56 protein-coding genes and 1 CRISPR repeat array are annotated in these 49,384 nt (G+C 43.9%); of the genes, 19 read left to right on the forward strand and 37 right to left on the reverse strand.

Features of this window, described 5'->3' with window-relative positions; genetic code table 11:
• The 5 genes from V7K67_RS08615 to V7K67_RS08635 all read right to left on the reverse strand — a co-directional run.
• The coding region (locus tag V7K67_RS08615; protein ID WP_335166040.1) for a hypothetical protein at window positions 1–661 on the reverse strand (661 nt) is incomplete at its 3' end.
• Window positions 658–2,076: a hypothetical protein gene (locus V7K67_RS08620; protein ID WP_335166042.1), complete on the reverse strand. Its 1,419-nt coding sequence runs from the start codon at window positions 2,074–2,076 to the stop codon at window positions 658–660. The genes V7K67_RS08620 and V7K67_RS08615, both read right to left, overlap by 4 nt.
• Window positions 2,042–2,299 carry a hypothetical protein gene (locus tag V7K67_RS08625; RefSeq protein WP_335166044.1) on the reverse strand — a complete coding sequence of 86 codons (258 nt, stop codon included), beginning with the start codon at window positions 2,297–2,299 and terminating at the stop codon, window positions 2,042–2,044. Before V7K67_RS08625 ends, V7K67_RS08620 begins: the two co-directional genes overlap by 35 nt.
• Window positions 2,296–2,721, reverse strand: a complete 426-nt coding sequence (locus tag V7K67_RS08630) for a hypothetical protein (RefSeq protein ID WP_335166046.1) — start codon at window positions 2,719–2,721, stop codon at window positions 2,296–2,298. Before V7K67_RS08630 ends, V7K67_RS08625 begins: the two co-directional genes overlap by 4 nt.
• Before the next feature lie 36 nt (window positions 2,722–2,757).
• Entirely contained in the window at window positions 2,758–3,696 is a 939-nt protein-coding gene (locus tag V7K67_RS08635; RefSeq protein WP_335166048.1) for a major capsid protein, read from the reverse strand.
• A gap of 250 nt (window positions 3,697–3,946) precedes the next feature.
• Between V7K67_RS08635 and V7K67_RS08640 the strand changes: the two genes are divergently transcribed.
• Complete coding sequence (locus tag V7K67_RS08640; RefSeq protein WP_335166050.1) at window positions 3,947–4,318, forward strand: hypothetical protein; 372 nt, start codon at window positions 3,947–3,949, stop codon at window positions 4,316–4,318.
• A 93-nt stretch (window positions 4,319–4,411) separates the two neighbouring features.
• On the forward strand, window positions 4,412–6,769 hold the full coding sequence (locus tag V7K67_RS08645) for a pentapeptide repeat-containing protein (RefSeq protein ID WP_335166052.1): 2,358 nt from the start codon (window positions 4,412–4,414) through the stop codon (window positions 6,767–6,769).
• Window positions 6,770–6,809: 40 nt separating this feature from the next.
• Here the strand turns inward: V7K67_RS08645 and V7K67_RS08650 are convergent, their stop codons facing one another.
• From V7K67_RS08650 to V7K67_RS34315, 4 genes are all read right to left on the reverse strand, one after another.
• Window positions 6,810–7,037, reverse strand: coding sequence for a hypothetical protein (locus V7K67_RS08650; protein WP_335166054.1), 228 nt, complete (start codon window positions 7,035–7,037; stop codon window positions 6,810–6,812).
• A gap of 134 nt (window positions 7,038–7,171) precedes the next feature.
• Window positions 7,172–7,423, reverse strand: coding sequence for a hypothetical protein (locus V7K67_RS08655; RefSeq protein ID WP_335166056.1), 252 nt, complete (start codon window positions 7,421–7,423; stop codon window positions 7,172–7,174).
• Window positions 7,416–7,769, reverse strand: a complete 354-nt coding sequence (locus V7K67_RS08660) for a hypothetical protein (protein ID WP_335166057.1) — start codon at window positions 7,767–7,769, stop codon at window positions 7,416–7,418. Before V7K67_RS08660 ends, V7K67_RS08655 begins: the two co-directional genes overlap by 8 nt.
• 28 nt (window positions 7,770–7,797) lie before the next feature.
• Complete coding sequence (locus V7K67_RS34315; protein ID WP_442943792.1) at window positions 7,798–7,872, reverse strand: HNH endonuclease; 75 nt, start codon at window positions 7,870–7,872, stop codon at window positions 7,798–7,800.
• A 15-nt stretch (window positions 7,873–7,887) separates the two neighbouring features.
• Here V7K67_RS34315 and V7K67_RS08665 point away from each other — a divergent pair, with 15 nt between their 5' ends.
• Entirely contained in the window at window positions 7,888–8,028 is a 141-nt protein-coding gene (locus V7K67_RS08665) for a hypothetical protein (protein WP_335166059.1), read from the forward strand.
• Here V7K67_RS08665 and V7K67_RS08670 read toward each other — a convergent pair.
• From V7K67_RS08670 to V7K67_RS08685, 4 genes are all read right to left on the reverse strand, one after another.
• A complete protein-coding gene (locus tag V7K67_RS08670; RefSeq protein WP_335166061.1) occupies window positions 8,009–8,233 on the reverse strand; it encodes a hypothetical protein in 225 nt (74 codons plus the stop codon). The genes V7K67_RS08665 and V7K67_RS08670 overlap by 20 nt on opposite strands.
• Window positions 8,234–8,398: 165 nt before the next feature.
• A complete protein-coding gene (locus V7K67_RS08675; RefSeq protein WP_335166063.1) occupies window positions 8,399–9,145 on the reverse strand; it encodes an ERF family protein in 747 nt (248 codons plus the stop codon).
• Window positions 9,146–9,311: 166 nt separating this feature from the next.
• Window positions 9,312–9,548: a hypothetical protein gene (locus V7K67_RS08680; protein ID WP_334731123.1), complete on the reverse strand. Its 237-nt coding sequence runs from the start codon at window positions 9,546–9,548 to the stop codon at window positions 9,312–9,314.
• Between the two features lie 58 nt (window positions 9,549–9,606).
• Window positions 9,607–10,374 (reverse strand): hypothetical protein, encoded by a 768-nt coding sequence (locus tag V7K67_RS08685; RefSeq protein ID WP_335166066.1) that lies wholly within the window; start codon window positions 10,372–10,374, stop codon window positions 9,607–9,609.
• A 178-nt stretch (window positions 10,375–10,552) separates the two neighbouring features.
• On the opposite strand from V7K67_RS08685, the gene V7K67_RS08690 reads away from it, so the two are divergent.
• The 3 genes from V7K67_RS08690 to V7K67_RS08700 all read left to right on the forward strand — a co-directional run bounded on the left by V7K67_RS08690 (window position 10,553) and on the right by V7K67_RS08700 (window position 11,606).
• Window positions 10,553–10,879, forward strand: a complete 327-nt coding sequence (locus V7K67_RS08690) for a hypothetical protein (protein ID WP_335166068.1) — start codon at window positions 10,553–10,555, stop codon at window positions 10,877–10,879.
• Between the two features lie 236 nt (window positions 10,880–11,115).
• The gene (locus V7K67_RS08695) at window positions 11,116–11,289 is read left to right on the forward strand and encodes a hypothetical protein (protein ID WP_335166070.1); all 174 of its coding nucleotides are present in this window, start codon (window positions 11,116–11,118) and stop codon (window positions 11,287–11,289) included.
• Window positions 11,286–11,606, forward strand: coding sequence for a hypothetical protein (locus tag V7K67_RS08700; protein WP_335166072.1), 321 nt, complete (start codon window positions 11,286–11,288; stop codon window positions 11,604–11,606). The genes V7K67_RS08695 and V7K67_RS08700 overlap by 4 nt, the downstream gene beginning before the upstream one ends.
• Window positions 11,607–11,651: 45 nt before the next feature.
• On the opposite strand, the gene V7K67_RS08705 is transcribed toward V7K67_RS08700, so the two are convergent.
• Window positions 11,652–12,053 carry a hypothetical protein gene (locus V7K67_RS08705; protein ID WP_335166074.1) on the reverse strand — a complete coding sequence of 134 codons (402 nt, stop codon included), beginning with the start codon at window positions 12,051–12,053 and terminating at the stop codon, window positions 11,652–11,654.
• Between the two features lie 161 nt (window positions 12,054–12,214).
• On the opposite strand from V7K67_RS08705, the gene V7K67_RS08710 reads away from it, so the two are divergent.
• From V7K67_RS08710 to V7K67_RS08725, 4 genes are all read left to right on the forward strand, one after another.
• Window positions 12,215–12,973: a DNA-damage-inducible protein gene (locus V7K67_RS08710; RefSeq protein ID WP_335166076.1), complete on the forward strand. Its 759-nt coding sequence runs from the start codon at window positions 12,215–12,217 to the stop codon at window positions 12,971–12,973.
• Entirely contained in the window at window positions 12,970–14,160 is a 1,191-nt protein-coding gene (locus V7K67_RS08715) for a hypothetical protein (RefSeq protein ID WP_335166078.1), read from the forward strand. The genes V7K67_RS08710 and V7K67_RS08715 overlap by 4 nt, the downstream gene beginning before the upstream one ends.
• A gap of 36 nt (window positions 14,161–14,196) precedes the next feature.
• Window positions 14,197–14,724 carry a GIY-YIG nuclease family protein gene (locus tag V7K67_RS08720; protein ID WP_335166080.1) on the forward strand — a complete coding sequence of 176 codons (528 nt, stop codon included), beginning with the start codon at window positions 14,197–14,199 and terminating at the stop codon, window positions 14,722–14,724.
• A gap of 475 nt (window positions 14,725–15,199) precedes the next feature.
• A complete protein-coding gene (locus V7K67_RS08725; protein ID WP_335166082.1) occupies window positions 15,200–19,432 on the forward strand; it encodes a chemotaxis protein CheB in 4,233 nt (1,410 codons plus the stop codon).
• Window positions 19,433–19,723: 291 nt separating this feature from the next.
• Here V7K67_RS08725 and V7K67_RS08730 read toward each other — a convergent pair whose 3' ends face one another.
• The 9 genes from V7K67_RS08730 to V7K67_RS08770 all read right to left on the reverse strand — a co-directional run bounded on the left by V7K67_RS08730 (window position 19,724) and on the right by V7K67_RS08770 (window position 27,414).
• Window positions 19,724–19,939, reverse strand: coding sequence for a hypothetical protein (locus V7K67_RS08730; protein WP_335166084.1), 216 nt, complete (start codon window positions 19,937–19,939; stop codon window positions 19,724–19,726).
• A gap of 175 nt (window positions 19,940–20,114) precedes the next feature.
• A complete protein-coding gene (locus V7K67_RS08735; RefSeq protein WP_335166086.1) occupies window positions 20,115–20,867 on the reverse strand; it encodes a hypothetical protein in 753 nt (250 codons plus the stop codon).
• Between the two features lie 27 nt (window positions 20,868–20,894).
• Window positions 20,895–21,578 carry a hypothetical protein gene (locus V7K67_RS08740; protein ID WP_335166088.1) on the reverse strand — a complete coding sequence of 228 codons (684 nt, stop codon included), beginning with the start codon at window positions 21,576–21,578 and terminating at the stop codon, window positions 20,895–20,897.
• Window positions 21,559–21,702 carry a hypothetical protein gene (locus tag V7K67_RS08745; RefSeq protein WP_334731105.1) on the reverse strand — a complete coding sequence of 48 codons (144 nt, stop codon included), beginning with the start codon at window positions 21,700–21,702 and terminating at the stop codon, window positions 21,559–21,561. The genes V7K67_RS08740 and V7K67_RS08745 overlap by 20 nt, the downstream gene beginning before the upstream one ends.
• On the reverse strand, window positions 21,699–22,307 hold the full coding sequence (locus V7K67_RS08750) for a hypothetical protein (protein WP_335166090.1): 609 nt from the start codon (window positions 22,305–22,307) through the stop codon (window positions 21,699–21,701). The genes V7K67_RS08745 and V7K67_RS08750 overlap by 4 nt, the downstream gene beginning before the upstream one ends.
• Before the next feature lie 87 nt (window positions 22,308–22,394).
• Window positions 22,395–22,673, reverse strand: coding sequence for a hypothetical protein (locus V7K67_RS08755; protein WP_335166092.1), 279 nt, complete (start codon window positions 22,671–22,673; stop codon window positions 22,395–22,397).
• Between the two features lie 5 nt (window positions 22,674–22,678).
• Window positions 22,679–24,229 (reverse strand): hypothetical protein, encoded by a 1,551-nt coding sequence (locus tag V7K67_RS08760; protein ID WP_334731108.1) that lies wholly within the window; start codon window positions 24,227–24,229, stop codon window positions 22,679–22,681.
• Window positions 24,219–25,064, reverse strand: a complete 846-nt coding sequence (locus tag V7K67_RS08765) for a hypothetical protein (protein ID WP_335166094.1) — start codon at window positions 25,062–25,064, stop codon at window positions 24,219–24,221. The genes V7K67_RS08760 and V7K67_RS08765 overlap by 11 nt, the downstream gene beginning before the upstream one ends.
• Window positions 25,024–27,414, reverse strand: a complete 2,391-nt coding sequence (locus V7K67_RS08770) for a hypothetical protein (RefSeq protein ID WP_335166096.1) — start codon at window positions 27,412–27,414, stop codon at window positions 25,024–25,026. Before V7K67_RS08770 ends, V7K67_RS08765 begins: the two co-directional genes overlap by 41 nt.
• Before the next feature lie 140 nt (window positions 27,415–27,554).
• Between V7K67_RS08770 and V7K67_RS08775 the strand changes: the two genes are divergently transcribed.
• Window positions 27,555–27,845: a hypothetical protein gene (locus V7K67_RS08775; protein ID WP_335166098.1), complete on the forward strand. Its 291-nt coding sequence runs from the start codon at window positions 27,555–27,557 to the stop codon at window positions 27,843–27,845.
• Here the strand turns inward: V7K67_RS08775 and V7K67_RS08780 are convergent.
• The 3 genes from V7K67_RS08780 to V7K67_RS08790 all read right to left on the reverse strand — a co-directional run bounded on the left by V7K67_RS08780 (window position 27,835) and on the right by V7K67_RS08790 (window position 29,673).
• The gene (locus V7K67_RS08780) at window positions 27,835–28,317 is read right to left on the reverse strand and encodes a lysozyme (RefSeq protein ID WP_335166099.1); all 483 of its coding nucleotides are present in this window, start codon (window positions 28,315–28,317) and stop codon (window positions 27,835–27,837) included. The genes V7K67_RS08775 and V7K67_RS08780 overlap by 11 nt on opposite strands.
• Window positions 28,318–28,646: 329 nt before the next feature.
• Window positions 28,647–29,114 (reverse strand): hypothetical protein, encoded by a 468-nt coding sequence (locus V7K67_RS08785; protein WP_335166101.1) that lies wholly within the window; start codon window positions 29,112–29,114, stop codon window positions 28,647–28,649.
• A gap of 97 nt (window positions 29,115–29,211) precedes the next feature.
• Window positions 29,212–29,673: a response regulator gene (locus V7K67_RS08790; protein ID WP_334731114.1), complete on the reverse strand. Its 462-nt coding sequence runs from the start codon at window positions 29,671–29,673 to the stop codon at window positions 29,212–29,214.
• 332 nt (window positions 29,674–30,005) lie between these two features.
• On the opposite strand from V7K67_RS08790, the gene V7K67_RS08795 reads away from it, so the two are divergent.
• The gene (locus V7K67_RS08795) at window positions 30,006–30,392 is read left to right on the forward strand and encodes a VOC family protein (RefSeq protein WP_334731116.1); all 387 of its coding nucleotides are present in this window, start codon (window positions 30,006–30,008) and stop codon (window positions 30,390–30,392) included.
• Between the two features lie 253 nt (window positions 30,393–30,645).
• Here the strand turns inward: V7K67_RS08795 and V7K67_RS08800 are convergent, their stop codons facing one another.
• The 4 genes from V7K67_RS08800 to V7K67_RS34320 form a co-directional block, all read right to left on the reverse strand.
• Complete coding sequence (locus tag V7K67_RS08800) at window positions 30,646–39,195, reverse strand: tape measure protein (RefSeq protein WP_335166103.1); 8,550 nt, start codon at window positions 39,193–39,195, stop codon at window positions 30,646–30,648.
• Between the two features lie 105 nt (window positions 39,196–39,300).
• Window positions 39,301–39,915: a CRISPR direct-repeat array (repeat unit 35 nt; unit sequence GTTTCCATCCCCGTGAGGGGTAATGATTTGAAAAC).
• 684 nt (window positions 39,916–40,599) lie between these two features.
• Complete coding sequence (locus V7K67_RS08805) at window positions 40,600–40,785, reverse strand: hypothetical protein (RefSeq protein WP_335166105.1); 186 nt, start codon at window positions 40,783–40,785, stop codon at window positions 40,600–40,602.
• Window positions 40,778–41,131 (reverse strand): hypothetical protein, encoded by a 354-nt coding sequence (locus tag V7K67_RS08810; RefSeq protein WP_335166057.1) that lies wholly within the window; start codon window positions 41,129–41,131, stop codon window positions 40,778–40,780. Before V7K67_RS08810 ends, V7K67_RS08805 begins: the two co-directional genes overlap by 8 nt.
• A gap of 28 nt (window positions 41,132–41,159) precedes the next feature.
• Window positions 41,160–41,234 carry an HNH endonuclease gene (locus V7K67_RS34320; RefSeq protein WP_442943792.1) on the reverse strand — a complete coding sequence of 25 codons (75 nt, stop codon included), beginning with the start codon at window positions 41,232–41,234 and terminating at the stop codon, window positions 41,160–41,162.
• A 15-nt stretch (window positions 41,235–41,249) separates the two neighbouring features.
• Between V7K67_RS34320 and V7K67_RS08815 the strand changes: the two genes are divergently transcribed.
• The gene (locus V7K67_RS08815; RefSeq protein WP_335166059.1) at window positions 41,250–41,390 is read left to right on the forward strand and encodes a hypothetical protein; all 141 of its coding nucleotides are present in this window, start codon (window positions 41,250–41,252) and stop codon (window positions 41,388–41,390) included.
• On the opposite strand, the gene V7K67_RS08820 is transcribed toward V7K67_RS08815, so the two are convergent.
• The 4 genes from V7K67_RS08820 to V7K67_RS08835 form a co-directional block, all read right to left on the reverse strand.
• Complete coding sequence (locus V7K67_RS08820) at window positions 41,371–41,595, reverse strand: hypothetical protein (RefSeq protein ID WP_335166107.1); 225 nt, start codon at window positions 41,593–41,595, stop codon at window positions 41,371–41,373. The genes V7K67_RS08815 and V7K67_RS08820 overlap by 20 nt on opposite strands.
• Before the next feature lie 170 nt (window positions 41,596–41,765).
• Complete coding sequence (locus tag V7K67_RS08825; protein WP_335166109.1) at window positions 41,766–42,662, reverse strand: hypothetical protein; 897 nt, start codon at window positions 42,660–42,662, stop codon at window positions 41,766–41,768.
• Window positions 42,659–42,889 carry a hypothetical protein gene (locus V7K67_RS08830; RefSeq protein WP_335166111.1) on the reverse strand — a complete coding sequence of 77 codons (231 nt, stop codon included), beginning with the start codon at window positions 42,887–42,889 and terminating at the stop codon, window positions 42,659–42,661. The genes V7K67_RS08825 and V7K67_RS08830 overlap by 4 nt, the downstream gene beginning before the upstream one ends.
• A gap of 50 nt (window positions 42,890–42,939) precedes the next feature.
• A complete protein-coding gene (locus tag V7K67_RS08835; protein ID WP_335166113.1) occupies window positions 42,940–43,581 on the reverse strand; it encodes a hypothetical protein in 642 nt (213 codons plus the stop codon).
• Between the two features lie 183 nt (window positions 43,582–43,764).
• Here V7K67_RS08835 and V7K67_RS08840 point away from each other — a divergent pair, with 183 nt between their 5' ends.
• Both V7K67_RS08840 and V7K67_RS08845 read left to right on the forward strand, forming a co-directional pair.
• Complete coding sequence (locus tag V7K67_RS08840; protein WP_335166115.1) at window positions 43,765–44,103, forward strand: helix-turn-helix domain-containing protein; 339 nt, start codon at window positions 43,765–43,767, stop codon at window positions 44,101–44,103.
• Window positions 44,100–44,744, forward strand: a complete 645-nt coding sequence (locus V7K67_RS08845; protein ID WP_335166117.1) for a helix-turn-helix domain-containing protein — start codon at window positions 44,100–44,102, stop codon at window positions 44,742–44,744. The genes V7K67_RS08840 and V7K67_RS08845 overlap by 4 nt, the downstream gene beginning before the upstream one ends.
• Before the next feature lie 153 nt (window positions 44,745–44,897).
• Here V7K67_RS08845 and V7K67_RS08850 read toward each other — a convergent pair whose 3' ends face one another.
• Window positions 44,898–45,290 carry a hypothetical protein gene (locus V7K67_RS08850; protein ID WP_335166119.1) on the reverse strand — a complete coding sequence of 131 codons (393 nt, stop codon included), beginning with the start codon at window positions 45,288–45,290 and terminating at the stop codon, window positions 44,898–44,900.
• A 163-nt stretch (window positions 45,291–45,453) separates the two neighbouring features.
• Between V7K67_RS08850 and V7K67_RS08855 the strand changes: the two genes are divergently transcribed.
• Genes V7K67_RS08855 through V7K67_RS08870 form a run of 4 tightly spaced genes read left to right on the forward strand, consistent with a single transcriptional unit; the run spans window position 45,454 to window position 47,931 of the window.
• On the forward strand, window positions 45,454–46,164 hold the full coding sequence (locus V7K67_RS08855) for a Rha family transcriptional regulator (RefSeq protein ID WP_335166121.1): 711 nt from the start codon (window positions 45,454–45,456) through the stop codon (window positions 46,162–46,164).
• Window positions 46,161–47,447 carry a hypothetical protein gene (locus V7K67_RS08860; protein ID WP_335166123.1) on the forward strand — a complete coding sequence of 429 codons (1,287 nt, stop codon included), beginning with the start codon at window positions 46,161–46,163 and terminating at the stop codon, window positions 47,445–47,447. Before V7K67_RS08855 ends, V7K67_RS08860 begins: the two co-directional genes overlap by 4 nt.
• Window positions 47,448–47,479: 32 nt before the next feature.
• Window positions 47,480–47,653, forward strand: a complete 174-nt coding sequence (locus V7K67_RS08865) for a hypothetical protein (RefSeq protein WP_335166125.1) — start codon at window positions 47,480–47,482, stop codon at window positions 47,651–47,653.
• Window positions 47,654–47,691: 38 nt separating this feature from the next.
• Entirely contained in the window at window positions 47,692–47,931 is a 240-nt protein-coding gene (locus tag V7K67_RS08870; RefSeq protein ID WP_335166127.1) for a hypothetical protein, read from the forward strand.
• 32 nt (window positions 47,932–47,963) lie between these two features.
• On the opposite strand, the gene V7K67_RS08875 is transcribed toward V7K67_RS08870, so the two are convergent.
• Together V7K67_RS08875 and V7K67_RS08880 are read right to left on the reverse strand one after the other, a co-directional pair.
• On the reverse strand, window positions 47,964–48,428 hold the full coding sequence (locus V7K67_RS08875) for a hypothetical protein (RefSeq protein ID WP_335166129.1): 465 nt from the start codon (window positions 48,426–48,428) through the stop codon (window positions 47,964–47,966).
• A gap of 44 nt (window positions 48,429–48,472) precedes the next feature.
• Window positions 48,473–49,099, reverse strand: a complete 627-nt coding sequence (locus V7K67_RS08880) for a hypothetical protein (RefSeq protein ID WP_335166131.1) — start codon at window positions 49,097–49,099, stop codon at window positions 48,473–48,475.
• Between the last annotated feature and the right edge of the window lie 285 nt (window positions 49,100–49,384).

The raw sequence follows: 49,384 nt of genomic DNA on the forward strand, positions 1-49,384 counted from the left end.
TACTTAATGTATTTGTGTTCGGATTGTAAATTGCTGCGGTTGTTGAATTATAAGGTACACAAAATACATTTCCATTAGTTAATAATACGCCTCCAACAAAAGCACCACTACCAGGATAAGTGCCACTAGGAGTACTTAATGTATTTGTGTTCGGATTGTAAATTGCTGCGGTTGTTGAATTATAAGGTACACAAAATACATTTCCATTAGTTAATAATACGCCTCCATAAAAAGCACCACTACCAGGATAAGTGCCACTAGGAGTACTTAATGTATTTGTGTTCGGATTGTAAATTGCTGCGGTTGTTGAACCAGAAGGTACACAAAATACATTTCCATTAGGCAATAATACGCCTCCAATAAAAGCACCACTACCAGGATAAGTACCGCTAGGAGTACTTAATGTATTTGTGTTCGGATTGTAAATTGCTGCGGTTGTTGAATTATAAGGTACACAAAATACGTTTCCATTAGGCAGTAATACGCCTCCAACAAAAGCAATACTACCAGGATAAGTACCGCTAGGGGTACTTAATGTATCAGCTAAATTCCCGTAGTTTATATTTCTTACTGCAATATAATCAGAAATAGGTGATAAAGGAAAATACTTATTTCTTAATCGGACTTTTGCCGAATTAGATATTAATTGTATTGCTCTCATACTGTTAATACCCTTGCTCTAATAGTTGCGGTTTCGCTATTTGCGGCAGGAGTAAAAGCCCCGCTAGTTACTAAATAGCCAAACAAAGAAGTAGAAGCAGGGGCAAATTGCAGATTTAAGTTATCTATTTCGAGAACCACTGTACCTCCACCAGTTGCCAGTACAGCACTTCCTAGAGATATTCCTGTAGGAGTAAGAATTGATGCTCTATCACCTGAAGGTAGAGAAAAAGCTCCATTATCTGCGATCGCACTTGGGGGTGTTACCGAATACAAATAAAGCATAAAAGAACTCATACCAGCCGGAATCGCAGAGATATTAAAAATAATATCTATCGAGGTCAGAATAATATTTGCATTAGCAACTCCAACAATATTTGGAAGGCTAAAAGCGGCACCATAAACATCATTGGCTGTATAGGGCGTAACATTAGCAGCACGCTGTATTGTTGCAGTGCTAATAAATCCTCCACTAGTTACAGTAATAGTGGATAGCGGAGTGAGTGCGGTAATTTGACTGGCAGGCAAAACTACTGGAGTACTAGCAGAAGAAAGTGCCTGACCTAGTGTTGGAAATCTAGTACTAATTAATAGCCAAATTGCTGAAAGCCACCCGAACCACCCCGCCCCTCCAGTAGGCATTGTTGCCCCCGCGACTGGAGTACCAATAGCAGTATTTAAGTTTGATAAATAAGTGCTATCTGTAGTATCTAAATTGGCAGTAACACTCCAAATACCTACCTGTCTTGCACCGATATTTTCATTTGCCCTTTCAATATTTGCGCTTGTGGGGGCAGATCCTAAAATTGTGCCGAGCGAAAGATTTAACCAAATAGCTGTGACTGATGGGGTACTACTATTGGCATCTAATATGCCAACTCTGGCAAGTAAATCACCAATTGAATAACCTGTGCCTGAAGTAAGCACATCATAGAAATCAGTTATTGTATCTTTATCGGTGCTAGCTAATGGGTGCAGTCCAGCACCGGGAGTTGCGGCAGTCCCGGAAGGATCTGTGAAGGCTACGGTTATCGCCCCTGCGCCTTCATTTATCAAGTCACGCCGAACATAAAAAGCCCCACTATTATCTGTCCAGATTGTCGATGCGATATCAATTTGTGCTTTTATTGCATCCCTTACCTGCTGTAAGGTCGTATCGGTCGCTGCACCAATTGGCAATGGCAGATTTGCAGCTGATACTGGCTGAGTTACGCCGCTACCATCTGTTTTTAAGCGATCGCCAACTGTTGCAGAAGGTAGGCGATCGCGTATCGCAGTTTCTAGGGTAATTTGGCTTTGTTGGTTGGTGGCAGAGGCATCCCCGCCACCGCCTCCGCCTCCGCCAAAAGAGGTGATCACATTGCCGTCAGCGTCAACGACGTTAACCTTCTGATACGCCGTCTCTTGGTACGTCATTTCGTTTAGATTTGGTAGTGGACTGGGCTACTGGATCGGGTACAAGGATCGTAGGTGCAGGCTCGTGCAAATCCTCAACTTCTGAATCTGGTGCAGCAACGGACTGCACCAATACAGGCGGCTCTTTGAGCCATCCTGCTCTAATCCATCCCGGTGCATCAATGGCAGCAATCTCACGAGTGCGCTTTCCATCTGGACTGTAAAGAGTTACTGGGGCGCTCATGCTGCTAAAAACGCTCCATAATTCAAGTTGCCAGGGCTGCCAGTTTTGGTAGCTTTGGCGCGAACATAAATAATGTTGGTGTAGCTAGCGCTAGGAAGATTTTTCTCGACCCATTCACCGCTTAATGGAATTTGGAATCGGTTGGCAACTCCTGTGGGGATAACAGTGCCAACGGGGACAAAAGTTGAGTTATCGGCAGAAGCTTCAATGGTGATTGCCCATTGTGCTGTCCCGGCTGCATATCCAGTGTGAGCAGCGACATCTACCACGGCTTTGTAGTAGCAAAGTTCGGCGACATTTGTGTTACTGATCGCAGTCTCAGCAGTGGTAGCACTGACGGCAATTCCAGCCGTGAAATCGCGCAGAATCAAGCTTGCATCAAGCAAGATCGCACGGCGATTGGCAATAGTTGAACGAGCCATATATTTAATCCTGAAAAATTTTTCAACAATGAGATATCAGCTAATCGGAGGGGCGTTGGTGATCCCATACAACCGAGCCGCCGCACGACCGTGATAGACAGCGATCGCTGTGTACCAATCCACCCGTGTTCTGTATACGGGCTTTGTATCCAGTTCACCCAAGTCACGGGAAGAAACACCAAAGACTCCATCTACAGCGCCTTGCAGCCCATTGAGCATCATTTCTTTGAAGCAAACGCAATAAATGCTCTGGCATTGAGTGCTGGAAGTTCCATCAGGACTAATTTCAGTGAAATCCATGATGGTGTTGCCGTTATTGTCGTAATCGGCGATCAGGATTGGCAAGCCGTTATAGTGCATGACGCGATTGCCGAACTCATCTTGACTAAAGTCAACATCGCCTGCGATCGTTCGATTTCTAATCGCCTGGTTTAATGTTCGGCGGGCTGACTTACCCATGATTAAGTGTGTGGGTGTGTCTACTTGGTCAATCAGCCAATCTAATTTGGTAAGTGAAAGCGGCCCACCGGCATCGTTGTTGGAAATTAGTTGCGATCCAGTCAGGCGCACTTGCAACCCATCAAATCCGCGTGGATTGATAGTGGAATCGCCTTTAATGAAGTTGTAAGTCCATGCCAGTGCTAGGGATTTTATCTTCTGCATCTCATGTACAGAACGCACTTGCATCCCTTGCATATCAATAATGGCGCGGTCTACGTCTAAGTCGCCGCCGAAGATTTTTAGTGCCTCTGACTGAGGATTGAGAACGCCTACCGATTCCGCGTAACCTTCATTTACACCACGGAACCCCACGCCTGGGAGCTTATCTTCGCGGTTGTAGTGCTTACCAGTCCCCACAACATCCTCAAAAGGAATGGCGCGGAGGATGTCGCTTGATGCCGCATATTCTTCAATAATCGTTGCAGTTTGAACAGAGGGAGCAATTTTTGCTGCCTCCAAAAGAGTCATTGCCATGATCCTGATGCCAAGGGAAGAGTTTATTGCTGTTCGCCATCGGCATCACGCCTACGACTAATGAATTAATGGATTGCTGAATCACTCAGTCAGTTCTTATCTATTGAATTCCCAACGCTCTTGCCCCAAAGCCCTTGAGGTTACTCTGGGAATTTAAGGGTATAGAGAAAAAGCGATTATCCCTAAATAAAAACACCACCCAACTGGGTGGTGTTATAGATGACTGTGGGCAGATAGGAAGGATGTTGCGATGGCAGAAGCGCCATCTGTGCAGCATGAACAAATTCTTACAAACGCCGAGATATTAAATATTCTAGATGCTGCAAATCTTGGGATTTGTCCAAGCCTTGAAGCGATCGCAGCCCTGCTAGAAACACCTCATGCGCGTTCACTCATGGGTGCAATTACCAATAACCCACAGTGGGGTATCAATTTATCAGATTACTCAACAGTCCCGCAAGAAATAGCTCAAAATTCTAAATTGCGATCACAACGTGAAACTAAGCTCAAATCCTATGCGGCGATGGGAGAATGCCCACCTGACGAATTTCTCCTTGAATGTCTTAGTGACCCGGTGTTGAAGATTCAACTTAAACGAATGGGATTACAAAAACTTTGGTAAATATTCTCATGCAACAAGAAGGAATATCTGACGATTCCTGAATTGAAAGCGGCGAGCGTGTAGTAAAATTTGCTCACCTCCATCAAATGGAACATGGCTTTAGATTTCTCTGGTCAAAATCTCCGAGGACGCAACTTTAAAGGTAGGAAAGACCTTGTGGGTGCAAATTTCAGCTATGCCGACATCCGAGGGGCAAACTTTACGAATGCTAATCTGACACGGGCAAACTTCAGTCATGCCAAAGCGGGAGTCCAACTGCATTGGGTAATTGGTTTAGTTATTGTCTCGTTCTTATTATCAGGACTCTCAGGATTTTTCTGGGCTGTCAATGGTTACTTTGTGTCGCAGATATTTAGCTCATCCAGTAGAAACCAGCAGATTGACGGCTGGGTTGCTCTAATCACATTGATTCCCTTTTTCTTCATCACGATTCGCCAAGGAATAATAGCTGGTTTAGGAGCCTTAGCCTTCGCCTTAGCCTCCGCCTTCGCCTTCGCCTTAGCCGTCGCCTTAGCCTTCGCCGGAGCCTTCGCCTTAGCCGTCGCCTTAGCCTCCGCCTCCACCTTCGCCTTCGCCGGAGCCTTCGCCGCAGCCTTCGCCGCAGCCTTCGCCGGAGCCTTAGCCGTCGCCGGAACCTTCGCCATCGCCGTCGCCGGAGCCTTAGCCGGAGCCTTAGCCGGAGCCATCGCCGTCGCCGTCGCCTTCGCCTTAGCCGGAGCCGTCGCCTTCGCCTTCGCCTTCGCCTTCGCCTTAGCCGGAGCCTTTGCCTTCGCCTTCGCCGTCGTCTTCGCCTTCGCCTTAGCCGGAGCCGTCGCCTTCGCCTTAGCCGGAGCCGTCGCCTTCGCCTTCGCCTTCGCCTTAGCCGGAGCCTTTGCCTTCGCCTTCGCCGTCGTCTTCGCCTTCGCCTTCGCCTTCGCCGGAGCCTTTGCCTTCGCCTTAGCCGGAGCCGTCGTCTTCGCCTTCGCCGTCGTCGGAACGTTATTTAGTATCTACATCGGCTGGCGAGCCATGAAAGGAGATCAAAAGCACTCCTTAATTCGCAATTTGGCTGTTGCCTTTGCTGCAACAGGAGGTACAAGTTTTCGTAGCGCTGACTTAACCAGTGCTGATTTCACCCAAGCCACACTCAAAAGTACAGATTTGAGAAACGCAATCCTTTTCTGTAGCCGTTGGCATCAAGCCAAAATGCTTGACCGTGTTCGGACTGACTCAACTTATCTTCAAAACGAAAAAGTACGTCAACTGCTGGTTACAGGACAGGGACAGGACAATAACTTTGATGGTCAAAACCTGCGAGGTATCAACTTACAAGCAGCTAACCTAGCAGATGCCAGCTTTATTGGGGCTGATCTCAGTGAAGCCAATTTACAAGATGCCGATTTGTCAAGAGCAAGGCTAAAGCAGACGCAACTTGACGGCACTAACTTTACAGGTGCAACACTCACAGGCGCGTACATTGAAGATTGGGGGATTACAAATACAACTAAATTTGATGGGGTTAGATGTGAGTACGTTTATATGCGGCTGCCCACAAGAGAAAACCCTGACCCGTTTCGCAAGCCGGATAACAGACAAGAGGTTTTTGCAGATGGGGAGTTTGGCGATTTTATTCAACCAATTTTTGACACACTCGACCTCTACCACAGCCAAGGTGTTGACCCAAGGGCGATCGCAATTTCCTTTAAGCAGTTAGCAGAGAATCACCCCGATGCCGAATTAGAAATTGTGGCAATGGAGAAACGGGGAGAGGATAAGTTTTTGCTTCGTGCTAAAACGGCAGCTACAGCTGACAAGTCCCAACTGAGTGCAGAATATTTTGATATTTATAATCAACTCAAAGCTTTGGCAGAACAAGAAGTTAAAGCATTAATAGCAGAAAAGGATAGCAGAATTTCTGATTTACAAAAGATGATAACGACAGCACTACAACGTCCTAGTTTTTATTCAAATATCCAAGTAGGACAGGTAAGTACTATGACTAGCAATCCAGGTGGTTTTTCAGTTGGTGGTTCTGTAGGCGGCGATATCAGAAACTTGCAAGGCGATAACAACCGCGCAATTCAAGGTGACAATAACCAAGGTGTGCTTGGTGATGGTAATCAGGTGACACAACAAAATCAAGTGGGTGCAGATACCGGAGAATTGCTCACTAAAGAGGATGTTGTCAAGTTACTGGCAGAACTTGAAACTTTAATTCAAGGTGCAGAACTCCCAGCAAATACTAAAGAAGAAGTAATTGAAGATTTGAGTGCTGCCAAAAAAGCCACAGATAAAGAAGAACCGAATAAAAATCGAGCATTAGAGCGTTTGGGATCTGTGGCAGAAACTCTTGAAAAAACAACTAAGACTGTAGAATCTGGTCAGAAAATTTGGACAGCAGCCAAGCCAATAATTGTGAAAGTTGCAATCTGGCTGGGTGCAGCGGCGGGTTCTCACCTGTTGGGGTTGTAGGATTAGCAAAATGAACCAACCTCCACTTCAAAACTCTGATTTACAACAAAATAGGTAGGGGAAAGTTTTGTGTAGATGGAGAATTTATTGATTGCAGCAATTCCAAATTCACCATTGTTGGAAAATTTTTCATAACCCCTCTGGCGAATGCGATCGCTTGTTTCCAACGCAACTGAACAGGCGACAAATCTATACATACAAGCTTTTTGGCGATCGCCCTCCAGTTCTCAATCCAATGAGGAGAAAGCATACCTGAAAAATTTTTCATAACCCCGCCCCCAAGCACAACTTAACAAGAGTGAAAAATTTTTCATGAATGGGGAATGAGGATTGGTGCTAGATTTCTTAATCCTCGACCCCAACAAAAAACCACCCGACTGTTGGGTGGCTGCTGATATATCCTTAATTCTTATTTTGGTTTCTGCTCAGGTGATGCAGTTCCGACACTGCATTCTCCAAATGCCTAATCACCTCATCAGGTGGTGGTGACTGTTGACGATATCCCCAGCCTGCTAATGCCTCCAACAGGTCTTGGAACGAAAAACCCTCTTGATCCAACAGTCCAATCAAATCTTCCACAAAATTAATCAGCCCTTCTCTTCTGGTATCTCGCAAAGCATTGCGAATTGAGATTTTTTGCTCAGAATCAATCATGTTGGGACTCCTCTAATTGTTCAGTTAAGACGGCTTTGTTATTTTGATGAATCTCAACAAGTGATTTTTCGTAGTTGATTTCGTTTTCTAACTTTTCTAATGACGGCAACTCGATCTCAGACTCTTTAAGCTGGTCTGTGTCATACCCCTGGTCATCAAGCAGCACAGCATAAATCCATCCTTTGCCCAAGTCGAAAGCCCTTCTTGTCCCTGGTGATTGGTATTCAATCCCAATAATTCGACCCTGTTTTACCAGTTGCCCGAAATGATATTTGGGTTGTGACCAATGGCTAGGAAAGCGAATACAGGATTTCTCGGCAATAATTTCTGGTGTATCTTCTGGCATGGCGTTACCTCGTTTTTGATTACAGCCGCTAACTTGCTAGGCGTAAATTATCGGTTTTGTTACTCCCAGCTTTTGAAAGGGGAATGTAGTGGTCAATGGTCATCGTCTCTGGTACTAGATGGCACTCACACCAGAAACATCTGTTTCCGTATTTGTCAATGAGGCGTGGAAGTTTATCGCGTCTAGCCTTTCTGTACAAGCATTTATGTCGGCGCAAGAAGCAGCAGTTATCCATCTCACTAACCATGCTTTTTTCTAGCTGATAGTGTTGCTTTAACAAGGTCACAAACTGTATCCACAGAGTAAGAATTAACAAGGGCGTAATTCACCAAACCGTCCAGCACTTCATCAAATGTGAAACCTTGGTTTTCAAGGAAGGTCATGACTTGCGCCAAACTGCTGCACACAAAATCGTGTCTCTGTTCCTTGAGTGCGATTTCGAGTGTTTCTGTTAGTTGGTTCATGACTCTCTCCTGTCAAAACCCTTGCAAGCATGTTCTCGTGTGCAGTCGTTATTGGCGGCAATCGCTCTCAGGGTAAAAAAATGTATGAGAAATAGAGCAGCGCACAAAGCTGCTGAAAAATTTTTCATCTTCCTAAATTCTGTTGTTGGTAAAATCTTGGTGAAACTATGCCCTAACCGAAGCAGGATGTGTTTGTTGAACGTGCTGCATCCACTGCTTGATTGCTTCCAATTCCTGATATCCTTGGGCAACCACGCCAGTTACGTGTTTGAGGTAACTGTTTTGAGCATGGTTTGGATGGTCAATTTTATCAGCAGCCCAAGCCAAGCACATAGTTTTGATTAATTCATCAACCAAACTCACCTCAAGCTGACTAGGGCGTTCAGCATTCTGAAATTGCAACCATTCCACAATCAAATCTCGCGGGTAACTTAAGATTTCACGAATTTGTTTAACTCGTAAGTCTTGCGGATGTACTACAGTTTTTGCCGTTCCATTGGTAGAACCTTTTAACTGCAATCGTCCTTTAGTTTCGGTGTTTTTTTCTGACGCGGCGTTACCATCGTTATCCTCATCAGCGACTACGCTTAGAATTGCACACAAGCTATAACGTCGCGCATAGGTCAGAGCAGAACCAATTTTTTGTGGATCGCTCGTTTCTGGCAAGGGAAAAACACTGCAAGTATTTTCTCCCGAATCGTGGTAGAGCCTTGTTTCCAGTACAGTTTTGCCATCAACAATTCCAACCAATTGAATTATCGTTAGCCCATGAGCATTAAGAGCCGGGGTAACAGCATCTAACACCGAATCTAAATCGGCGTACTGTGATTTGTAATGAGGGTTGGTTTTATTTTTGTGAATTGGCTGGAATTCAGCTTTAGCTTTGATGAGTGCAGAAATTAGTTTTTGCATTTTTCACAAGTCCTCCTTGGTAAAACTGTACTGTTCACCAAATCCGACTTTGCGAACAATAAAATTCCCTATCTGTAGTCCAAGTTCTGCTTGTGCATATTCGCTTGCATCTTCAAAGTCGTAAAATTCACAATCAATAACCAACTTTCCATCGTTTGTGAAAATCTTAAACATCTTCCACACTCCCACACAAAGATGCTACAGCGTTGAAATATTTCCGCAAATACTCGGCTTCTTCACCCTTAAAAAATAAAGTTGTTGGATTCCCTTCACTGTCAGACATTGAGAGGTGAATTCTGACACCTTGAGTCTGTTCTCTATCTACGATGTAACTTTTCTTTGCCTCTAAATCAACGTAGGCGATCGCATTCAAATTAATTACCAAATTTCCAACTTTCAACATGATTACGCCTCATTCATGAAAAATTTTTCAGGTGGACAATTGCCCACCCCCAAACAAGTTACGCTGCAACCAGTTCCATGCTTTCGGAGGCCGCGGGATAATTCTTTAACCGCTCCCATTCCAATGCGCTAAGTTCGTCAAACGGCTTATCCAGTAACTCTTCAAGGCTGACTGCACAGGTTAAGATTACTTGCTCCAGCCGTTGCCCCAAAAAGTTTTCTACAGCTATTTGGTGTTTGCATTTGACCGAGCGGTAATGACAATCAGCACATTCGCAGCGCTCCGACAGTTCTAGGTGATTGGGGCGAACGACATAGTAATGGTCATTTTCACAGTTATGCACCACAAACTCATCACCGTGTTGCTCTAACACAACAATAGTTGCAGCCCGTTCTTCTCGTGTTGTTAAAACTTGAACTGGTTGTGCTTGGTGAAGAGTTAATGCACCTGCAACATACTGGGATTTGACCCAATCAGTCGCCTCACAGTAAAGCGTAGAGCGGTAAACCTCAACCCCAGAAACAGACACATACCAAGGGTTTGAAGAGTTGAACGCATCATGGGAAAGTTCAGCGATGGTAATACCCTTAACGGTGACTTCAAAGTTGTAAAACCCGTCAATGTCGGTGAAAGTTACGTTATCTTCAGTTTTGGGAAAATCAATTTTTAAGTCAGCGTCAGCGATTTTTACTGGCTGCTTTTCTAGAATGGCCTCAACACATTTTACACAAGCGGGGTACTTTGGCTTTGATTGAGTTTCACAAATTGCCCACAGTTGAGGGCGCTTTAGGGCTTCTAGTTGCTCACGGTTATATACTTGATTCATAGTTATCCTTTTCGGGGTGACTTGATAAAAGGCGATCGCAGTGATTGGTAGTCGTGGCGATCGCTTTTTTAATTGGCTTCCGGTTTCTCTTCCGCCTCATATATCTAATGTATCCCATTTGTTTCCCTTTAGTCAACCAAACGGGAAACAAAACACAAAAGACTGGGAAACGGGTGCTATGCTTGATTTACAACTGGTTTTAAGGATTGATATGGTAAGAGCAAAAAGCACGCAAGACAACGAAAAAGATGTTCGTCTGGCAGCACGAGCATCAAGCGGGTTTCAAATGCAATTTAAAGCCAAAGCTGAATCTGTAGGGCTAAACATCAGCGAAGCATTGCTAAAACTGGCAGAGAAATTTGTGAAAGGCGAAATTTCTCTAGACGATGAAGAGAACGGGGATCGCATCAATAAATTAGAGCGAGAGATTGCCGAAATAAAGCAGCAATTGGAAAGCGTTAAGGAATTTCGCCAGGGGGAATTAACAGCCTCAATACAGAAATAAAAGTGTTGAGGCAAAAATTACAAAAAGTACTTTTGATTGTGAAGGAAGACCCGCCCCCACCGACTAGGTAAGGCGGGTTTGTTGTTTTACAAATTAATTGTATCCCAATAGGGAAACGAATGGTATTATCAGATAAGCGATCACCTTTGCTTGCACCAGAAGCGATCGCACCAAACGCGAATCACATTTGTCGCAAGCACTTGTTATTCGCAAGACTGAGGCGCGAGGGATAAAAGATGGCAAGCACCGTCCAATATCAGTTGGTAACGGACTGCTCTAATGGGTCGCGGCGGCTGCCGTCTTCCTTCAACCTTCAGTTCTCACGCTTTATTGCGATGCCTGCGGCGGACTGCGCCAAAGCATTTGGAATCAGAAGAGTGCGATCGCTCATAATAATGGAGATTTTATGACTCAAGATAGGCCAGATAGATTAGACCGGATAGAAGCGACATTAGAGCGTGTGTCACAGCAACTTGATAATCAAGTGGTGGTGAATGCTGATTTGCGACAAACATCTACTCAGTTACAGGAGTCAGTAGTCCAGTTGCAGGAGACTGTAGGCGAGTTAACTAGCTCGGTTAGTTCTCTGATTGGCATTGCTAACCAGCACCAGGAAAACTTTATGGTGCTAGTGACAGAAATCCGGGATATCCGCACTGATATGCGAGAAATGCAATCTGAAATTCAGCAAATCTTGACCCGCGTTGAACGGCTTGAAAACGAGTAGAGCGATCGCCCTCGACTAATGGCGATCGCTTTGCTCCCAACGGATCTACTTGTAGTTGTTAAGGTCAGCAAGCTTTTGCTTGAACTTCTGTGCCTCATCGCATTTAGAAGATCCCGGCTTGAGTTCACAAAGTTTTGACATGACATTAAAACCAAGCATATCACCCATTCTTTTGTTTAAAATTATCGTCTCCTTCCATGCGGCTTGGGCTTTAACTGTCAAATATTCGCACTGACTTTTTTGGCGATATTTAATTATGCACTCTTTGTACTCTTGAGCTAATTGCTCAATCTCAAGACTATTTTGTTTCTCCAGTATTTGTAAATCCTCATAAGTCAAATCCGCGCTAATGAGCGGTTGTTTACTAGGTGATGACGATCCCCCTTGTGACGAACAGCTGGTGAGAACGCAAATAGTAAAAGCAGTGGCTAAAAATATAAGTTTCATTTGGAATAGAAATTTTGGTCTGTGTTTATGACACCCAAAATTGGACTGTGTTTAACTGATCCCTGAAAAATTTTTCATAAACCAGACCGCTCAAGAAAAATATCAACCCCTGTCATTGCATTGGGGTTAATTCTGTTCGCCTATACAAAGGAGATAAGGCAATGAATAGAGAATTTACGCTTGAACTTGCTCAACAGTTGCACGACAGCAACCAGATTATAGATTTTGATTGGGCTTGGCAGGTGCTTGGGTATAGCCGGAAAGACAGCGCCAAAAGAACACTAGTTAGTTACTTTGAGCGAGATTTAGATTATTTCGTACAGCCTCCAGAGGAATCGCCAGAAGCCTTACCCCATGATATTTTCCACATTGAGGTGGAGAATTCAAAACCGGGTAGACCCACGGAAAATATCTACTTAACAGTGGAGTGCTTCAAAGAAATGGGGATGCTGTCCAAGAGTGAAGAGGGCAAGCAGATCCGAAAATATTTTCTGACTTGTGAAGCTATAGCCAAACAATCGGTAAAAGTAATTCCGCAGTTACTAGAAAAGTTTGAACAACAAAATCGGGTAATTGAAGAACAAGGTAGAGCGATCGCCCTCCTCCAATCCCAAATAGAAAACCTGCTACCGATATCAGCCGACTTCATACCGCCTGGATGGGATACGGATGTCTGGGAGAAATTACCGTCACAGGATAAGCGACATTTTCGGTTTATGTTCCGCCGTCGTCAGTTCCGTCCTGGTAATGAGGTTGAAGTAAGAGCATTGCCTGCTATCACCAGCCATCAGATAAGACTTATTCAGAGGGCTGAGATTGAACGACTGATTGGTGAGGTATCAGAGGAAGAAAAACAGAGATTTGATGCACTAAAACAGCAGGTGTTGAAGCAATATCGCTCGTTTGGAGGTGAGTCATGAGTGCAGCATTAGCATCAAAACAATCATTATCAAAATCATCAAGCGATCGCAAGTCAGAATCACCATACAAGAGGCTTCACGTGATTATTCCGATAGAAGACATGCTTTGGGCTTCACAGCAAAAGTCCTCGGTCACTCAATTGTGGCAGGAATGTTGGACATCTGACCCCTACGGTTCTCGGTGGATGCCGTTGACCACAAATCTGGGTTACAGCACTTTCATTCAAGCCAAGAAAATCTTGTCTGAAAGTGGGCTGTTTATTTTCAAGCCTGACAAGTCGATACAAGACGGGCGGGAAACTGTGGGCTGGATTGTGCGGAATTTACACGGCAGCAGAATGAAGGATTTTTGGGAGGAAGTAGATTCTACAAAACTTGAACCCTCTGCTCAAAAACAACAACCAAATTCTGAAGATAAAGAAATAGATGCTGGTTCTGAAGAAATGCGTGCTTCAAATCAAGCACCTATCTCAGGCAAAACCCACTCAGAGCAAGGGTTACAGAAACCCTCACAAACTGCTCAAGAACACATCACAAACTCTTCAAAAGAGTTTGTGATGTGTGTCTCTTCCACGCCAAACGAGATTTCGCTTGGTGACGAGACGGCGATCGCACCCTTGGGGGGTGCATCGCCTCAGCTTGTCGAAAGCGTGGAAGAGAAGAAAGAGGACTTGCCTATGGCAACTGACTGCACAACGCTAGCGCTTGTAGATTCTGTACAGGGTCAATCTACTTCGTTGTCAGTAGAAAATGAGATTTCTGGCGAGGAAGTGAGAGACTGTCATGAGGGCTTTTCTTCCGCCGCGCCATCCGTGCTGACGAAGCAAATTCTTACAAATAGTGAGATATTGAATATCCTAGAGAGTGCAAATCTGGGGATTTGCCCCTCCCTTGACGCAATCGCAGTCCTTATGAAAACGCCTCATTCTCGATCACTCATGGGCGCAATTACCAATAACCCACAGTGGGGCATAAATTTATCAGATTATTCGACAGTTCCGCAAAGTTCTAAACTGCGATCACAACGTGAAGCGAAGCTCAAATCCTTCGCAACTAGACAAGAACAACCCCCGTCCGACTTTCTACAAGAATGCCTTGATGATCCATTGCTCAGAATCAAACTGAAGAGATTGTCTCTTACTCATAAATGGAATATTCAGGACTTGTTAAGTGCAAAAACTTTGTAGACTGCGACTGGGGGTATTGTTTTCAAGGAGCAACACATGATTGATTGTAGCAAAAACGCAGGATGGATTTACTTGATCCATGCCCAAGGAACAAAGCGCTATAAAATAGGTCGCTCGGTTGAACCCATTAAAAGGCATGAAACTCTAAAAAATCAGTCTCCTTATCCATTGAAAATCGTAAACAGCTTTTACACAATCCATGCTGTGTCCGATGAAAAACAATTACATGATTTAAATCAAATGGAAAGAGTTCATGGTGAGTGGTTTGAGTTTGAAGAGGAATCTCTTATTACTTTTCTGCCAATCACTGTAATAGATGTTACTACCGATATTTTTGAAAAAATCCGTGAACTTGATACAGTTGGTATTTATAGAAAAAAATTATATGACAGGCTTCTAGACAATTGTCTTAGAAAAGCTACGGACAATAATGACTACTACGAATTATTTACAATTGTATCTACACTTTTAGAAATACTAAAAGCCCAGGTTTCTATACAGGAGATATATTCTTATACTCTTGGATACTTAGACGCCGCTTACTTAAAGAAAAAAAATTCTTAAATTCAAGCCACGCCTATCCAGTGATGGAGTTAATAAAGTGCAACCCGCAGTGGGGTATCAATTTGTCGGATTATTCCACAGTCCCGCAAGAAATAGCTCAAAATTCTAAGTTGCGACAAGAGCGACTCAATCGACTTAAATCCTATGCAGCGATGGGGGAATGTCCACCTGAGGAATTTCTACAAGAATGCCAAAGTGACCCAGTGTTAAAGATTCAACTCTCAAGAATGGCTTCGCTTAAACTTTGGTAACTATTCTCATGCAAAAACCGGAAAATTAAAATTGTTTAGAGTTTATATTTGTTGGATATTCAGATAAATATTTTTTTGTTTTTCATAAATAAAATTAGGGTGCTGTTAAGAAAGTAGCGAAAGCCAAAAAATATATTTTCTTCCTGCCTCCTACTTTTATTTGGTAAACCAACTTAAAATATAAACCTTAGCCGCCAAAGCATTGCGGTACTAAACTTCATCCTATGACATCCGATCAACCCTCTGAGCAACCTGTATCTGAATCTACCGCTAATGAAGTGTTCGACGCAGAGCAACAAGACAATAAAGATACTTTATTTCCCATCGTTGGCATTGCCGCCTCAGCGGGTGGATTAGAGGCATTTACGCAGTTACTCAGGCATTTGCTTACCGATACAGGGATGGCATTTGTGCTGATTCAACACTTAGCTCCTAACCACAAGAGTCTGTTGAGCGAGATTCTGGCAAGGACAACTCAAATGCCTGTCACTGAAGTGCGAGACGGCGTGACTGTAGAACCTAACAAGGTCTACATTATTCCGCCTAATACCAAGATGATCTTGTCTGGTGGCGTGTTGGAACTCACGCCGCGAGAGAAAGTTCATGGTAAATATATGCCTGCTGATGCATTCTTTACTTCATTGGCAGCAGATCTAGGGCACAAAGCGATCGCAGTAGTTTTATCTGGGGCGGATGGAGACGGTTCACTGGGGCTGAAGGCAATCAAGGCAGCTGGAGGCGTGACTTTTGCCCAGTGTGAAGACACAGCAAAATTCGATAGTATGCCCAATACTGCTGTTGCCACCGGGAATGTGGATTTTGTGCTACCGCCGGAAAAAATCGCCGAGGAACTGGTAAACCTCAGTCGCAATCCTTTTATTTCTAACTCATTGCCACTGATCGCCGTTGAGAAATTGCCCGAACAGGGAAATGCCCTGGCGACTATATTTGTATTATTGCGATCGCAAACTGGCGTTGACTTCAGGCACTACAAGCCTAACACCCTCGATCGCCGAATTCAGCGGCGAATGCTGTTGTATAAACTAGAACGCTTGGAGGATTATGCCCAGTATTTACAACAGAATCCGGTTGAAGTCAAGGCGCTTTCTGAAGAAATTCTGATCCACGTCACCTATTTTTTCCGTGACCCCGAAGCATTTCAACTGTTGAGAGAGCGAGTCTTTCCTACCATCATGCAAAACAAGTCGGCAGAGTTGCCGATTCGGATTTGGGTGGCGGGGTGTTCGACGGGCGAGGAGGTCTATTCAATTGTCATCTCCTTGCTGGAGTTTTTGGCGGATAAAGTAACCCAGTTGCCGCTCCAAATTTTTGCCACAGACATCAGCGAGAGGGCGATTGACAAAGCCAGATCCGGCATTTATGCAGAGAATCAAATGGTGGAGGTTTCACCAGAGCGCCGCCGCAGATTCTTTAATGCCATTGAGGGCGGTGGATATCAGATTAGCAAAGCTGTCCGCGAAGTGTGCGTGTTTGCCCGACAAGACTTGGGCAGTGACCCCCCTTTTTCCAACTTAGATTTAATTAGCTGTCGGAATGTACTGATTTACCTGGGCGAAGCGTTGCAAAAACGGATACTGCCGATCTTTCATTACAGTCTCAACCCGACTGGCTTTCTGCTGCTAGGGACTTCAGAAAGTACAGGTAAATATTCAGACTTGTTTACTCCCATTGACAAAAAGTATAAAATCTATACCAAGAAATTAACCGCAATTCGTCCAACTTTTTCGTTCGTTACCAGCAATTATCCGATGGTAAAACTGGACGAACCTAAGAGGGTGTTTAAGAATCCATCGGATGAGTTTAACTTAGAGAGAAAAACTGACCAACTGATTTTGAATCGCTATGCCCCAGTGGGTGTAGTGATCAACGACAAGATGGACGTGCTGCAATTTCGAGGAGAAATCGCTCTCTACCTCAAACTTACACCTGGGAAAGCGAGTCTTAACTTATTCAAAATGGTGCGCTCCGGCTTGCTCGTCGAGCTACGCGCTACAATTTATCAAGCACAACGGCAAAAAATTCTAGTTAGAAGAGAAGGGTTACCGATTGAAGAGGGCGATCTTTCAAGAATCGTCAATATTGAGGTGATTCCATTCCAGTCTTCCACTGACGAAGAACTCTACTTTCTGGTTTTATTTGAATCAGCCCCACCCACGGTTAACAACCTCACTCCGGTAAATTCTCAAAGCTCAGAGCCGGGAGATATAGACCGTGAGATTGTTCGGCTCAGGCAGGAACTCGCAACCGCCCAGCAAGAGCGAGCTGCGACTCTTGAGTATCTGCAAGCGGTGATCCAAGAGCAGGAGCATATCAATCAAGACCTGAAAGTTGCCAATGAAGAAATCCTCTCTAGTAATGAAGAGTTACAAAGCACCAATGAGGAGCTAGAAACTGCCAAAGAAGAGATTCAGTCAACCAACGAAGAACTCAACACAACCAATGAAGAACTTCGCTCTCGAAATCTGGAATTACACCAAGTAAACAACGATCTCACGAATTTGCTTGCCAGTATCAATATTCCCATTTTGATATTGACTTCGGACTTACGCATTCGACGTTTTACGCCAATGGCGCAACGGCTTTTTAATTTAATTCCTGCCGATGCGGGACGACCCTTGAGCGACATCAGAACGAATCTCGATATTCCTGACTTAGAAGCTCTAATTTTGGAGGTACTTGACACACTCAGCATCAAAGAATTAGAAGTCCAAACCCAAAGGGGACATTGGTACAACCTCCGCATCCGTCCTTATCGCACTAAAGAAAACCACATTGACGGTGTAGTCTTAGTGTTAATAGATATTGATGTTCTCAAACGCAGTGCAGTAACCTTAGAACAAGCCCGGAATTACGCTGAAGCGATTGTGGAGACGGTACAAGTGCCATTAATTGTGCTTGATTCTGATTTGCGGGTGAACAAAGCCAATCGCTCGTTTTATGAAACATTTCAGGTTTCACCATCAGAGACAGCCCAATCTCTGATTTTTGAACTAGGAAACGGTCAATGGAACCTGCCGGGACTGCGATCGCTCTTAGAAGACATTCTCGCCAACGATACCAGTATTCAAAACTTGGAGGTAGAGCATCACTTTGAGCAGATTGGACAGAAAACCATGCTGCTCAATGGTTGGAAAATTATTGAGCAGGGAGAGGCTCAAATGATTTTGCTGGCGATTGAAGATATTAGCGATCGCAAACAGTTAGAGTTAGAGCGGTCTAAGATTATAGCACAAGAGCAGTCAGCCCGTCAACAGGCGGAAATTGCCAACCGAGCCAAAGATGAATTCCTGTCGAACCTCTCCCATGAACTTCGTAACCCGCTCAATACTATACTGGGCTGGACGCAACTTTTCCGCACCCGCAATTTAGATTCAGAAGCAGTCACTCGTGCCTGGGAAGTGATCGAGCGGAGTGCTAAAGTGCAAGCTCAGTTAATCGATGATATGCTGGATGTCTCACGGATTACGAGTGGCAAGCTTCATTTAAATACTCGTCTAATTGATCTAGTTTCAGTAGTGGATGCCGCGATTGAGTCTGTCCAATTGTCCGCAGAGGCGAAAACCATTCAAATTGTTTCAGACTTGAACTCGGCGACGGTTGTCGGAGATTTTGATCGCTTACAGCAAGTTCTGTGGAATTTACTTTCTAACGCGATTAAGTTCACTCCAGCCGGTGGGCGAGTGGGAATTATGCTCGAAGCTGTATATACTCATGCTGAAATTCGAGTCAGCGACACAGGAATTGGCATCCGGTCAGACTTGCTGCCTTATGTGTTTGAGCGCTTCCGCCAAGGAGATTCCAGCAGCAGCAAAACAACTCAGGGACTTGGATTAGGCTTGTCAATCGTCCGTCATCTTGTAGAACTTCATGGTGGAACAGTTCAAGCGCAAAGTCCAGGCGAGGGACGAGGAACCACGATCATTGTCAGGCTGCCTCTGCGCTCAATGCCGTTGGAGATTACACCGCCAATTTATTTAGAGCCGATCATTTTGTCAGAGACTCTGGACACATTAGATGGTAAAAATCCACCCCTTACCCTTGAAGGGTTATGCATTTTGGCTGTAGACGATCAAGCGGATAGCCGCGACTTACTAAAGTGGATATTAGAAGACTTCGGGGCTGAAGTAGTAATTGTGACATCGGCAAGGGAAGCGATCGCTACTTTAACTGAATCTCCTGGCAAATATGATGTGCTTCTAGCAGATATTGGGATGCCAGAGGAGGATGGTTTCTCCCTGATTCGTCAGGTGAGAGCGCTTGAGGCTCTTGCTGGGGGACAAATTCCAGCAGCAGCAATCACTGCCTATGTCAGCGAGCAAGAGCGGCAGATGGCAATTGATGCTGGTTTCCAAATGCATCTAGCTAAACCGATTGACCTTACTCAATTGGTATTGATAATTGCAATCTTGACTGGACGAGTCACAGATAATTCGTAATTCGTAATTGAGGCTACCGTTGTCAAATATAGCACAATCCGCTTGGGTTAAGAAGAATAGTAGGTTGGCTTGAGGAACGAAACCCAACACGAGCAAGGAATGAGGATTATCTGTGGCTGGCATAGAAGAAGAGTGTTTGCGATCAGAGCAATATCATTCTGCCACGAACAAATTTTCCGTGAAAAAGAAAGTAATTTGAGTCAATCTCAAGCAATTCCGAAAAATGTGTGTTTAATTGGGGATGAACATGTCTAAAAGCAGATGGCAGTCACTATCTGCTTTTTAAGACTCCTAATTGTAATGACCAAGTAGGAGATTGATAGTTGCTAGTTCTTTAATCGGCTTATCTTCTTGGAGTTTTTGAATTAACTTCTTTGCTTTTTCTGGTTTCTTGAGCTTAAACCACTGATGGGCAAAGGTTTGAATCTGTTGGTCATCAAAATCTGCTACTTCAACTTCAACAAAGCTCTTAAAGATGTATTCTCTAGCAGCAATTCGGCAAGTCACAACAATTTTTCAATCCAAAATAAGAAAGCATACCTGAAAAATTTTTCATAACCCCGCCGCCACAACTTAACAAGAGTGAAAAATTTTAACTAGGGTTACAACCAATGCAAGACAGGCTATGCCTGCAATCACTGTTTGACCCTAGAATCCCCTGAATTCAATTCCGGGGAGTGTGTCACTGAATTCCCAGTTGTCTGGCCCTTGCCAAGCGATCGCTGCGGCTGCTGATCTGCATGACTTGCTCTCGTACCATCGCACCGTTTTGGCTACCCTGGCTTCGCGTCATGCCACCGCCAGCGCCGTTGTTTACTGGGTCAAAAAGTGCCGCCGTGGGCCCACCAGATCGCAATTTCAACATCAAATCATCAACAGTGAAGTTAACGCCTTTGGGATCTCTAAGAGGCGTTTTGTCACGAGGGTCAATGATGGTAATTTTTCCCTGGTCATCAAGGACGATGTAATTTGCGGCGCGATCGCGAATCAAGTCAAAGTAGGTATATCCGTCGTCATCTTTGCCAGACTTGCCCCCGGTGGCATAGAAAGATTTTTCTAGGGCGTTGATAATCTGATTTTGCTTGAGGTTTTCTTGCAGCTGCTGAACTTGCTGCACTAAAGTTGCTTCCTTGGCAGTCCAGCGCTCTTTAAGTTCTGAAAAATTACGCTGTTCTTCAAGCTTGCGTTCCTCGTAAGTCTGGGCTAATTTTTCAAGTTCTTGATATTTATTGGGATCAATCCCCTTAATTTTTTCTAAGTTGTCCGAAAGTTCAGTGACTTGAGCTTCTAATTCTTTAGCCCTTTTGGCAGCCTCATCTCTTTCTTTGCGAGTAGCTTGGGCCGTATTGAGGATTTTAGTGATCTCTTCGTCAGAGTATTGCTTAGTTTCAGTGGGAGTTGGAGTTGGATTTGCTGGATCTAATTCAGTAGGCATAGGTAAGCATCACGCTTGTGCGAACGGTTACAGAATTCCCAAAGCAAATTTTAGGGCATCAAATGGAATGCAAATCAGCGCTAAATATCTTCGGGTATGCCAGATAAGCAATAAATTTGACGATCGCCTGACCCCAGAAATTAACCACAAAGAAGCATGAAGATTGATAGCGTGAGTTAGTTCATCTTCAATAATTGGTGCTAACTTTTCTTGCACTTCTGGTGGTACGAACCTCAAAAGCTGCTTGTAAAAACAATGTTGAAAATCTTCGAGGACGCACATAAAAGCTAGGCGATTTTCCCAATTGTAAGAATTGGCAGTGCGAAATCCGAAAAAGATTTTGGCTGACAAGTATCTCGTACTCATCCCGTCCACTTGGTAGGATTCACCGCTAGAATCCCAGTTGACGCAGCCCCAATCAAACGCCGCTTTCTCCTCCCGGCTCATCAGCCCCGCACCGGACATATTTAATTTAGAGCCAGTAAGTTGACAAAATACTTGGGCGTGATTGTACTCAGAAAGCGCTTGCTCCTTTAAGTTATCGTCGAGTCTCCCGTAATAGGCAGGGAGGTTCCTGGCTTCAAGGTAACAACGCCAGCAGTAGAAAAATACACCAATCTCTAACCTTTTTAGTAAAGATAAATAATTAGGAAATAGAGTAATTACTCTGCCTAAAAATAGAGCGATTAAATTATCTATCATCATCATCATCTGGAACACATGGTTGATTGCTTTGAGCAAGAGGTGCGAATATCAAATGCAGTGGCATAATAATGATTGCTGCTACAACTGCACAGAATAATGAAATACCGATTTCTAAAATTTTATTAATCATGAATATCCCAACAAAGTAATTACGTTGCCATTAGCTACAAAGCAAACTCCATCCAAGTAATTACTATTAGCTGGATTTTTCGCAAATATCGAAATCCATTTGTAGGTTGAGTTGATTGTGAGATTGAATTTGCCCCCGGTGTTAGGTAATTGAGCTATTGGGCTAGCTTCTTTTCCGGTCATGCCAGTGTTGGGCGTTGCCGACCATCTATAGATGGCGATCGCATTACTACCCGACTGAATGCTGATGCCAAAGCTAGGCTGGATTATTAAACCTAGATTGGTTTGCGGCGCGTAAAATTGCATCGCCTTACCGCTTCCACCAGCCGATGTTGTGCAATTAGTAGTGCAAATTATCAACCCTCCAAAAGCCGCACCACCAACGCCACCACATTTTAGCCATCTACCAGTACTAGGGTTGTCCGAAGGCAGCAATACTAAATCATCATCGCCAGTAGCGGTGCTTGCATTGATGAAGGTGTACCAGGAAGGTAGCCCATTGGCATCAGATTGGACTTGACGTGAATAACCATCAACCCTCTGGCTAGAAGTTAGAGTTTTCAATGTGGCGATATTGGCGATCGCGTATCCGGTTTGAATAGTCATTTGTAGGAAGGAAGAAGAAAGAGGGAAGGAGGAAGAAGGATGGAAAAATTCTCGTTTCTCCCTTCTTCTTTTTTCCCTCTTCCTTCGCTATCTTGGCATTGCATCAATGATGGGAATTCCGCCCACTGGTGCGACTAAACTCACTTGATCGCCAATGGCGAACACCCCATTAGAAATTGCGCGTGCTGAAAATATTGTCCCTGCGGTATTTTGCACGTTGTAATTTCCTGTAACTGCATCGTAGTTGAGGATTTTTACGCTGTTTTCAAGGATGCGATCGGAAGATTTTTGAGCTAGGATTTGACGTGCTTGATAGGCACTGCGATTGATTGATGCTATTTGGCTCAACGTTTCAATTTCCTGCATAATTATCAACTGGGTGAGTAAAAAGGGCTAACAGCTAAAATCTGGACGAAAGATAAATTAATACCTGGATCAATCACAAGCTGTCTAAGTTTTATATTCTTCTTTTTGCCGTTGCTAAGAGTACAAGTACTGTTTTGGCTGTTATAAGAATTGATTTGGAACTGAGCATTAAAATCTTGGTTGATGATTGCTGTAAACGCAACTGGTGATTGATCGGTGGATTGTTGAGAGCAGACGATAATGTTGTTTTTGTAAAAATTAGTAAAGTTTGCCACAGCGCCAGTTTTGGCAGAATTGATGCACGCATCTTCACTAGTTAATTCTGGGTAATAAGAGGTCGTCCAGGGATTTTGCCAATCATCATTAAGTGCTGGAATTGTCTGAGGAGGGACAAAATCTAATTCTGTTACCTGTGTCCCCGATAGCAGATACCGATGCACTGCCGGACTGGAGGATAGATAAGTCTTAGTTTTTAAATGTGCAATTATTTCTGATTTTGCATAAGTCAAGTAACTTCCAGTCAGGACGGCTGGATCACCAGAAATCAGAGTATAGTCGGCAATATTTAAATCCGCAATTTTAGTCGCTATTTTACCTTGCTGAATGTAAAAGCTAGCGAGAGCGATCGTTTCAATTGTAATCTTAATGTCACCCGTGACTGTCTCTGTATAAAGAACTCCACCAGCAGTATTTGATTGAACATCATAGCGGTAATTGTATCCAGCAATTAGGCTGACAAAATGCGTTCCAGCAGCGCAGGTTGTGGTATAGGAGATTGAAGTCCCACTAGAATAGGCGTCGCAAGTCGAAGTATCCAGTTCAATGATTGTGCTGGGTAATTGATTCCCTGGCTCCACGTACTGAGCGTAGGTGTAATTTGTAAAGCGATCAACGCTAACACCACAGTAAGTATCGATAACTCCGCCGCCGGGAGAAAAGCTAACCTCAATAGTAATTACAGATGATGTTGGAGAAACGAACTTAATTGCAGAGAGGCGTGTGCTTTCCCCTGTACTATATTGGTTGTAACTGAAGAAAAAACTATCAAGGAAACCGCCACTTCCAAACTCAAATAAGAAGGTATCCTCAAAAACAATTGATTGAGTTGGTTGAGTTACGACATTGCAATTTTGGCTGACTTGTCGTTGGATAGGGTGCGGGAAATAGAAAGTTTTGCTATAAAATTCTAGGTTACTCCGTGCGTAACCTGCCCGGATCATAAATAGAATTGCAGCATCCAAGAAATCCTTACTTGGCGGATTGGATGGTGTTGGTTGCATTTTGTGGTGGGGCATGGAATCATATCCACCTAAAACTCCACCACGCCTTAGTCTAATACTTTCACCCTTACCCAGTGCCCCATTCGTCTGCGCTGCCCCATAAATAATATTGCCGCTAACATCCTGTAATCTTGCTAGCCCAGTATTGGCATCAAAGTTTAAATAGTTAGTAGGTTGCGATTGCTCAAGTTGGGCTTCGGCTGTATCAGTAATTTTCTTTTGATATAAATGGCGATTGACGAGCAACTGCGCTTTCAGAATATCGTCAGCTTCCATTTACGTATCCCGAATTCAGAAGCACAAGGGGAATTTGATAGCTATAGCCTTGCCCATCTGCCAGAGTAATCGGGCTTGATTCTACAGCGTAGGCGACAATGATGCCATTCGCGTTCCTAGCGCGGAATGTGCCAGATCCGGTATCTGTGATATTTACACCCGTTAACTGAAAATCGTTGGTAGTTACGCTGGACACTGTGTAAATAGTGCCAGCGACAATTCCACTGGGAAGAGTTGCTAGGGCATCAGCAGTAAATATTAACTGATCTCCATTTGCATAACCATGAGCAGTGATGGTAATGCGATCGGTGGTGGGATTGACATTGGCGTTCGTGAAGCTTTGAGAGCAAAGCGCTGCCGAATTGGCCATTAAAAAGGGGGTTTGGAATTGCAGTGCGCCACCTGTTGCAGAGAATGTGGCGCTAATTGTCGGCAGTTCGTAGCGCTGATTTGTGGTGTTATAGCTGCCATCAGCAATGCTTGCTGATGCCCTAACATAACCATTATTGGGCAGCAATTCACTTGCAAGGAAATCAGCAAGCAAATTGCTGCGGGTTAGTGTCGCAGTGTTCGCCAAACATAGCCGAAATTTAGTGGGATCGGGTGCAGTAGCGCCACGGAAAAGGATTTCGGCCGATTGTGTTATCCAGGCATTGGTAAAGATTCCGGTTGGCATGAGAGTTGTTGCACATCGCGTGGAGTTATAAGAATTCTTCCCCAATACCCAATACCCAATACCCAATACCCAATACCCAATACCCAATACCCAATACCCAATACCCAATACCCAATGACTAAGGCTGCAAAGAATTCCAGTAACTTTGATCAGCTTCATCCCAAACGACATTCCCCCAATAGAGCGAGGTGAAGCTTCCGGTGAATTGTGTGCCAAGACCCAAGCCCAAAGGCAATACAAATCCGCCAGTCCAGTGCGCTCCTTCCCCTAATCCCAAGGGCATTTGTGCTGTGGTGGTAGTGAGCAAGTAGGCATAAGAGGTAAATTCAATTCCCAATGCCATCCCCAGGGAGAAATTCTCAATCTCTGTATATGGCAAAGTAACAACGCCAGGAATTACTACACTGCCATCAGCCGGAAATGTCACCCCGTTGATTATGGTATTGCCATCAGGCGTAATAGTCACCTCGCCCACTACAGCATTACCGTCAGGTGTAATTGTTGCACCACTGATGATATTGCCATTGATTGATAGGGTATTTGAAGTAATGACGATCGCCCCCTGCACTGGAATTGCCGATTGTGACTGCCCTACCCAAATCCCATCACTTGACCATAGCGCCTTTTGTGCTGTAACAACCCAGCTGCACCCATCGGCTAAATAATTCTGCCCTGTACCATCAAATTCAACCACATTCACCCCAAATAGTGGACTGTAGGCTTTGAGTAAGCTATTGGGGATTGCCCCTGCCATTTCCTGCCCCTGCCACCTTCCCCTTAGTAATCTGCCTTCACGTTTAGCTAGAGCCTCAAGCTGTTTATTGGCGCTACTATCACTGCTGATGAAAAATTTTTCATAAGGTACTGTAATCCCTGCCAAGAATTCCACATTATATGTGCGCTCACGTTGTTTGAAATTGCCGCTACACGGGTCTTGAAACAACGCGGTGTAAGTGACAGGGTTTTCCTCGATGCGAGTTGATGTTGGGCGACGTTCGGCGGCAGGTGGAGTTTCTTGCCCTGAATTAGAACGGCGTTTCTCGCTGGAATCCCACGTTAAGCCTAGTTTTTGCTTAGTTCGCTGATTCACATCATCAGGATACTCAATTGCTGTGCCGCCCTCAGCTTTGATGGTGGGCTTAAGAGTGTAAGTTTCGTACTGCCAAGTGTATTTATCAATCTGCTTCCATTCTTCATATTTATACTCTGAAACTACAAAATACTCTGGAATTGTTTGCCACTCATTCCAGTTTTCATTGCTGCCGTTCAATACGATTACCGCAAGTTCCTGGGTCTGGGTAATTTTGTTCAAAATTACTTCCTTGGGGCTGTAAGTATAAGTTTCAGACACCTGTTTCGTATTTACTAAACCCAGAAAATTACCTACAATAAAGTCGGGTCTAACTTCTTGTATTTCTGCTAAATATTGTGATTTATCCGTATTGAAAATAGTAATTTTTTGGATTAACTTGCCGCCTGCGCTGACATCCTCAAAGTCTGATTCTTCAATTTTCGACTCACCCAAAAATGATTGAAATAGTTGCGGAGGTAGTTGCGGAGGATCTTGCCCTGATGGAGCAAATTTATCCCAAAAAACCTTTGGCACAATCAGTCCCCACGGTTTCTCGGTGTTTGAAGTGATGGTAAATTTCCCTTCATCCTCGTCCCATTTTTGAATTTCTGTAACTCTGTTAATTACTATTAACCCAGTATATGTAGGGTCAAGGATTGCGGGAGAGCCGTATTGTTCGGTGACAGTTTCACTATCAAGCTCTATCTCCCGCGTTACCATCTGCGTGCCCACGGCTTTGATTTTCTCGCAAGGTGATTCGGCTCCTCCTAGTCGGCGATACCAAAGCTCATTCTTGCCAACTATCAAGGAAACCAGCGATTGAGTTGATTCGACATTAACGGTCGTGATTCTGAAGCGCTCTTGATTATCAATCCAGCCAACTTGATTGCTGGCGTACAGCAATTTGCCGACGGATTGGAGATAGGAGCCTGAAAGATTTAAAGGGTAATTGTAGAGCGTACTTGGTAAATTTAAAGTGTTGGCAGTGATTCCAGCTTCACTTAGTAGTTTGGTGATTACATCTCCTGCGATTTGAGAGCCACTAGGCTTGTTGTCTGCTTTGTCTGGGTCTGTGGGTTCTTTGAAATTGAGCAGGGTAATCAAATCGCCAACTTCTAATGTTAATTGCTGCTTTTCTACATCATATTTGGGGGTAAGTAGCCGCAGTGTCCCCCGTGGATGGCGTGTCAGGCTGCCGTTAGTATCAGCAATATCCAGAGTGACGGACTTGCCACGGCAGAAGGCGCTGGGGCTTTTGCGATCGTCAAGGGATTGGGTGAATCCTAGTGCTTTGCCCAGCACAATCTGCCCAGTAAAAGTAATCAGCCCAGATTGATCCAAATGGCTATCACTACCTTGAAAGGAGATGAGGCATGGGGTGTAATCTGTGCCTCCTATAAGTAATCTTACGTTTCTGGCTGATTGGTTGGCGGACATGGGTGATGAGGCGATATCTTCAAGCCCATGATTCCTGTTGCTGGGTTACGGAACATGCAGTATTTTAAAATACTAACCCGACACGATAACGCCCAAGTATTTACATTGTTATATTTGAGCGATTAATGATAGGTGCATATATGGCAACAACAGTATTGGATAAATTGGCTGGGCTTTTTGGAAGCGCGATCGCTTCCATCCAAGAAAATACTCAATTGAAGGCTGATAACGCCCAATTGAAGGCAACGAATGCAGACTTACAAACAAGGCTTGATGCTGTTACCGGCTCTCTAAACCAAGACGAGCAAGAGAAAGCTGATCAAGCGACCAAGTTAGCTTCTCTTGAGCAACTCGTGGCACAGTTTGAGGCAGCCAGTGCCGCTCCTGCGCCCGATTCTTCTACTCCTGTTGCTGCTACTGCTACTGCGTGAGCCAGAGTTTTGCCTCTGCAATTCGACGGCGGCGTAAACCCGCTGCAACTGTTGAACCCGGATTGCAGTACAAGCTAAAAACTCGTGTTACTTCCTTGGTGTCGCTCCAAAGGTCGGAATTTTTTAGCAGTCTACTGATACTGCCAAATCCTGAAGCAAGGTAGAAATTACTGCCTAAATTGTAACCAAAACTCAAGATCGCCCCTTTTTGGTTTGTCGTCAGGTCATTCCAAGAGGGGATTTTTTGTAGGGGAGGTAAGTAGTCTTTCTCTAATTGAGCGATCAACATCTCGTCAGCTTGTTCCTGGGTGATGGTTTCCCCTAGCCGCCAATTACTGCCATCAAGTTTTTTGGTAGCGCCCCAGCCAATAGTTATCGGTTTGCCCCTAGTGCGTGGGTCAGGGTAGGCGTGGAGATTACAGCCCTCGAATTCTTTGATTAGGTCTATGCCTGGTGTTGGTAAGTTTGTCATTATGAGCGATCGCCAAGATGTATGATCGCATTCATGATTCCTGGTCTAGGTTATCTTTATGGCATCTGAGCGAACCCTCATTGTCGTTCACTACGCTGGTACAAAAGTTGGTAATCACGCCCCATTTGACCACTTGGGCGTGATTACTAAGAATTATCAGCGCAATAATCCTAAATCCTCTCGTCTTACACTGACCCAAATCATAGAAATATTGCTAGACGACCCAAAAAAGCACTCTTCAGTCTTTGGGGATGTCCCAGGCTCCTCAAAAATAGAGCGTGGAGAAGTTGTTAGTTTGACATTGTTTGTCAAAGATTACAAGTCAGTTTTCAGATCGCCTTATCCAACTCCCTTAGCACAAAATTTGCCACATACGGATATAGCTGATTCTTCTGCCACTGACTTTTCGGCTCAAACATCCGCGCATAAAACCGCGCCGGATAAGCAATCCCACCCGTGAAAGAGATTTGCGCTCCCCCAGGCACTAAAGCCCTAGTCATCGCTCCCTGCTCAACGAAATTTTGAATACTGTCGTCCACGATAATGCTGTAATTGCCTTGAGTTCGACGCAAGCGATCGCATTCCCCAAATATCGCCCCAATCGCATACCACTGTGGCAGTGTCACCATTGCTGAAATAGTCCAGATATGCTTTGGTTCATATACTGGGCCAGAATCCAAGGGTGTGCCAGCAATGCTGTACTCGGTTTGCCCGGTGTCGGCGAGGATGCGATCGTATGACACAAAACGCTTGAGGGTGACAGAGATGCTGCTGATTGAGAGGGTTAGTTGCCTCATGAAAAATTTTTTGCTGTTTGGGCTAGGATGATTGCTAGTTTTCCTGAATCAAATGGACAAAGCTCCGTACCTTTAGGTCGGAGAATGGTTACAAAGTCTATGTACCTTGTGTAAGCTTTACTAAGATTGCAACTAACTCATCTGGTTCAAAAGGCTTACGAATAACCTCTTGAAACCCAGCATTTATTGCTTTACTTAAGACTTCCGTATCTCTATAACTTGTAAGAGCCACGGCTGGAAGAAACCCACCATCTATTGCTTCTTTCTTTCTAACACTGCGAATTAGTGAATAACCATCCTTGTCAGGCATCCTAATATCGCTGATTACAATATTTGGTTTCCACTCTTTTATTGCTTCTATAGCTTCATCCACTGATGCTGCCGTCTTGGTTTGTGCCTGATGATCTGACAAAACAAACTCCATGACGTATGAGCAATCATCACTGTCGTCTACTACAAGTACCCGTAAATCTTTGAGGGATGAAGATTTTGGGGATATTTCCTCTAAAAAGTTTCTATCTTCCTCTAGATACGTCTGACTCAAATTTTGTGACAGCATATATCAACCTCCTACTTGGTCATTACAATTAGGAGTCTTAAAAAGCAGATGGTGACTGCCATCTGCTTTTAGACATGTTCATCCCCAATTAAACACACATTTTTCGGAATTGCTTGAGATTGACTCAAATTACTTTCTTTTTCACGGAAAATTCATTCGTGGCAGAATGATATTGCTCTGATCGCAAACACTCTTCTTCTATGCCACCGTCATCCGCAGATAGGACAATCAAAGCACTTGCAGATGATGAAGCGATCGCGTCCCATACCTTGACTAAACAGAGCAAATGTACTAGTTTATCCTGAGTAATTCTTGCGTTGAACTGTAAAACTATGAAATTTTCTTACACTATCTTGTACGTAAAAGATGTTACCCAGTCGGTTGCTTTTTACGAAAAAGCATTCGGGTTACAGCAGCATTTTATTGACGAAAGCGGACAGTATGCACAGATGGAAACAGGCTCAACAAAGCTTGCATTTGCCTCCAACGAACTAGCCAATTCAAATCTGACTAACGGATTTCAAGAAAACAATTTAAAGAATCAACCTGCTGGAGTAGAAATTGCCTTCACAACGGATGATGTTGATACAGCCTTCAATCGTGCTGTCGAAGCTGGTGCAGTTAGTGAAGTCGCACCAAAACAAAAGCCTTGGGGACAAAAAGTCGGATACGTCAGAGATTTAGATGGTGTTTTAATTGAGATTGCTGGTCTTATGTAGACAGTTATTTTTGGCGATCGCCCCCCAGTTCTCAATCCAAAATAACAAAGCATACCTGAAAAAATTTTCATAACCCCTCTGGCGAATGCGATCGCTTGTTTCCAACGCAACTGAACAGGCGACAAATCTATACATACAAGCTTTTTGGCGATCGCCCTCCAGTTCTCAATCCAATGAGGAGAAAGCATACCTGAAAAATTTTTCATAACCCCGCCCCCACAACTTAACAAGAGTGAAAAATTTTTCACTCTTGTTACATCCCCGCCCCCAAGACCTGACCTCGTGAAAAATTATTCATGATCTTGGCCGTATCATCCACAGGGTTAGCTGTAGAAACAGTAAGACTGCGCGGCGTATTAGCCAATGTAATAATCGCACTACTCAAAGCATCTAGCCTTTGCTCAATCCCCTGGTTTGCCATCTTCAGTGCTTCAACAAACTGATTACCTCCAGCAGATTCACGCGGTTGGATACTGGATGAATTTATGGCTAGCGTTGTTTTGTCCTGTGGTGGAATATCAGCTTTGCCTGTTTTGGGTAAGACTGCTTTTTGGTTCGGCAGTTTCATTTCATCCCGCTGCCGTTGGTAAGCATCAAAAATATTTTCACCAGGCTTGAGGTCGAGTTTAGGCATCGGGTTAAGTTCGATTTTTTGGGGAAGTGCCATCTGTGGGTTAGTAGATCCAGTTTTCGCCTCAGCCTCCCAAAGACTCATCGGCTTGCCTGCTTTTTCCCCAGCTTCCACCAAATCCAACGCAGTGCCGCGTTTGCGTCTATCCTCACCAGCTTGAAAGTTTTGGGTTTCCGTACCTGCTCGTACTTTCTGTTCTTGGGTAGCATTGGCAGCAATCTCAGGCTGATCGTTGAGGTTGGCTTGAGCGCTCTCTACGCGCTGATTGCTGAGGTCAATTTGCTTGTTGGCAATGTCCAGGTTAGTCTGGGCGGTTTCAATGGCAACAGGGTCTTTCTTGGATATGGCAATTTTGAGCGCTCCTTCTGCCTCATTCTTAGCCTTTTGGGCTGCATACTGGGCAGCTTGAGCATCATACAGAGCAATCTGAGCAGCAATTTTCTGGCGTTTCAGGTCGTTTTCTAAAGATTTACGCTGAAACTCCTGCTCCTTTTTCATCGAGTCCTCTTTCAGGCTGGCAATCTTTTGTTCAATAGTTGCCTTACTCTCTTTAATCTGAAGCTCGTAGTCATCTGGGTCGTCTCCACTACTGCCTTTTGTGACGGTAGCTGGGGTAACAGTCAGCCCGTATTGCTGCCCATAGCCTAGTTTCTGAAGTTGAGCTTTGACAGCCGCCTTTTCTTGAGGTTTGATTTTCGGATCTCTGAGTTTTTCAACCAACGCCTCTGCATCATCAGCATCATTTTTTTTGTTTTCTAGGGGTGCGATCGCTGCATCTGACAAAGCCTTGGATAAGTTACGACGCGATTCTTCTAGTTTTTTAGTTTGCTCTAAACTTTGATTGTAAAGGTCAAGTTTTGATTTAGATTCATCAAGCTGACTCTGTTGTTTTCTGAAGCGATTCTCCTCAGCTTGCATGATGCGCTGGATGTTGTGTTCAACCGAATCCCTGTACTTCTCCTCCGCATTGATTTCCTGTTCAACTACCGCCAGATTAGCTTTTGCCAGTTCTTGATTTAAAGCATACCGCTCTAACATGAAGTCCCTAGCATCCCGCTTTCCTGTTTTGTATAACTCCTCGTTTTGGGCTATGCGGTCTTTAACTTGAACAACGTCATCGCTTGCTTTGACACCATCAATCTTAGTTTGATCAAGTGAGAATTGGTCTTGTGCCTGTGGTGTTAACCCGGCTTTTAAAAGTTTTTCTTTGGCAATACGGGTACTGTCAGCCTGCTTTGTGCCCGTCAGCGCCTCAGCTTTTTTGTTGAAAAATTCAATTTCTTTGAGTCGTCGAGCGAGAGTTGCTGATTGCACAGCAAGTCTATTTTCTGCCTCTTGTTTTTCTAAAGCAGTTTGCTGAGTGGTCAAGTCCCGCTCTTTTTTTGCAAATTCCTCAGCAGACATAAAGCCTGCCTCGTGTGATGCGCGGACTTCGCTTAATTGCTCATTAAGATTTTTACGCTGGTCTTGAGTGGTTTTTAGTTGGATTTTAGCAATTTGCTCGTTGGCGACTTCTTCGACTATCACTTTGGCTTCGAGCGATCGCTTAATGCTAGCAGTCTGTAGATTCTCGTTTTTTTGAATCACAGCACTTGAATCAGCTGCTTTTTCATCAATCTGAAACGAGTGAAAATCTTGTACGGTGGATTGCACTTTCTGCATAGATTGAGCATAATTATCCCGCATTCCACTGAGCTTATTTTTCTGCTCACGAGAGGTTTTCAGCTTTTCTAAGATGCCTTTATCGCTTTCATCTGTGGTGTTTTTGAGACGATCATCAATTTCGGCAGCGCTGGAATCAGGCGTTACTCCAAGCCGTTGTAGTGTGGTTTGGAATGTTGGCTGGTTTACTTCAGTATCCAAACCTTTGCTTATTGTTTGCTGGTGTTCGTAGTCGAGTCTCGCCTTCTCCTTCTCTTTCAATGCTAAATTTACAGCAGCCATTTTACCAGCAAACTTATTAGATTTGAATCCTGCCACCTGCTGAGTCGAAATTTCAGCTTTGCTAGTATCGAAAGCCAGTTGGGTTTTTTCTTGAGATTCAGCAAATACTAAGTTTAGTTGTCGCAATGCATTAGTAAATGCCCTTATTGGATCAATCCGTAATGAGCCTATTGCTTCCTCTAAGTTGGCTTTCAGCTCTTTTTTTGGGGCAAGCTGTTTTAAAAGATTTTCACGCTGTTTGTCGGCTGCTGCATCACCGCCCAAATTTTTTATATTCTCAGGTTTGTTGAGATCCTCTATTTGCGTTTTAATTGAACTGATTTCCCGGTCTGTGCGGCTGAGTAATAAGGTTAAAGGTTTGCTTGCTTCAGATCGCTGGTCATTCAGTCCAGCAATTTTTAAATTACTTGCTTCAAGCTGTTGTTTAAATTTGGCTGGAGGAGTTTGCCCTTTGTCTGTAAAGTCCCTTTTGATTTGGGCTTTCAGTATCGCTCTTTCTTCCTCTGCTGTTTTTAGCTGGGCATCAATAGGGCGTAGCTTACCAGCCTCTCCTGTGCCCGTTTTGAACTGGGAAAGTAGTAATCGTGCATCACCTAAATTATCTACATTTGATAGTCCTTGCTCTTGGATGTCGTTGTTGACTTTATCTCGCTCGTATTCTCCCCAAGTTGTCAGTTTAGCGCCTGGGATGGAGCCTATCCCTTTGTTGTAGAGATTGATAAGCATATCCCCAAACTGACCAGGGCCACTGGTGGCTACAGGATCAAGTCCTTGAGTTTTTCCACGCTCGATTTCAGCATTTTCTTGTTCGGCGAATGTGGAGATTTTGGAGCCAGTAGCAGAATTAAATGGCGCGATCGCATACTTATCAAGGAATCTTTCTACAGCGCCGGATGCTTCCGGCTTGGGTTTTTCAAAAGCTTTTTTGGTTTCCTCTGCCGCTCTTTTAGCTGATTCGGCTGCTTGATCAAACGATTGGGTCAATTCGGTGTTAACTGCTTGATTTAACAAGTTCACAACTTCCAGAACAGCAAAAATACCAACCGACAGTTTAGCGGAAAACGAATTGTTAATTGACTGACCCAAGCTTGCCATTCCACCGCTTAAAGTTCCAGTCGCAAGCCTAGTTTCTATTAAAGTGGCAATCACGCTTTGGAGTGCGCCAACCATTTTTATGCTCAACGTTGCTGACACGCTAAAAAGAATGAAACCCAATTCCTTAGCATGAGATGCGATCGCCTCAAGAATTGCAGATAGAGCATTCAGTCCAGGTATAGCGGCGGGTGCGACTCCCTCACCAATGCTCTGTTGTAATTTGAGGAAGGAGTTTTGCACCCCAAAAACAGCACTTGGAGCATTATCAGAAGCGCCCTTAGCTGCCTCGCCAAATTCATTGTGTAGTTGTCTGCCGAATTTCGGGAAAAAATCTTCAGGAGTGATACGGCCTGCTTCCTTCAGGCGATTGAATTCCTCTTCTGTAGTCCCCATTGCACGAGATGCAATGCCCAGAACACCCGGTATGCGAACGCCAAGCTCATCAAAAAGTTCAGCCCCAACTCTGCCTTGACTCATTGCCTTTGATAGCGCTTCCAGTGTCCCGCTCGTATCTTCGGCGCTCAATGACAAAACTGTAGAGGCTTCAGAAAGTCCTTGGAATAGGTCTTTTGTTTGCTTGCCTTCCAAGGCGCTATTACGAGTCGCACCAGCCAGACGCGTAAAACCTTCAACAGAAGCTTGCAAGGGGATTTTCAAATCATTAACGGTTTTTCCTACAAATGCCAAATTCTGAGCGCCACCCGCATCACCGCCGGATGCAAAATTGAGGGCGGTTTTGAGGCGATCGAGTTCGACAAATGCTTTAAAGGCATTAACCGAGATATCTGTGAGGATGTTTTGAACATACATGATCCCCTGAAAAGCCAAGAACCCTTGTATGAGTCCACCTATGGCTTTGAGTCCTTTGAGTTCGAGTCCAGAGAACTTACTTAATATGTTGTCGATGAAGCTAAATTTTTCAGGAGCTAAAGATGAGACATCAACTTCAACATCAATCTTGCCTTCAGCCTGCATTTTTTTGAGCTTATTGGTGTAATTATCAATCTCATGATTAATAAGCTCAAATGGCAGTCCAAGTTTTCGCAAGCTACCCTCTAATTCGCGAACTGCCCCATTTAAAAGCTTGAAGTTTTTATCTGATTGATTTTGTCCAAATTTGGCAGAAGCATCGCCTACCTTGCCAAAGGCATCTTGTAAATTCAAAAGCGCTTTCGTTTGCTGAACGTTGGGAGATTCCCCTACCTTAGTGCCAACTAAATTAGCAATACCTTCGGCATTTTTTGTGATATATCGCGCCTTTTGAATAACTGCGCTTTTCGACCTTTGCTTAAAAAACTGTTTGGGATTGTCGCGTATATTGCTAACGGCTTGTTCTCTTGCTTTTACTTTTGCTTCTACCTCTGCATTGCTTGGCAAGCTTGGTTCTACAATAGATTTTTCAATCCCTGTAAGTTGCTCTAATTCCTTACGAACTTCTTCGTCAATCTTGGCTTCCAAAAGCGCTAATTCTTTCCTTGCCTCATTTTGGCTTTTCAGTTTAGTCTGAAGTTTTTTGCCTTTAGGCTTGCCAATGCGTGGCGATACAGATAAAAGTGCTGATTTAAGAGCAGCTAAAATTTTATCGGTATTGTCAGACATAGCAAATAGTTCTGTGCCTGAATTATCTGCCACCAAATCATTAATAGCGAATAATTCAGATGACCTTTGTTTAACAGGCTCAGAGTTTTTAGCTGTTATTGGAAGCTGGGACTTTTGTGCTTGTCGTAAAGCGGGAGAGTAGGATCTATACTGGCGCTCAATTGTACCCTTGAATTGCCCCAGCTTTTTCCTAGTTTCTGCTGATAAATCAGTGCGTTTTAGCTGTTCGGAAACAAATGCAATTTGCTGGTCAATATCCGTGAGGGTGCTGCCAGCTAACTCTTGATTTGTGACTTTGCGATCGCTTGGCTTACCCTTAAACGACTGCTTGAGATTGGCAGTGATGAGCTTCTGTGCCTGTTGAGTTTTTGAAACTAATTCAGATCCAGATGGTAGTTGGGCGGAGTCTGCATTTTTCGCACTCTGTTGCTGCTGAACTTTAGCTAACGCTAGTTTTTTTAATTGCTCTGGCGTTGATTCAATTTGAGAAACTATACCACTAAGAGCAGAACCAAGTTCAGCTTGAAGCTGTCCGACTTCATCGGAAGTCAAAGACTCAATGTGGGCAGCTTTGTTTAACAGGGGCTCTAAAGATTTTGATAAATGATCGAATTGAGCAAAGATTTGGCTAATCTCATCTCGTAAATTAGCGCCATATTTCTCTACTAATCCCTGTATCGGCTGAATACTTTTAAGTGTCTGGGTTTGCAGATCCTTGATGGATTTTTCTGCATTAGCCCCAGCAACACCAAAGGTTTTTTGGAATTGCTCAACAGCACTTTCTTTCTGAATTTTTGCCGCAATTTGAGGTGTATTCCTAGCAGCAAATATATAGGCATCTGATTCTAGTTTTCTAGCAATAGGCTTTGCGAGTTCTGGCTGGGCACTGGTAGAACCTTCTATATATTTACCAAACTGTCGTGCCTCTTGTGGAGTTGGAGTAGCCAAGGGGATAGCGGAAGTTTCGCCTGCTAATGGATTTACTTTTCCAAGCCCAAACTGTAAAGCATGGCGTAACTCGTGAACAAGCGTGTCAATGATTTGAGTATTTAATTGCCCTTTCTGAATGAGTTCATGCACCTCTGGAGGTACGTTAACTCGGTTATTCTCTGGCGTGTAAGAGCCATATACGCCAGGGCGTAATTTACTAGAAGCAGCTAATTGTGGAATCATCCCCGCAGGGATTTCACCCACGCCAGACAATGCCGCAACTTGCTGAAAAATTTTCTGGTAAGCAACGGGTAAGTTATCTTTTTGTGATTTTTTTGCTGGTGCTGAAACACCTAAAACCTCAGATGCTTTACCTATCCCTCCTAGCTCTTGGGATAATTGCTCATACTCTTGCATCTGAGGAGCGATCGCTTTCTTCCTTTGCGATAACTCTGCGCGTCTGTCACTAAATTGCTTATTAAGTTCTCTACTAACGAATTTTCCTTGGATTTCTCCAAGATATCTAGCTTCCTGGAACTGTAACTCCCCTTTGGATATTTTTGATGAGTCTGTGTCAGGACGAGGAATTGCAGTGAGTGCAGTTCTGATTTTGTTGGCTTTACCTATTTCTCCTTTAGCTTCAAGTTGAGCGACGAGATTTTCAAAAGTTTTGACTTGTTCCTCGTACTCTTTGACTCTTTTCTTAATTAATCGTTCAGGAGTAAGTTTGACTTTGAATCTCTCAGCTATTTTTTGTAGTCGCTGTTGTTCAGATGCGTAATCTGCGGTAAAAGTTTGAGAATCCTGCTGGATACCTGGCAAAACCCCACCTATTTCGGCTCCTAATTGTTTTAATCTCGCAGGCTTTCCTTGAGAGACTACCCTTTCGTAGTCGGACTGTATTTGCTCTGTTGCGGTTTGCTTATCCTTACTTGCAGATGCAGACGATCGCGATCGCCTAACAGCATCCGCAGTAAATACCTTCTCTTCGCCCAATACTTGCCTTGCTTGCTCGGATACTTCCTGCATCAAGCCAGGCATCAATTTTTTGAAAGCTAATCCAAGGGACTCAACAATCCCTTCTCCTATGGCTTCCCCAACAATTGCACTACTACCAATACTGCTAGACAAAGCGCTTCCAATTGCACTTTTTATACCAGCGCTAATGCCAGAACTAAGCTCATCTCCTAACTTTAATCCAGCACCAGTAAAGATTGTGCCAATTGCTAGAGTTGCAGCCTTTAAAGGCAGCAGCAGCACTCCTAGCAAGCCCGATCCAATGCCAACAGCAGCTTTGAACAATCCTCCGGTCAATACAGTAAATATATTTTTACTGGATGCACCTCGGACACCTTTTTCGACTGCCTTACTGATATCCCCGTCAACGGAATCAGTTTCTAAGGTGACTTTTGTTTTTTGCTGTAGTGGCGATTTTTTAGCATCAATATCTACATTAATTTTGATTTTAGACTTTTTAAAGTAGCTCTCAATCTTGTTGGTAACGCCTTTGAGCTTCGATTCATCAACTGAATCTAAGCCTTGCATCAGCCCCGCGATCGCATACTCACCAATCTGTCGAAAAACTTTCGATGGCGATTGAATTCCTAGCTGTCTTTTGACTGATGATACAAGAGAATTTATTACCGATTCCCCTGAACTTTCGGCTTCTGCGAACCCTTGGGCAAAGCCCTGAGCCGCACTCTTCCCAATTCCCCTAAATTGCTCGTTAACTTGCGCTGAATCAATACCAACGGAAATATTACCTAAACCAGAAAAAACGGACTTAATAACGGACTTAATGCCATCAAAAGGAGCAAGAATCGCCGACCGAATACCTTTAAATGGCGCAAGGATTACCGACTCAATGCCTTTGAAAGGCGCGAGAATGACTGACTCAATACCCTTGAAGGGTGCGAGGATGATTGATTCAATGCTTTTAAATGGTTTGGCGATCGCGTCACCAATATTGCCACTACCAAAATCGTAGTTTTTGATGCGGTCAAATTGACTGACAACTCCATCAATCTTTCCTTGGATTTGGCTTGGGTTGATGGTATCTAAGCCCTGCATCAGCCCCGCAACAGCATACTTACCAATCTCCCGAAAAACTTTTGACGGCGACTGAATGCCCAATTGCTTATTGACCGACTTAACCATCGAATCAATAGCAGATTTACCCGCACCCTCAACTCCTGAGAACCCTTGCGTAAAACCCTCAACAGCGTATTTACCAATCGTCTCAAACTGCTGTCTTACCTTGGTTTCATCAACTTTAATATCAACGGTGACAGGCGTTATCTTTGATAGTCGTCGCAGCTTCTCTTGGAAATCTTTGACGTTGGGCGCTAAATCAACAATGATTGGATCAATACTAGTTGATAGCTTTTTAATCTGCTGGTCAAAAGTCTTTGTATCTATTTGAAGGGGGATGAAGATGGGTTGTGAAGAGTGCAATCCCTTGATTTGGCGTTCAAAATCTTTGGTATCTAGCTTGATGCGATATGCAATCTGACCAGCATCTTGAGATTGCAGCTTCTTTAAGTCGCTGTCGAACTGGGAGCGATCCAGGTTTAATTGAATTGAAGCGGAACCTAAACTTCCCATGACCTGATAACTGGATTACATCATGGTTTGGGTTCCCAATCAAATGGTTGCTATACCTCATGAAAAATTTTTCATGAGGTAGTCTTGAGTAGCGAGTGACCCAAAGTTTCCGTCCCCGTGAGGGGTAATGATTTGAAAACAAGTTATTACGTGGATGACTCAGGAATAAAAATAAGTATTGTTTCCATCCCCGTGAGGGGTAATGATTTGAAAACAAACTTGCCGTGCAACCCTGTTAACTCGCAGCTTGCTAAGTTTCCATCCCCGTGAGGGGTAATGATTTGAAAACCTTAAATGCTGGAAATCCTAGTGAGGTTCTTATACAGTTTCCATCCCCGTGAGGGGTAATGATTTGAAAACGACGGTTTAGGAACGGGTAATACACGATCTAGCAGTGGTTTCCATCCCCGTGAGGGGTAATGATTTGAAAACTTGTTGGCTTCATAGGAATATGCATTCCCAAACGCAGTTTCCATCCCCGTGAGGGGTAATGATTTGAAAACTTTTGTACAGAGCAACATTTTTGAAAAACAGGGTCCCGTTTCCATCCCCGTGAGGGGTAATGATTTGAAAACCAACAGTTTGAATTTTAGTGGCATAATATTTGAGAACGTTTCCATCCCCGTGAGGGGTAATGATTTGAAAACTTCTTGCTGAATTTATCAATCCAAATTGTTTTGGTATAGTTTCCATCCCCGTGAGGGGTAATGATTTGAAAACCCTACCATTTTAGAACCCTTATCCTGACTGGGTTTAAAGGGGGCATTTTCGCGGGGGGTCTAATTTACCTGTCAATAAGCTAGATTTATTGACAATCGACTAGAAGTAGACCCTACTCAAAACATTGTACAGTAAGCTTTTCGCGGGGGTCAACGTAATAATCAGGGTTTTGGCGATTGGTCTACCCCCGCGAAAAATTTCCGTGTGCAAAGTTCAAAAAAATACTTTGAGATTCACTTGGAAACGTTAGATTAGGTTTTCAAGGTTCTGGCTAGTTGTGTCGATGAGTTTCAACACACTTACCTTACAATAAAATATCTTACTTAGGATCGTCAAGCTGTAATCTAGAGTTGGGAACGTAAGAGATAAGAAAAAACCACCCGACTGCTGGGTGGTTTTATCAATCAGGACAAAGAAAAGTCCTTAATTCTTATTTTGGTTTCTGCTCAGGTGATGCAGTTCCGACACTGCATTCTCCAAATGCCTAATCACTTCATCAGGTGGTGGTGACTGTTGACCGAGAAGATTGGAGATTGGAGATTGGAGATTGGAGATTGGTACAAGCCCAGCAGGAAAGTGGGCGGAATAAATCTCAAAGACGCTCGCGGACTCGGTAACGCAACGCTTACGTCAATCTCAAATCAGAGAAGCTGCATCCAAGAGTGGGTGTAGTCAATCTCAAATCTACAATCGGCAATCTACAATTGTTTGACGATATCCCCAGCAGAAGAGCGCCTCTAACAGGTCTTGGAACGAAAAACCCTCTTGATCCAACAGTCCAATCAAATCTTCCACAAAATTAATCAGCCCTTCTCTTCTGGTATCTCGCAAAGCATTGCGAATTGAGATTTTTTGCTCAGAATCAATCATGTTGGGACTCCTCTAATTGTTCAGTTAAGACGGCTTTGTTATTTTGATGAATCTCAACAAGTGATTTTTCGTAGTTGATTTCGTTTTCTAACTTTTCTAATGACGGCAACTCGATCTCAGACTCTTTAAGCTGGTCTGTGTCATACCCCTGGTCATCAAGCAGCACAGCATAAATCCATCCTTTGCCCAAGTCGAAAGCCCTTCTTGTCCCTGGTGATTGGTATTCAATCCCAATAATTCGACCCTGTTTTACCAGTTGCCCGAAATGATATTTGGGTTGTGACCAATGGCTAGGAAAGCGAATACAGGATTTCTCGGCAATAATTTCTGGTGTATCTTCTGGCATGGCGTTACCTCGTTTTTGATTACAGCCGCTAACTTGCTAGGCGTAAATTATCGGTTTTGTTACTCCCAGCTTTTGAAAGGGGAATGTAGTGGTCAATGGTCATCGTCTCTGGTACTAGATGGCACTCACACCAGAAACATCTGTTTCCGTATTTGTCAATGAGGCGTGGAAGTTTATCGCGTCTAGCCTTTCTGTACAAGCATTTATGTCGGCGCAAGAAGCAGCAGTTATCCATCTCACTAACCATGCTTTTTTCTAGCTGATAGTGTTGCTTTAACAAGGTCACAAACTGTATCCACAGAGTAAGAATTAACAAGGGCGTAATTCACCAAACCGTCCAGCACTTCATCAAATGTGAAACCTTGTTTTTCGAGGAAGGTCATGACTTGCGCCAAGCTGTTGCACACAAAATCATGTCTCTGTTCTTTGAGAGCGATTTCAAGTGAGACTGAATCCAAGTTCATGCTTCTCTCCTCCCCGTGCCTCGATGATGAGGGCAGTCTTGAAGACATCCGTTTGTTTCGACTCCGCTCAACATAAAGTTGGTAGCTTGTACAGGAGGTGTAAAAATCTGCACGAGAAATAGAGCCGCGCTTGCAGCTATTAGCAAAGTTTTCAGATTCATAAATTATGGTTAAGCTTTTACTACGGGGTGATTTGTCTGTTCAACGTGCTGTATCCACTTATGAACAGCCTCTAATTCGTCACCACCTTGGGCAACCACAGCAATTACGTGTTTTTTGTAGGAATTCTCAGCATGAAGTGGGTGGTCAATTTTGTTTGATGCCCAAGCTAAACACATGACTTTGATTAGTTCATCAACCTTGCTCACTTCAAGCTGACTAGGGCGGTCAACATCTTGGAAACTTAGCCACTCCTTGACCAAATCAACAGGGTAGTCAAGTAAAGTGCGTATAAGCTTTACCCGCAAATCCTGTGGATGTGGTGTTTGAACGGTCGTTAGCGGCGGTTGTTGGTCAACTGCTGAAATATCAACCGTGTTTCCTTCTTCGTCAACCATCAAATCCAATTCTTCTGGGGTGTATGTTACACTGCCAGCAAAAATGTCTGGACAATACCAGCGCACACCGTTGGACATTGCACGGTTAAACATCATGTTTCTAGGAAATTTCTTCCAAGTGTGGCCGTTCTTTCCCTCTAATGCACCAGCAGCCTGGGCATCATCAAGAGTAAAGGTGCTTTCACCAATCGCCTCACCATTTTCATAGAAGACGATGGTGCAGCCATCATTGTCATGGCGAGTAATCCGGTAGTTGTATTTATCAGAACGCTTTACCGCCGCCGCCATTAAGTTGGCTCCAATGGACGGCTTGCCGTTAATGATATGCACCCCAACCATTGAGGCTATAGCACCGAATCCTAACTCCATACCTGCCAAAACTTTCACGCCACACTGAGCAGCTTCCTTGGCATCAGAGAAAAACCCAGACTTGGCAAGCATATTTGAAAGACGACTCAGGTCATCGATGTTGCGAATAGTTAAACCGCCTTTCAGGTGTTGGTCACTCATTCCACACCCCCGCACAAAGCAGCTACTGAAAGGAAATATTTCCGCAAATATTCAGCAACTGATCCTTTGAAAAACAGAGTTGTTGGATTCCCTTCACTGTCAGACATTGAGAGGTGAATCCTCACACCAAGAGTTTCTTCTCTGTCTACGATGTAACTTTTCTGAGCCTCTAAATCAACGTAGGCGATCGCATTCAAATTAATTACCAAATTTCCAACTTTCAACATGATTTCACCTCATGAAAAATTTTTCAGGTGGGCAGTACCCACCCAGTTGTTTATGCTGCTACCAGTTCCATGCTTTGAGTTTGTACGCTCGTCTCTTTCAATCGCTCCCACTCATCACGGGTAAGCTCATCAAAGGGTTTATCTAATAACTCTTCAAGACTGACTGCAACTGTTACGATTACTTGCTCTAACCGTTGCTGCACCAAATAGTTCTCTACTGCTATTTGGTGCTTGCACTTTGTCCCTCTGTAATGACAATCAGCACACTCGCAGCGCTGATTAACTTCGCTCGTATTGGGGCGAACGACATAATAGTGGTCATTCTCGCAGTTGTGGACTACAAACTCCGAGCCGTGTTGCTCAAGTACTTCAATGGTTGCAGCCCGTTCCTCACGAGTCGTTAATACCTGAACTTGTTGTGGCTGATGAAGAGCTAATGTGCCTGCAACATACTGGGATTTGACCCAATCTGTTGCCTCACAATAAAGTGAAGTGCGGTAAACCTCAACTCCAGAAACAGACACATACCAAGGGTTTGAAGAGTTGAAGGCATCGTGGGAAAGTTCAGCGATGGTAATACCCTTAACGGTGACTTCAAAGTTGTAAAACCCGTCAATGTCGGTGAAGGTCACATCGTCTTCATTTGAGATTTTTACGAGCGCTTTCTGGTTAATTGTTGCTTGTGTCATCATAGGAATACTCCATCTGTATGGTGGGTGATTTACAAAAGGCGATCGCTAACTTTCCACGGTGGGCGGTCGTCTTTTGTTATATATCTATATTCGCATTTATAAGTAATAGTGTCAATATGCGAATTCGCTTGTATTGCGATTCGCAGAAACAAGCTATAGTATGAGATATGAGAATATGGAGGTATGGCAGTGCAAAATAAAATTAAAAAATTTATAGATGAAAGAGGCGTAAGCCGATATAAGTTCTGGCAAGAGACAAAGCTTGGCAGAGACACGGCTTATCGCTTATGTAATGACCCAAATTACATACCTACAGGCAACGTATTAGATAAAATTTGTGCCACTTATAAAATTCAGCCAGGTGAACTTTTAGTTTGGCTTCCTGATGAAGATCCACACTCAGATATGAGCGGTGTCAGCCAAATACCTGAGACTGAGGAGCTACCGAAAACGAACAAGCGCTCTCGCAAACAGGAAAAAGCTGTTAGTCAACTGCTGATCTTCAGGAGAAGATCAGCATGAGTCTGTTTACCCCTGAACAAATTTATCTACCGGATCTGCCATCACTTCCTTTGAAGAACAGACAAAACTTACCTAGCATCTCCTGCATTTACTTTGTACTAGAAAATGGCTGGCTTGTTTATATAGGTAGGTTTAAAGACTTGCGCTTTCGATGGAGGCAACATCATCGGTATCACGATTTCCAACATTTAGAAAATGTCAAAATTGCTTGGCTAGAAATTTCTGAGCCTAGCCTTTTACATGAAATAGAAATGGCTTTAATTGCTTGGTTTGAGCCATATCTAAATCAAACTCCGTGCAACCCAGCTTGGATAGAGCGACTCAAATATCTTTCAGAAAACCCGAAAAAATTCCCAGTGGATTTGCTAGCCAAGAAGATGTTTTGTAGGCTGGCCGTTTTAATGGCGGAAAAAGATCCACAGCTGTCACAAAGGCAGCTGGCAAAAGATACTGGGTTGGACATCACAACCATTAATCGGTTATTCACAAACAATTTCAGTCGTGTTGATGTTGGCACGGTTGAGGTGCTGTGTAATTATTTTGGTCGAAGTGTAGGGGAGCTTTTTGAGATGAGGAATCCAGAAGATATTCCTCAGCGCAAAACAAAAAAGCAGTCCAGAGCAGAGGTTGAAGCAGCATAAAAAAGCGATCGCCCTTGGTGGACAGCGATCACTTTTTAAAACATTTCATTCCGAAAGTATTCTTCTCAGCGTTTGTTGAACGGTTCAACAAACGAAAATTAACTAAAAGCACTCGTCCAAAGTGAGAGAGTGATCGCTTTGCTTTCAACGGATCTACTTGTAGTTGTTAAGGTCAGCAAGCTTTTGTTTTAGCTTCTGGGCCTCATCGCATTCAGAAGATCCCGGCTTGAGTTCACAAATTCTTGACATGGTATTAAAAATAACCACATCATTCCTTCTTCTAGTTAAAATTATGCTCTCCTTCCACGCGGCTTGGTCTTTAACTGTTATATATTCGCACTTACTTTTTTGCCGATATTGAACTATACAGTCTTCGTACTCTTGACTTAATTGCTTAATTTCCTCTTCTTTTTGTTTTTGCAGTATTTGTAAATCCTCATAAGTCAAATCCGAGCTAATGAGCGGTTGTTTAGATTGCGCCCCCTGTGACGAACAGCCAGCCAGAACGCAAACTACAATTGCAGTGCCTAAAAATATCAGTTTCATTTGGATATAAAAATTTTGGTCTGTGCTTATGACACCCAAAATCGGACTGTGTTTAACTGATCCCTGAAAAATTTTTCATAAACCATGACCACCAAAAAATATTAATCCCTCTGATTACAGTTGGGGTCAATTCCGTTCGCCAACACAAACACCCACACCAACCATGAGCAAACTGAATGTTATTGATCGCGAAGGATTACTAGTTGTTGACTCTCGGCTTATAGCTGAAGAGTTAGGCATCCAACACAAAAACTTTCTAGCAAGCTTAGATAAGTACATTGAGGAGATAGAGGAGGATTGGGGGACTGTCGCGTTTGAAACGCGAGAGTTCAAAACCAGCCAGGGCAATACTTCAACAGAAAGGGTCGCGTTTCTAACGGAACCCCAAGCAACTCTGTTAATGACCTATAGCCGCAATACTGAACAGGTTAGACGGTGCAAACGGCAATTGGTCAAAGCATTTACAAAAGCGAAACTAGCTTTGTCTGGCGCGATTGAATTGCGAGTAGTGGAGCTAGAGCAAAAATTAGCAGTACAAACTGAAGCGATCGCACTCCTCCAATCCCAAGTACAAAACCTGCTGCCCATATCATCTGACTTCATACCGCCTGGGTGGGATGCGGATGTGTGGGAGAAATTACCGCCACAGGATAAACGACATTTCAGGTTTATGTTCCGCCGTCGTGGGTTTCGCCCTGGTAACGAAGTTGAGATAAAAGCACTGCCTGCTATCACCAGCCATCAGATAAGACTTATTCAGAGGGCTGAGGTTGAGCGAGTGACGGGTGTTGTGTCAGAGGAAGAATTACAGAGATTTGACGCACTCAAACAGCAAGTGCTGAAGCAATATCGCTCATGGGGAGGTGAGTCATGACCACAGCATTGCAAATAATTGACGGTGGTAACAAGCGCAAAAGGCAAAAAGCAGAAAAAGCTATCACCAGACCACACTGTAAAGTTTCAATTGATGATGTCAACTGGGTTCGTCAGCAGCCCCCATGTGTGCAGCAGCTTTGGCTTGATTGCGTCGCGGCAGAACAGTACGGTGGGGCAGCGCACAAATTAGACACCAACCTCAGTCGGAACTCATTTCTGAAAGCCAGTGCTGTTATCAACGGTGCTGCTCTATTTGAGTTTGAGGAAGTCAGGAGTAAAACCCAATCTGGTAGATCCGGCGTAACTGGTTTTCGTGTCAAAAATTTACACGGCTACTTCAACAGACACTATTGGGAAAATTTTGACAATCAACCTTTGACACCTGAGAGTCAAGCCGTGACAGCAGAAAATCAACAGGTGATGCCCCAAAATCATCAAATGATGTCTGAATGTCAAAATCTGACATTTTCGGAAGCTCAAACCAATATACAGCAAGAGTTTCAAAATCCTAACCACGGCGCTAACAATTCTTTAACTACCTACCAACAACCAACTAAGGTTGTTGGTAGGGTAGTTGGTTCTGACACGCAAAACGAAAACTTGCATGGTGAGGAGACGGCTCACACGCCCTTGGGGGGCGCGTCGCCTCCACATATCGAAAGCGCGTCAGAAGAGGAAGAATCGCCTATGGCGACAGGCTGCACGACGCTAGCGCTTGTAGATGATGCACCGAGTCAACCTGCTCCGAAGAGGACTGAAAACCAGGACTGTGGTGTTGAGGTGAGAGACTGTCATGTTCGCGCAGCGTCTCGTAGAGAGGGCATTTGTTCCGCCGCCGCGTCCATTGCTGAAGAAGAAAAAGAATTAACTCAAAGTGAGATATTTGAATGGTTGGATAGGGCGGACGTTGGAGAATGCCCTCCATTGTGGGTAATTCAATATTTGCTAGACAGTAAGTATTACGCCAGTATGAGGGCAACACTCAGCAAGTTTGAGAAGCGATGGAATGTATCTGTAGTCAATTACCAGGTGCAAAAATTGAGTGAGGCAATACCTGCGACGGTAAACCACGCTGCTAGATCCAAGGTTAGACCATTGCGAATGGAGAAACTGAAAATGGCTCTTATGGTTGGTGGGGAAAAACTTGATTTTGACTTTCTCCAAGAATGTTGGAATGATGACCCGGCTTTGCGGATAATTATCAAGCAGATGATTGCCAAATATCCAGAGTGGGGGATTGTTTGTGTAGATGGGGTGCTGGTTGATTGGAACAAAGAATAAGTGCTACAGTCCAATAAGTGCAAGCCTTGTGTATGTCAAACAAACCAGATCCACAGGTATTAGAGACAGCGATCGCAGCAGCGTGTAATGCTCATACAGGTTTGCATCAAGCAATTCATGAGTTGCGGCATGGGTCGGTGACTGAAGGCAAGCAGATAATCGCAAGGCAGATTGCGGCGCTGGCTAATGCGTTGATGATTTTGTAAGATGTTGGAAAATTTTTCATAACCCAAATATTGACAAAATGATGAATACGCTAGAACAAGAATGGCTGAATTACGCTTCAAAAGTTTTACCTAAAGGTTGCCCCCCTGTCCAGAAGCAGGAAACGCGCCGCGCATACTACGCTGGTATATGGACACTTTTACAAATGGTGAAAGAACTCGGAGATGACGAGGTAAGCGAAGAACAGGGAGCGCAAGAACTAGAGAAACTGGAAGAGGAATGTGTGAGCTTTATGTCTCAGGTTGGCAGCAAATACTGATATCCATACCTCATGAAAAATTTTTCATGAGGTTAAATTCGGCAAGCACTGCCTACCGAATTAGAAATTGCAAATTCTCCATCAAGCACCCATGCTTCGCCAAGTGCTGGAACTTTTACCACGCCGCCATCTGTTGCGATCGCCCCACTCACACCATCAATAAATCCAAGCGGGAATCTGACCAACCCATCATCAACCACTGGCTGTAGCAGCACCAATCCTTCACCAATCCACACAACGGGATTCACAGGGTTGCTGTCTTGTGATTTGGCGAGTTTATCCACAGGCGCAAGAGCTACCACCCACCCAGGCAACAATCCCGTATCAGCCAAGGCAAAGAAAGCATTGGCAGCATCGGAGTTAATGCGATCACTCTCATCCTCAGTAGGCGTAAAATAAAAGAAATCACTGGGTTTGGCGGCAACAGATTTCGGATCGCGGTTGGAGTTGACAAAACACGATGTGAGGGTAGCAATACCCAATTCAGCTAAGTGCAACTCCTCACGGTGTAACTTAGCGCCATAATGTAGCGCCTGTAAAATTATCCAGGTTGGCTGGTTTCCAAATCTTCTGGAATTGAATCTTCGTTCTTGAGGCCAATATCTTCGGACTCGCCAGTAAATTTCTCCCCAATCGGGATCTCTGGGTTCGGTGTCGAGTTTCCCAAATCTTCCTCGGTGATTGGAGTTGCGGCTGCTGGCCAGCCAGCTTCCTCCTTCTTGGCAAATTCAACTATCTCAGCCAGCAATTGCGGATGAACTTGATTTGGATCGCCAGTATTCTCCACTTGCCAGTCAGCCACCAGTCGGCGAATTACCAACGTTGCAAGTACTAGATTGCGTGCTACTGAATCCTCGTCCATTAAGTCTTGGAAGCCGACAAATTCTTCCAAGTAGTCTGCCAGTGATTCGCTGTCTCCTTGAGTCAAGGCATTGTAAATATCAATTACTTTTTTACCCGATTTAGTGGCGATATCCTTCGCCAGTTTTACAGCAGCAATGCGAATATCTGCTAGATTAGATGCTTTGATAAATAGGCGCTCATTGGGGCTGATATCGCCATATTTAGGTAGCTCTAATTCGCCAATTTGGGAATTACCAATAGTAACTTTTTCAAATTCTTGGGGAGAAGTCTTAAAAGGGAGTTTCAGCATTTGGATATCGGTCATCAGTTATCACTAACTGATTTCCCACTCCGGCAACAAAAAAGGTGGCTATCACCACCCTGCAAGGAAACAAAAAGTGAAAATCCAAGAAAAACTTACAAAAACGGGTGTCTTTGCACACCCGTAGTAGTTCCTATTCCGAAAGAGAAGAGAATTTAAATTTTAAATATTAATTGCGCTTGCTCTTTATGCTAATATAGGACTCCTATTTGATTTTTGAAAAAGAGTACGAGATAATACGGTTGAGTGTAAAAGTGTAAAAGCAGACTATGATAAACCAGCATCTAC

This window comes from Nostoc sp. (assembly GCF_036917155.1).
GTDB lineage: Bacteria > Cyanobacteriota > Cyanobacteriia > Cyanobacteriales > Nostocaceae > Nostoc.

Excerpts from the sequence above, each read along its gene's own strand:
- V7K67_RS08670 (WP_335166061.1), bottom strand. The coding sequence starts at position 8,233 with ATGAACCAACTAACAGAAACACTCGAAATCGCACTCAAGGAACAGAGA.
- V7K67_RS08720 (WP_335166080.1), top strand. The coding sequence starts at position 14,197 with ATGATTGATTGTAGCAAAAACGCAGGATGGATTTACTTGATCCATGCC.
- V7K67_RS08760 (WP_334731108.1), bottom strand. The coding sequence starts at position 24,229 with ATGGAAGCTGACGATATTCTGAAAGCGCAGTTGCTCGTCAATCGCCAT.
- V7K67_RS08815 (WP_335166059.1), top strand. The coding sequence starts at position 41,250 with ATGGCACTCACACCAGAAACATCTGTTTCCGTATTTGTCAATGAGGCG.
- V7K67_RS08860 (WP_335166123.1), top strand. The coding sequence starts at position 46,161 with ATGACCACAGCATTGCAAATAATTGACGGTGGTAACAAGCGCAAAAGG.
- V7K67_RS08660 (WP_335166057.1), bottom strand. The coding sequence starts at position 7,769 with ATGCCAGAAGATACACCAGAAATTATTGCCGAGAAATCCTGTATTCGC.
- V7K67_RS08645 (WP_335166052.1), top strand. The coding sequence starts at position 4,412 with ATGGCTTTAGATTTCTCTGGTCAAAATCTCCGAGGACGCAACTTTAAA.
- V7K67_RS08675 (WP_335166063.1), bottom strand. The coding sequence starts at position 9,145 with ATGCAAAAACTAATTTCTGCACTCATCAAAGCTAAAGCTGAATTCCAG.
- V7K67_RS08710 (WP_335166076.1), top strand. The coding sequence starts at position 12,215 with ATGAATAGAGAATTTACGCTTGAACTTGCTCAACAGTTGCACGACAGC.
- V7K67_RS08625 (WP_335166044.1), bottom strand. The coding sequence starts at position 2,299 with ATGAGCGCCCCAGTAACTCTTTACAGTCCAGATGGAAAGCGCACTCGT.
- V7K67_RS08765 (WP_335166094.1), bottom strand. The coding sequence starts at position 25,064 with ATGAAGCTGATCAAAGTTACTGGAATTCTTTGCAGCCTTAGTCATTGG.
- V7K67_RS08780 (WP_335166099.1), bottom strand. The coding sequence starts at position 28,317 with ATGACAAACTTACCAACACCAGGCATAGACCTAATCAAAGAATTCGAG.
- V7K67_RS08855 (WP_335166121.1), top strand. The coding sequence starts at position 45,454 with ATGAGCAAACTGAATGTTATTGATCGCGAAGGATTACTAGTTGTTGAC.
- V7K67_RS08850 (WP_335166119.1), bottom strand. The coding sequence starts at position 45,290 with ATGAAACTGATATTTTTAGGCACTGCAATTGTAGTTTGCGTTCTGGCT.
- V7K67_RS08845 (WP_335166117.1), top strand. The coding sequence starts at position 44,100 with ATGAGTCTGTTTACCCCTGAACAAATTTATCTACCGGATCTGCCATCA.
- V7K67_RS08835 (WP_335166113.1), bottom strand. The coding sequence starts at position 43,581 with ATGATGACACAAGCAACAATTAACCAGAAAGCGCTCGTAAAAATCTCA.
- V7K67_RS08800 (WP_335166103.1), bottom strand. The coding sequence starts at position 39,195 with ATGGGAAGTTTAGGTTCCGCTTCAATTCAATTAAACCTGGATCGCTCC.
- V7K67_RS08635 (WP_335166048.1), bottom strand. The coding sequence starts at position 3,696 with ATGGCAATGACTCTTTTGGAGGCAGCAAAAATTGCTCCCTCTGTTCAA.
- V7K67_RS08725 (WP_335166082.1), top strand. The coding sequence starts at position 15,200 with ATGACATCCGATCAACCCTCTGAGCAACCTGTATCTGAATCTACCGCT.
- V7K67_RS08785 (WP_335166101.1), bottom strand. The coding sequence starts at position 29,114 with ATGAGGCAACTAACCCTCTCAATCAGCAGCATCTCTGTCACCCTCAAG.
- V7K67_RS08865 (WP_335166125.1), top strand. The coding sequence starts at position 47,480 with ATGTCAAACAAACCAGATCCACAGGTATTAGAGACAGCGATCGCAGCA.
- V7K67_RS08695 (WP_335166070.1), top strand. The coding sequence starts at position 11,116 with ATGGCAAGCACCGTCCAATATCAGTTGGTAACGGACTGCTCTAATGGG.
- V7K67_RS08750 (WP_335166090.1), bottom strand. The coding sequence starts at position 22,307 with ATGACTATTCAAACCGGATACGCGATCGCCAATATCGCCACATTGAAA.
- V7K67_RS08735 (WP_335166086.1), bottom strand. The coding sequence starts at position 20,867 with ATGCCTACTGAATTAGATCCAGCAAATCCAACTCCAACTCCCACTGAA.
- V7K67_RS08685 (WP_335166066.1), bottom strand. The coding sequence starts at position 10,374 with ATGAATCAAGTATATAACCGTGAGCAACTAGAAGCCCTAAAGCGCCCT.
- V7K67_RS08830 (WP_335166111.1), bottom strand. The coding sequence starts at position 42,889 with ATGTTGAAAGTTGGAAATTTGGTAATTAATTTGAATGCGATCGCCTAC.
- V7K67_RS08880 (WP_335166131.1), bottom strand. The coding sequence starts at position 49,099 with ATGACCGATATCCAAATGCTGAAACTCCCTTTTAAGACTTCTCCCCAA.
- V7K67_RS08820 (WP_335166107.1), bottom strand. The coding sequence starts at position 41,595 with ATGAACTTGGATTCAGTCTCACTTGAAATCGCTCTCAAAGAACAGAGA.
- V7K67_RS08740 (WP_335166088.1), bottom strand. The coding sequence starts at position 21,578 with ATGATGATGATGATAGATAATTTAATCGCTCTATTTTTAGGCAGAGTA.
- V7K67_RS08715 (WP_335166078.1), top strand. The coding sequence starts at position 12,970 with ATGAGTGCAGCATTAGCATCAAAACAATCATTATCAAAATCATCAAGC.
- V7K67_RS08755 (WP_335166092.1), bottom strand. The coding sequence starts at position 22,673 with ATGCAGGAAATTGAAACGTTGAGCCAAATAGCATCAATCAATCGCAGT.
- V7K67_RS08840 (WP_335166115.1), top strand. The coding sequence starts at position 43,765 with ATGGCAGTGCAAAATAAAATTAAAAAATTTATAGATGAAAGAGGCGTA.
- V7K67_RS08690 (WP_335166068.1), top strand. The coding sequence starts at position 10,553 with ATGCTTGATTTACAACTGGTTTTAAGGATTGATATGGTAAGAGCAAAA.
- V7K67_RS08790 (WP_334731114.1), bottom strand. The coding sequence starts at position 29,673 with ATGCTGTCACAAAATTTGAGTCAGACGTATCTAGAGGAAGATAGAAAC.
- V7K67_RS08630 (WP_335166046.1), bottom strand. The coding sequence starts at position 2,721 with ATGGCTCGTTCAACTATTGCCAATCGCCGTGCGATCTTGCTTGATGCA.
- V7K67_RS08620 (WP_335166042.1), bottom strand. The coding sequence starts at position 2,076 with ATGACGTACCAAGAGACGGCGTATCAGAAGGTTAACGTCGTTGACGCT.
- V7K67_RS08810 (WP_335166057.1), bottom strand. The coding sequence starts at position 41,131 with ATGCCAGAAGATACACCAGAAATTATTGCCGAGAAATCCTGTATTCGC.
- V7K67_RS08655 (WP_335166056.1), bottom strand. The coding sequence starts at position 7,423 with ATGATTGATTCTGAGCAAAAAATCTCAATTCGCAATGCTTTGCGAGAT.
- V7K67_RS08665 (WP_335166059.1), top strand. The coding sequence starts at position 7,888 with ATGGCACTCACACCAGAAACATCTGTTTCCGTATTTGTCAATGAGGCG.
- V7K67_RS08700 (WP_335166072.1), top strand. The coding sequence starts at position 11,286 with ATGACTCAAGATAGGCCAGATAGATTAGACCGGATAGAAGCGACATTA.
- V7K67_RS08770 (WP_335166096.1), bottom strand. The coding sequence starts at position 27,414 with ATGTCCGCCAACCAATCAGCCAGAAACGTAAGATTACTTATAGGAGGC.
- V7K67_RS08745 (WP_334731105.1), bottom strand. The coding sequence starts at position 21,702 with ATGATTAATAAAATTTTAGAAATCGGTATTTCATTATTCTGTGCAGTT.
- V7K67_RS08870 (WP_335166127.1), top strand. The coding sequence starts at position 47,692 with ATGATGAATACGCTAGAACAAGAATGGCTGAATTACGCTTCAAAAGTT.
- V7K67_RS08650 (WP_335166054.1), bottom strand. The coding sequence starts at position 7,037 with ATGAAAAATTTTTCAGGTATGCTTTCTCCTCATTGGATTGAGAACTGG.
- V7K67_RS08705 (WP_335166074.1), bottom strand. The coding sequence starts at position 12,053 with ATGAAACTTATATTTTTAGCCACTGCTTTTACTATTTGCGTTCTCACC.
- V7K67_RS08640 (WP_335166050.1), top strand. The coding sequence starts at position 3,947 with ATGGCAGAAGCGCCATCTGTGCAGCATGAACAAATTCTTACAAACGCC.
- V7K67_RS08775 (WP_335166098.1), top strand. The coding sequence starts at position 27,555 with ATGGCAACAACAGTATTGGATAAATTGGCTGGGCTTTTTGGAAGCGCG.
- V7K67_RS08805 (WP_335166105.1), bottom strand. The coding sequence starts at position 40,785 with ATGATTGATTCTGAGCAAAAAATCTCAATTCGCAATGCTTTGCGAGAT.
- V7K67_RS08680 (WP_334731123.1), bottom strand. The coding sequence starts at position 9,548 with ATGTTGAAAGTTGGAAATTTGGTAATTAATTTGAATGCGATCGCCTAC.
- V7K67_RS08825 (WP_335166109.1), bottom strand. The coding sequence starts at position 42,662 with ATGAGTGACCAACACCTGAAAGGCGGTTTAACTATTCGCAACATCGAT.
- V7K67_RS08795 (WP_334731116.1), top strand. The coding sequence starts at position 30,006 with ATGAAATTTTCTTACACTATCTTGTACGTAAAAGATGTTACCCAGTCG.